This is a genomic window from Acinetobacter sp. ANC_7513 (assembly GCF_056779915.1).
This window is the reverse complement of record NZ_JBWYIW010000007.1, coordinates 1-57,671: the sequence shown is the minus strand read 5'-3', so window position 1 is coordinate 57,671 and position 57,671 is coordinate 1. Positions and strand designations below refer to the sequence as shown.

At 40.0% G+C, this 57,671-nt stretch carries 52 protein-coding genes (1 of these 52 running past the window's edge); 34 read left to right on the top strand and 18 right to left on the bottom strand.

Features of this window, described 5'->3' with window-relative positions; all coding sequences use genetic code 11:
* Positions 1 to 2,286: the 5' portion of a GacS-like sensor histidine kinase gene (locus AC1M9B_RS08985; protein ID WP_481608965.1), read on the bottom strand. The gene continues 519 nt to the left of window position 1, outside the view; 2,286 of the gene's 2,805 nt are visible here — the first part of the coding sequence; it begins with the start codon at positions 2,284 to 2,286; its stop codon lies off the left edge, out of view.
* Between the two features lie 150 nt (positions 2,287 to 2,436).
* On the opposite strand from AC1M9B_RS08985, the gene cysM reads away from it, so the two are divergent.
* From cysM to AC1M9B_RS08965, 4 genes are read left to right on the top strand one after another with little or no spacing between them, the layout of a single operon-like run.
* On the top strand, positions 2,437 to 3,357 hold the full coding sequence (cysM, locus tag AC1M9B_RS08980) for a cysteine synthase CysM (RefSeq protein ID WP_481591540.1): 921 nt from the start codon (positions 2,437 to 2,439) through the stop codon (positions 3,355 to 3,357).
* A 16-nt stretch (positions 3,358 to 3,373) separates the two neighbouring features.
* Complete coding sequence (locus AC1M9B_RS08975) at positions 3,374 to 4,195, top strand: 3'-5' exonuclease (protein ID WP_035265329.1); 822 nt, start codon at positions 3,374 to 3,376, stop codon at positions 4,193 to 4,195.
* Positions 4,196 to 4,204: 9 nt separating this feature from the next.
* Complete coding sequence (rlmD, locus tag AC1M9B_RS08970; RefSeq protein ID WP_481608964.1) at positions 4,205 to 5,572, top strand: 23S rRNA (uracil(1939)-C(5))-methyltransferase RlmD; 1,368 nt, start codon at positions 4,205 to 4,207, stop codon at positions 5,570 to 5,572.
* A 53-nt stretch (positions 5,573 to 5,625) separates the two neighbouring features.
* Positions 5,626 to 7,932: a RelA/SpoT family protein gene (locus tag AC1M9B_RS08965; RefSeq protein WP_035265331.1), complete on the top strand. Its 2,307-nt coding sequence runs from the start codon at positions 5,626 to 5,628 to the stop codon at positions 7,930 to 7,932.
* A 55-nt stretch (positions 7,933 to 7,987) separates the two neighbouring features.
* Here AC1M9B_RS08965 and AC1M9B_RS08960 read toward each other — a convergent pair whose 3' ends face one another.
* A complete protein-coding gene (locus AC1M9B_RS08960; protein WP_035265332.1) occupies positions 7,988 to 8,419 on the bottom strand; it encodes a hypothetical protein in 432 nt (143 codons plus the stop codon).
* Positions 8,420 to 8,498: 79 nt separating this feature from the next.
* Positions 8,499 to 9,275: an SDR family oxidoreductase gene (locus AC1M9B_RS08955; RefSeq protein ID WP_481608963.1), complete on the bottom strand. Its 777-nt coding sequence runs from the start codon at positions 9,273 to 9,275 to the stop codon at positions 8,499 to 8,501.
* A gap of 107 nt (positions 9,276 to 9,382) precedes the next feature.
* Between AC1M9B_RS08955 and mazG the strand changes: the two genes are divergently transcribed.
* The 9 genes from mazG to yjgA all read left to right on the top strand — a co-directional run bounded on the left by mazG (position 9,383) and on the right by yjgA (position 16,061).
* Entirely contained in the window at positions 9,383 to 10,177 is a 795-nt protein-coding gene (gene mazG, locus AC1M9B_RS08950; protein ID WP_481587553.1) for a nucleoside triphosphate pyrophosphohydrolase, read from the top strand.
* The gene (locus AC1M9B_RS08945; protein WP_092768325.1) at positions 10,170 to 10,580 is read left to right on the top strand and encodes a ComEA family DNA-binding protein; all 411 of its coding nucleotides are present in this window, start codon (positions 10,170 to 10,172) and stop codon (positions 10,578 to 10,580) included. The genes mazG and AC1M9B_RS08945 overlap by 8 nt, the downstream gene beginning before the upstream one ends.
* 153 nt (positions 10,581 to 10,733) lie before the next feature.
* Complete coding sequence (pcnB, locus tag AC1M9B_RS08940) at positions 10,734 to 12,191, top strand: polynucleotide adenylyltransferase PcnB (protein WP_481588712.1); 1,458 nt, start codon at positions 10,734 to 10,736, stop codon at positions 12,189 to 12,191.
* Positions 12,188 to 12,676 (top strand): 2-amino-4-hydroxy-6-hydroxymethyldihydropteridine diphosphokinase, encoded by a 489-nt coding sequence (gene folK, locus AC1M9B_RS08935; protein WP_481608962.1) that lies wholly within the window; start codon positions 12,188 to 12,190, stop codon positions 12,674 to 12,676. Before pcnB ends, folK begins: the two co-directional genes overlap by 4 nt.
* 40 nt (positions 12,677 to 12,716) lie before the next feature.
* Complete coding sequence (panB, locus tag AC1M9B_RS08930; protein WP_035265341.1) at positions 12,717 to 13,526, top strand: 3-methyl-2-oxobutanoate hydroxymethyltransferase; 810 nt, start codon at positions 12,717 to 12,719, stop codon at positions 13,524 to 13,526.
* 2 nt (positions 13,527 to 13,528) lie between these two features.
* Positions 13,529 to 14,368: a pantoate--beta-alanine ligase gene (gene panC / locus AC1M9B_RS08925; RefSeq protein WP_179998617.1), complete on the top strand. Its 840-nt coding sequence runs from the start codon at positions 13,529 to 13,531 to the stop codon at positions 14,366 to 14,368.
* A 39-nt stretch (positions 14,369 to 14,407) separates the two neighbouring features.
* Complete coding sequence (gene rapZ / locus AC1M9B_RS08920) at positions 14,408 to 15,259, top strand: RNase adapter RapZ (protein ID WP_035265345.1); 852 nt, start codon at positions 14,408 to 14,410, stop codon at positions 15,257 to 15,259.
* Positions 15,256 to 15,525, top strand: a complete 270-nt coding sequence (locus AC1M9B_RS08915; protein WP_035265349.1) for an HPr family phosphocarrier protein — start codon at positions 15,256 to 15,258, stop codon at positions 15,523 to 15,525. Before rapZ ends, AC1M9B_RS08915 begins: the two co-directional genes overlap by 4 nt.
* A 2-nt stretch (positions 15,526 to 15,527) precedes the next feature.
* Positions 15,528 to 16,061 (top strand): ribosome biogenesis factor YjgA, encoded by a 534-nt coding sequence (gene yjgA / locus AC1M9B_RS08910; RefSeq protein ID WP_035265351.1) that lies wholly within the window; start codon positions 15,528 to 15,530, stop codon positions 16,059 to 16,061.
* A 57-nt stretch (positions 16,062 to 16,118) separates the two neighbouring features.
* Here the strand turns inward: yjgA and AC1M9B_RS08905 are convergent, their stop codons facing one another.
* Positions 16,119 to 17,759: an acyl-CoA synthetase gene (locus AC1M9B_RS08905; RefSeq protein WP_481608961.1), complete on the bottom strand. Its 1,641-nt coding sequence runs from the start codon at positions 17,757 to 17,759 to the stop codon at positions 16,119 to 16,121.
* Between the two features lie 264 nt (positions 17,760 to 18,023).
* Between AC1M9B_RS08905 and AC1M9B_RS08900 the strand changes: the two genes are divergently transcribed.
* Genes AC1M9B_RS08900 through AC1M9B_RS08890 form a run of 3 tightly spaced genes read left to right on the top strand, consistent with a single transcriptional unit; the run spans position 18,024 to position 22,255 of the window.
* The gene (locus AC1M9B_RS08900; protein ID WP_481591531.1) at positions 18,024 to 19,766 is read left to right on the top strand and encodes a neutral/alkaline non-lysosomal ceramidase N-terminal domain-containing protein; all 1,743 of its coding nucleotides are present in this window, start codon (positions 18,024 to 18,026) and stop codon (positions 19,764 to 19,766) included.
* On the top strand, positions 19,763 to 21,052 hold the full coding sequence (locus AC1M9B_RS08895; protein ID WP_481591530.1) for a D-arabinono-1,4-lactone oxidase: 1,290 nt from the start codon (positions 19,763 to 19,765) through the stop codon (positions 21,050 to 21,052). Before AC1M9B_RS08900 ends, AC1M9B_RS08895 begins: the two co-directional genes overlap by 4 nt.
* Positions 21,053 to 21,055: 3 nt before the next feature.
* Complete coding sequence (locus AC1M9B_RS08890; RefSeq protein ID WP_481587549.1) at positions 21,056 to 22,255, top strand: alanine racemase; 1,200 nt, start codon at positions 21,056 to 21,058, stop codon at positions 22,253 to 22,255.
* 58 nt (positions 22,256 to 22,313) lie between these two features.
* Here AC1M9B_RS08890 and AC1M9B_RS08885 read toward each other — a convergent pair whose 3' ends face one another.
* Positions 22,314 to 23,933 carry a glutamate synthase-related protein gene (locus AC1M9B_RS08885; protein ID WP_481591528.1) on the bottom strand — a complete coding sequence of 540 codons (1,620 nt, stop codon included), beginning with the start codon at positions 23,931 to 23,933 and terminating at the stop codon, positions 22,314 to 22,316.
* A gap of 325 nt (positions 23,934 to 24,258) precedes the next feature.
* Here AC1M9B_RS08885 and thrS point away from each other — a divergent pair, with 325 nt between their 5' ends.
* A complete protein-coding gene (gene thrS / locus AC1M9B_RS08880; protein ID WP_092768341.1) occupies positions 24,259 to 26,181 on the top strand; it encodes a threonine--tRNA ligase in 1,923 nt (640 codons plus the stop codon).
* A 5-nt stretch (positions 26,182 to 26,186) separates the two neighbouring features.
* Positions 26,187 to 26,738 carry a translation initiation factor IF-3 gene (infC, locus tag AC1M9B_RS08875; RefSeq protein ID WP_081403231.1) on the top strand — a complete coding sequence of 184 codons (552 nt, stop codon included), beginning with the start codon at positions 26,187 to 26,189 and terminating at the stop codon, positions 26,736 to 26,738.
* 451 nt (positions 26,739 to 27,189) lie between these two features.
* Here the strand turns inward: infC and AC1M9B_RS08870 are convergent, their stop codons facing one another.
* Positions 27,190 to 27,660 carry an Hsp20 family protein gene (locus AC1M9B_RS08870; RefSeq protein WP_179998611.1) on the bottom strand — a complete coding sequence of 157 codons (471 nt, stop codon included), beginning with the start codon at positions 27,658 to 27,660 and terminating at the stop codon, positions 27,190 to 27,192.
* Positions 27,661 to 27,940: 280 nt separating this feature from the next.
* Here AC1M9B_RS08870 and AC1M9B_RS08865 point away from each other — a divergent pair, with 280 nt between their 5' ends.
* The 6 genes from AC1M9B_RS08865 to AC1M9B_RS08840 all read left to right on the top strand — a co-directional run bounded on the left by AC1M9B_RS08865 (position 27,941) and on the right by AC1M9B_RS08840 (position 30,699).
* Positions 27,941 to 28,558: a glutathione S-transferase family protein gene (locus AC1M9B_RS08865; protein WP_481587547.1), complete on the top strand. Its 618-nt coding sequence runs from the start codon at positions 27,941 to 27,943 to the stop codon at positions 28,556 to 28,558.
* 72 nt (positions 28,559 to 28,630) lie between these two features.
* The gene (locus AC1M9B_RS08860) at positions 28,631 to 28,930 is read left to right on the top strand and encodes a hypothetical protein (protein WP_035265366.1); all 300 of its coding nucleotides are present in this window, start codon (positions 28,631 to 28,633) and stop codon (positions 28,928 to 28,930) included.
* A complete protein-coding gene (locus AC1M9B_RS08855; protein WP_481608960.1) occupies positions 28,927 to 29,352 on the top strand; it encodes a YqaA family protein in 426 nt (141 codons plus the stop codon). Before AC1M9B_RS08860 ends, AC1M9B_RS08855 begins: the two co-directional genes overlap by 4 nt.
* A 158-nt stretch (positions 29,353 to 29,510) precedes the next feature.
* Entirely contained in the window at positions 29,511 to 29,705 is a 195-nt protein-coding gene (gene rpmI, locus AC1M9B_RS08850) for a 50S ribosomal protein L35 (protein ID WP_004278281.1), read from the top strand.
* 11 nt (positions 29,706 to 29,716) lie between these two features.
* Positions 29,717 to 30,076: a 50S ribosomal protein L20 gene (rplT, locus tag AC1M9B_RS08845; RefSeq protein WP_004867327.1), complete on the top strand. Its 360-nt coding sequence runs from the start codon at positions 29,717 to 29,719 to the stop codon at positions 30,074 to 30,076.
* 83 nt (positions 30,077 to 30,159) lie between these two features.
* Entirely contained in the window at positions 30,160 to 30,699 is a 540-nt protein-coding gene (locus AC1M9B_RS08840; RefSeq protein WP_092768349.1) for a P-loop NTPase family protein, read from the top strand.
* Here AC1M9B_RS08840 and AC1M9B_RS08835 read toward each other — a convergent pair.
* A complete protein-coding gene (locus tag AC1M9B_RS08835) occupies positions 30,684 to 31,709 on the bottom strand; it encodes a hypothetical protein (protein ID WP_035265371.1) in 1,026 nt (341 codons plus the stop codon). The genes AC1M9B_RS08840 and AC1M9B_RS08835 overlap by 16 nt on opposite strands.
* Before the next feature lie 169 nt (positions 31,710 to 31,878).
* On the opposite strand from AC1M9B_RS08835, the gene pheS reads away from it, so the two are divergent.
* From pheS to AC1M9B_RS08820, 3 genes are all read left to right on the top strand, one after another.
* Complete coding sequence (pheS, locus tag AC1M9B_RS08830; protein ID WP_035265373.1) at positions 31,879 to 32,859, top strand: phenylalanine--tRNA ligase subunit alpha; 981 nt, start codon at positions 31,879 to 31,881, stop codon at positions 32,857 to 32,859.
* 120 nt (positions 32,860 to 32,979) lie between these two features.
* Positions 32,980 to 35,361, top strand: coding sequence for a phenylalanine--tRNA ligase subunit beta (gene pheT, locus AC1M9B_RS08825; protein ID WP_481591521.1), 2,382 nt, complete (start codon positions 32,980 to 32,982; stop codon positions 35,359 to 35,361).
* Positions 35,358 to 35,654, top strand: a complete 297-nt coding sequence (locus tag AC1M9B_RS08820; RefSeq protein ID WP_035265376.1) for an integration host factor subunit alpha — start codon at positions 35,358 to 35,360, stop codon at positions 35,652 to 35,654. Before pheT ends, AC1M9B_RS08820 begins: the two co-directional genes overlap by 4 nt.
* 142 nt (positions 35,655 to 35,796) lie before the next feature.
* Here AC1M9B_RS08820 and AC1M9B_RS08815 read toward each other — a convergent pair whose 3' ends face one another.
* The 3 genes from AC1M9B_RS08815 to trxA form a co-directional block, all read right to left on the bottom strand.
* On the bottom strand, positions 35,797 to 36,081 hold the full coding sequence (locus AC1M9B_RS08815; RefSeq protein WP_481608959.1) for a hypothetical protein: 285 nt from the start codon (positions 36,079 to 36,081) through the stop codon (positions 35,797 to 35,799).
* Between the two features lie 401 nt (positions 36,082 to 36,482).
* Positions 36,483 to 37,751, bottom strand: a complete 1,269-nt coding sequence (rho, locus tag AC1M9B_RS08810) for a transcription termination factor Rho (RefSeq protein WP_035268567.1) — start codon at positions 37,749 to 37,751, stop codon at positions 36,483 to 36,485.
* Positions 37,752 to 38,070: 319 nt separating this feature from the next.
* On the bottom strand, positions 38,071 to 38,397 hold the full coding sequence (trxA, locus tag AC1M9B_RS08805) for a thioredoxin (RefSeq protein WP_035268564.1): 327 nt from the start codon (positions 38,395 to 38,397) through the stop codon (positions 38,071 to 38,073).
* Between the two features lie 269 nt (positions 38,398 to 38,666).
* Here trxA and ppx point away from each other — a divergent pair, with 269 nt between their 5' ends.
* The 5 genes from ppx to AC1M9B_RS08780 all read left to right on the top strand — a co-directional run bounded on the left by ppx (position 38,667) and on the right by AC1M9B_RS08780 (position 43,792).
* A complete protein-coding gene (gene ppx, locus AC1M9B_RS08800; RefSeq protein WP_035268561.1) occupies positions 38,667 to 40,187 on the top strand; it encodes an exopolyphosphatase in 1,521 nt (506 codons plus the stop codon).
* Positions 40,188 to 40,254: 67 nt separating this feature from the next.
* On the top strand, positions 40,255 to 41,079 hold the full coding sequence (locus AC1M9B_RS08795; RefSeq protein WP_035268558.1) for an acetyl-CoA carboxylase carboxyltransferase subunit alpha: 825 nt from the start codon (positions 40,255 to 40,257) through the stop codon (positions 41,077 to 41,079).
* Complete coding sequence (tilS, locus tag AC1M9B_RS08790) at positions 41,016 to 42,368, top strand: tRNA lysidine(34) synthetase TilS (RefSeq protein ID WP_481591520.1); 1,353 nt, start codon at positions 41,016 to 41,018, stop codon at positions 42,366 to 42,368. The genes AC1M9B_RS08795 and tilS overlap by 64 nt, the downstream gene beginning before the upstream one ends.
* 21 nt (positions 42,369 to 42,389) lie before the next feature.
* Positions 42,390 to 43,220 (top strand): pyrroline-5-carboxylate reductase, encoded by an 831-nt coding sequence (gene proC, locus AC1M9B_RS08785; RefSeq protein ID WP_035268555.1) that lies wholly within the window; start codon positions 42,390 to 42,392, stop codon positions 43,218 to 43,220.
* A 23-nt stretch (positions 43,221 to 43,243) separates the two neighbouring features.
* Positions 43,244 to 43,792, top strand: coding sequence for a YggT family protein (locus AC1M9B_RS08780; protein ID WP_481591519.1), 549 nt, complete (start codon positions 43,244 to 43,246; stop codon positions 43,790 to 43,792).
* A gap of 78 nt (positions 43,793 to 43,870) precedes the next feature.
* On the opposite strand, the gene polA is transcribed toward AC1M9B_RS08780, so the two are convergent.
* A complete protein-coding gene (gene polA / locus AC1M9B_RS08775; protein WP_481596272.1) occupies positions 43,871 to 46,630 on the bottom strand; it encodes a DNA polymerase I in 2,760 nt (919 codons plus the stop codon).
* Positions 46,631 to 46,790: 160 nt separating this feature from the next.
* Between polA and AC1M9B_RS08770 the strand changes: the two genes are divergently transcribed.
* Complete coding sequence (locus AC1M9B_RS08770; RefSeq protein ID WP_481591517.1) at positions 46,791 to 49,502, top strand: DUF2339 domain-containing protein; 2,712 nt, start codon at positions 46,791 to 46,793, stop codon at positions 49,500 to 49,502.
* A 29-nt stretch (positions 49,503 to 49,531) separates the two neighbouring features.
* On the opposite strand, the gene AC1M9B_RS08765 is transcribed toward AC1M9B_RS08770, so the two are convergent.
* Positions 49,532 to 50,449: a mechanosensitive ion channel family protein gene (locus tag AC1M9B_RS08765; RefSeq protein WP_035268545.1), complete on the bottom strand. Its 918-nt coding sequence runs from the start codon at positions 50,447 to 50,449 to the stop codon at positions 49,532 to 49,534.
* 9 nt (positions 50,450 to 50,458) lie between these two features.
* Positions 50,459 to 51,277 carry a hypothetical protein gene (locus tag AC1M9B_RS08760; RefSeq protein ID WP_092768367.1) on the bottom strand — a complete coding sequence of 273 codons (819 nt, stop codon included), beginning with the start codon at positions 51,275 to 51,277 and terminating at the stop codon, positions 50,459 to 50,461.
* Between the two features lie 99 nt (positions 51,278 to 51,376).
* Between AC1M9B_RS08760 and gspE the strand changes: the two genes are divergently transcribed.
* Positions 51,377 to 52,864: a type II secretion system ATPase GspE gene (gene gspE, locus AC1M9B_RS08755; protein ID WP_481608958.1), complete on the top strand. Its 1,488-nt coding sequence runs from the start codon at positions 51,377 to 51,379 to the stop codon at positions 52,862 to 52,864.
* 228 nt (positions 52,865 to 53,092) lie between these two features.
* On the opposite strand, the gene AC1M9B_RS08750 is transcribed toward gspE, so the two are convergent.
* The 5 genes from AC1M9B_RS08750 to AC1M9B_RS08730 all read right to left on the bottom strand — a co-directional run bounded on the left by AC1M9B_RS08750 (position 53,093) and on the right by AC1M9B_RS08730 (position 57,173).
* Entirely contained in the window at positions 53,093 to 53,518 is a 426-nt protein-coding gene (locus AC1M9B_RS08750) for an organic hydroperoxide resistance protein (RefSeq protein WP_481608957.1), read from the bottom strand.
* Between the two features lie 109 nt (positions 53,519 to 53,627).
* Entirely contained in the window at positions 53,628 to 54,455 is an 828-nt protein-coding gene (locus tag AC1M9B_RS08745; protein WP_481587539.1) for a carbon-nitrogen hydrolase family protein, read from the bottom strand.
* Positions 54,456 to 54,493: 38 nt separating this feature from the next.
* A complete protein-coding gene (gigB, locus tag AC1M9B_RS08740; protein WP_035268529.1) occupies positions 54,494 to 55,000 on the bottom strand; it encodes an anti-anti-sigma factor GigB in 507 nt (168 codons plus the stop codon).
* A 112-nt stretch (positions 55,001 to 55,112) separates the two neighbouring features.
* Positions 55,113 to 56,081 (bottom strand): RsbU family protein phosphatase GigA, encoded by a 969-nt coding sequence (gene gigA, locus AC1M9B_RS08735; RefSeq protein ID WP_035268527.1) that lies wholly within the window; start codon positions 56,079 to 56,081, stop codon positions 55,113 to 55,115.
* Positions 56,082 to 56,198: 117 nt separating this feature from the next.
* Positions 56,199 to 57,173, bottom strand: a complete 975-nt coding sequence (locus AC1M9B_RS08730) for an MlaA family lipoprotein (RefSeq protein ID WP_481591515.1) — start codon at positions 57,171 to 57,173, stop codon at positions 56,199 to 56,201.
* Positions 57,174 to 57,671: the final 498 nt, after the last annotated feature.

Here is a 57,671-nt window from a genome sequence, read left to right as displayed (position 1 = left end):
TTTCTCATCTGCTAAAGCATGTGCTGTGAGTGCAATGATTGGTGTGTGACGTCCCTCGATGGTGGATTCTAACGATCTGATCGCACGAGTCGTATCGATGCCAGACATCACTGGCATTTGAATGTCCATAAATATCAGATCAAACGGCTTTTCATCATTTTGAATCTGTTGTTGTAAAATTTGTAGTGCCTCTTGTCCACTTTGCGCTTTAGTTGTTTGAACATTAATTTCGCCGAGCAAAGCTTCTAAAACGATTAAGTTTGGTAGATGATCGTCTACTGCAAGTACATGTAAATTAAGGGCTTTAAAGTTATCATGAGGTTCAACTTCAAATATTGGCTGATTTTCCAAGAGCTGAATTAATGATGAGCGGCTCAGAGGTTGATACAGTGGCCTCGCTTTGTATTCATTCAACATGTTGAGGTCGAGTGCCATCTGATAGCCATATACGGCTAAGTGACCTTGATAACGTCCGCGAATCTCTTTTAATAAAGCCTCTGGATCACCACTGTGATCTACAATCAACCACGTATTTTCGGGTTGATGTGTCAAACCGTTTAGACGGCTGAATAAATCTAGAATGGATTGAGCTTCTGTGTGTTCAACACCATAATTTTCTAAATAATGACGTAAAACATTCGCAGTTGCAGGGTGGGCTAAATAGGAGATGACACGCATGTCATGGAATTGCGGATGAATAATTTCATATTCATCAACCGCAAATTTCGCAGTAAACCAGAATGTTGAACCCTTTTCAGTTGGGGCGCGTTCTTGGTTATCTTCAAAGCCAATTTGGCCATGCATCAGATTAACCAATTGTTTTGAGATTGCTAACCCTAAACCTGTGCCACCAAATTGACGAGTAACGGAAGCATCGCCTTGAGAAAATGATTCAAATAACCGTTTACGATCTGTACCACTTAATCCAATACCACTATCTTGAACACTGAAATGCAATAGGCAATGTTCTAGATCGTCATGCTCCATGCGAACACGTACAATAATTTCACCATCAGGAGTGAATTTGATGGCATTTGAAATCAGGTTAGTCAAAATCTGTTTACAACGTAAAGCATCGCCAATCACATACTTTGGAATGTTATCGGCATAGTAGAAGGCCATATCGATATTTTTTTGGGCGGCTAATGGCGACAACATGTCCATAACATCGAAGATCGCTTCTTCTAAATCAAATGATGCGGTTTCTAATTCAAGTTTACCGGCATCAATTTTTGAAAAGTCTAAGACATCATTGATCAGTGCTAAAAGATGTGCAGAGGATTTGCGAATCGTTTGCAAATACAGGCTTTGATCATTGCTGAGATTCTCTTGGCGCAATAACAAGTGAATAAAACCATCGATACTATTCAGCGGGGTACGCAATTCATGACTGATATTGGCAAGAAAAACAGATTTTGCCTGATTGGATGAAATGGCCTGATCGCGTGCTTGTTTATAAGTAATATTTTGCACTTCAAGTGTATCAAGCGTACGTCTTAAATCGTCTTCGGTCTGCTCGGTATGTTCCTTCAGCTCTAAAAAGCTGAAATGTAGACGCTTCACGACATTCGCAATATCACGTTGGAGTAACCTTAACTCGCCAGTACTATTGATGACCATGTGTTGGTCGAGTGTGTCTGCATTGAGTCGCTGTAATTGCATACGTATTTCGTACATAGGCGCAATCCAACGTCGTGAATAAAAGTTCAAGCACAGTAATAAGAGTAAAAGTGTCAACAAACCCGTCGTGATCAGTACAATGAAAACACGATATTGAGAAATGGCTAGAGGTTGATTATCTAGCTCGATAACAAGCCATTTTTTACTTTGATCAGGCGTATTTAATGCTAAGCCATAAATATGATTATGTTGATCTTTAATCGGACCAAATGTTTGTACATTGGTCGGGAAGCTAGGCCAAGGTTTTTCATTGCGATAGCCTAACCCAAAATATGGTTTTTGTTGTTGGTCTAGGACTGCGACACTGAGTAAATATTTTTCATTAAACATCTTTTGTAAGATGCTTTTAGCGCGGTCTTGTTGCGCTTGTGAGGGATTGTTTTCTAGCGCAATAAGTAGGTTTTCTGTCGTGTATTTATAACGACTTAAAATTGCATTTGCGGCAAAGCGTTGTTCTGATTTTGCAGAATTGGAGGTTTCTGTGAGCACCAGTGCAGAGCCGACGCTTGCCAGTACTGCAATGGGGACAAAAATAAGGGCAATCAATTGCCCATAAGCATGGTTTAGTTTTAAGCGATTGAAGATTTTTTTATTCAAATTCGACATGTGCAGAGTGACTCATTCCCCATGTTAGGCATATTAGCACGCTTTAAAAAATGATGGTGCTTTAATCACCCTCATTAAAAAGCCTTTGAAATTGATGCAGTGAGATACTTTTTTTCATACAATACCTGCACCTCAATATAGGTGCAAATAATGAGTAATACACAAGTAGATTTTCAATCAGACGATTTTTTATTAGACCACTATGTGGGTAAAACCCCATTGGTTAGGTTACAGCGTCTGGCAAGTCATACTCAAGCGACTGTATTGGCAAAACTGGAAGGTAATAATCCAGCGGGCTCTGTCAAAGATCGCCCAGCATATAACATGATCATGCAAGCTGAAAAACGTGGTGACATTAAGCCAGGTGATACGCTGATCGAAGCGACTAGCGGTAACACAGGTATTGCATTAGCCATGGTTGCGGCAATGCGTGGCTATAAAATGAAATTGATTATGCCTGCAAGCTCTAGTCAAGAGCGCAAAGATGCAATGCGTGCGTATGGTGCTGAGCTTATTGAATCCGAGAATATGGAAGAAGCTCGTGATATCGCATTGCAAATGGAAAAAGATGGTCTAGGTTTAGTACTCAATCAATTTGGTAATCCAGACAATGTCCAAGCACACTATTTGACAACTGGTCCAGAAATTTGGCAACAAACTGGCGGTAAAATTACGCATTTTGTAAGTTCGATGGGAACAACGGGAACCATCATGGGGATTTCAAAATACCTCAAAGAACAAAATCCAAATATTCAAATTATTGGTCTACAGCCATCTGAAGGGTCGAATATTGCAGGTATTCGCCGTTGGCCTCAAGAATATTTACCGACGATTTTTGATGCTTCTCGTGTTGATCAAATTATGGATATTCCACAAGTTGAAGCTGAAAAAATGGCTCGACAATTGGCACGTAAGGAAGGAATTAGTGCTGGTACTTCTTCTGGTGGTGCAGTTTGGGCATCAATAAAAATCGCTGAACAACATCCTAGTGCTGTGATTGCATGTATCGTGTGTGATCGTGGTGATCGTTATCTCTCTACAGGGTTATTCTCTGTAGAAGATGAACAATAAATTCGAGTAAATCTATATGCGCTTACCTGTTTTAGTGTTTGATATTGAAACATTGACCGATCTTAAATCAGGAGCGCATCTATATGGCTTAGATTTACCAGAAGATAGTATTGAACAAGCGCTGAGTAAGTTAAGACGTCAAGAAGCGGGCACTGACTTTCAGCGACTTGCTTTACATGAAATTGTCTGTATTTCAGGACTATGGATTGATGAAAAGGCGGGAATGAAATTATTTTCATTCAGTCGTGAACATTATTCAGAACCTGAAATTTTACAAAAATTTCTATCAATTTTTGATAAACGTAATCCGACTTTAGTCAGTTGGAATGGCTCCCAATTTGATCTGCCTGTTATTATGTATAGAGCAATGTATCATGGGTTGTCTGCGCCAAGTCTGTTTGATCAAGGCGAAATTGATACACAAAAGCGCTATAATAACTACCAGAATCGTTACCATCATCGTCATATTGATTTGATGGATTTTATGGCAATGTTTAATGCGCGTCACTTCCAAAAACTGGATGATGTCGCTTATATGCTCGGTTACCCGGGTAAGCGCGGAACACCAGGTTATTTTATCCCTGAATATGTTCGTAACAATAATTGGATAGAATTAACCAGTTATTGTGAAGGGGATGTTTTAAACACATGGTTAGTCTATCTGCGCTATGTATTGTTAAAAGGACAGATTTTGCCTGAAGATCATCGTCTGTGGATTCAAGCGACGATTCATTATCTTCAAGGTCAACCCCAGCAAACAGAATTTTTGCGTATTTGGCAAGAAACTGCTGAAAAAACTGACTTCACCGCTTCTGATTTTAAATCAACTCAACATTAGGTTATCTCTTTGAAACAACGTGCCGCACATCGCTCATCTCAACTTCCTCGTTATACATTTACAGTTGAGAGACTTTCACATGAAGGGCGAGGGATCGCACATTTTCAAGGACAGGAACATCCTCAAGAAAAATTGGGTAAAAAGGTTTTTATTCGTTTTGCACTGCCAGGAGAAACAGTAGAAGCTCAAATTACCCATCAGGCAAAAAAATTAGAAGAAGCTGATTGTGTGCAGTTGATTGGGGCGCCGAGTCCAATTCGTACACAGCCAGTTTGTCCACATTTTGGAAAATGTGGAGGCTGTAATATGCAGCACATAAAATTAGATGAACAAATTCGTTTAAAACAATCAGTTTTAGAGTCGCATCTCACCCACTTTGCAGGTGCTCTTCCAGAGTCGTGGCTAGAACCATTGCGTTCGACACGTGAAGATTATCGTCACAAGGCTCGTATTGGCGTTCGCTACATTGCTAAAAAAAATAAACTAGTCATGGGTTTTCGTGAGGTTCAATCTAATCAGCTTACAGAAATTAAAACCTGCAAAATTTTAGATGCAGAGCTAGATGCTGCGTTACCTCACCTCAAGGTACTCCTTGAAAATCTAAAAGCAAAAGCAGATATAGGTCATATCGAATTGGCGAAAGGAGATCAAGAGGTTGCACTTTTGATACGTCATACCAACAAATTACTGCAAAATGATGTCAACCAACTGCGTGAATTTGCGTTAGAAAGATCATGGCAGCTTTATTTGCAACCAGCTGGTGTAAGTAGTGTTCATCGTGCGGATGGTGACCTATCTGAGCGATTACATTACTCACTACCGGATTTTAACGTGACGTTTGGTTTTAAACCAACTGACTTTACTCAGGTTAACCCCACCATTAATCCACAAATGGTGAAGCTGGCATGTGAATTGCTTGACCTGAGCGGAAATGAGCGTGTTCTTGATTTATTCTGTGGTCTAGGGAATTTCTCATTGCCACTTGCACGTTCTGTAACACGGGGTGAGGTCGTCGCGGTGGAGGGAAGTGAGGAAATGGTGATGCGTGGGACAGAAAATGCACTGAAAAACGGCATCACAAACGTAAAATTTTATGCTCAGGATTTAACGCAAGATTTTTCGCAACATTCTTGGGCAAATCAAGGGTTCGATGCACTCTTAATAGACCCACCACGCGCTGGAGCTGAAGAAGTTATGCACTATGTGCCAAATTTTGGTGCAAAAAAAATCGTCTATGTTTCCTGTAATCCTGCTACATTAGCACGTGATACAGGGATTTTAGTACAACATGGTTATCAGTTGAAGAAAGCTGGTGTGATGGATATGTTCAGTCATACAGGCCATGTTGAATCTATTGCTTTATTTGAAAAAAGCTAGTGCTAAGTGTTGATTTAATAAAATGAAGATTAGATTTAAAAAAGGAGAAGGGTATGGTCACAGTACGTGAGCAGTTACCTGGACGACTGACTGAGTTGTCTGAGGAAACGACTGTAGAACATGCCGCTGAAGCGCAACTTGGTTTAGCAACTTGGCTAGACCGTGCGCGGATTATTTTAGACGGTGCAGAACTTAAAAAATTAGAAGAAGTCGCTCTTAGTGTTTTAAAAAAAGAACTGACTTCTGATCACCATCATAAAACCAATACCTTCGCGACTGGCTTAGGTATGGCAGATATTTTGGCTCACCTACATGTTGATGAAGATACTTTGTCAGCAGCGATGCTTTATCGTAGTGTGCGTGAGGGCATGACGTCGCTTGAGGAGATTCGTAAAAGCTTTGGTGAAAGTGTCTACAATTTGGTGAAAGGCACTTTGGCAATGGGTAAGTTGTCAGAGCTGATCGAAAAAAATAAACGTTTAGAAGATCACTTCAATAATAATCAGCGTGAACATTTAACTGGGATTTACAAGATGTTGATCTCAGTAACAGAGGATGTTCGCGTTGTATTAATCAAGTTGGCTGAGCGTACGCTGGCTTTGCGTGAGTTGGCAAACTCTCCAAAAGAGCGTCAAGAGCGTGTCGCACGAGAAATTTTGACCATTTACTCGCCCTTGGCGCATCGTCTTGGTATCGCGCAGTTAAAATGGGAACTTGAAGATCTTGCGTTCCGTTATTTAGCACCAGAGCGCTATAAAGAAATTGCATCTTTACTCAATGAAAAACGCTTAGAGCGCGAACAATATATTCAATTCGTGGTCGATAAGCTGAAAAGTGAGTTATTGAAGCATGGCATTGAGGCTGAAATCTCAGGTCGTGTGAAACACATTTATTCGATTTATCGAAAAATGAAAAGTAAGAACTTAAGTTTCGATCAGCTATATGACATTCGAGCTGTTCGTGTACTGGTTCAGAATGTATCTGAGTGTTATCACGCTTTGGGGATCGTACATCAAATCTGGCGTCATATTCCCCATCAGTTTGATGATTACATCACTAACCCAAAAGCCAATGGCTACCGTTCTTTACATACTGCAGTGATTGCTGAAAATAAATCTTTAGAGATACAAATCAGAACCACTGAAATGCATGAAGAAGCTGAGTTAGGCGTTTGTTCTCATTTCAATTATAAAGAAGGTGCGAAAACTACAGATTATTCATTTAATCATCGTTTGCACTCTTTACGTTCCGTGCTTGAACATTATCAAGAACGAAATGAAGCAGGTGCGCATCCGAATGAAGACGAAACTGAAAATTTCAATCAGCTTCAAGATTTTGAAGATTTTGAAAAAATTTATGTTTTTAGTCGTGATGGTGACATTAAAGAATTACCGCGTAATTCAACCGTTTTAGATTTTGCATATCATGTGCATACTGAGGTTGGTAATAAGTGTTATGCAGCACGTGTGAACCAACGTTATGTGCCACTGACTTATACATTAAAAACAGGTGAACAAGTCGAGATTCTGACCAAGAAAGATCGTGAGCCAAATCGTGATTGGTTGGTGAACTCTTTAGGTTATATCAAGACAGCACGTGCAAGAGACAAGTTGCGCCATTGGTTCAGACAGCAAGACCGTAGTAAGAACTTAGAAGTCGGTCGAGAGATTCTCACCAAGGAATTATCACGTCTTGCAATTCACCCAAAAAGTATTGATTTGAGTGATTATTGTGCTCACTTTAACGTTAAAACAGGTGAGGACATTCTTGTATCCTTGGTGAGTGGAGATATCAGTCTTCATGCATTGATTAATCAAGTCAATCGTCATATGCACTTGGATCAAGATGAGCCTGAGTTAGTGCTGAAGCCAGCATTAAATCCACGGGCGAGTCATACATTATCAGCGCATGGGATTCTGATTGACGGTTTGGATAATGTTGAACTACATATTGCACAATGTTGTCAGCCTGTTCATGGTGAGTCGATTGCTGGATATATCACACTCAATCGTGGCGTGAGTATTCATAAGGTGGCTTGTCCGGATTATGTGCGTATGATCAGCCAAGAACCTGAACGCGCTGTTGAAGCAGATTGGGAAATGCAACCGACAAGAGGACAGAGTGTCCAAATTGTGGTTGAGGCTTATGATCGTCGAGGACTGCTGAAGGATCTAACCCAAGTGATTTTTTCAGATCAGATTAATATTCGCCAAGTGAATACTATTTCGGAAGCGGATGGTATTGCCAATATGAAACTATTGATTGAGGTCAAAGGTTTGGCTCAATTGTCTCGCTTGTTGGCTCGATTGGAACAGCAACCAGGCATCATTAGCGCAAGACGTTTGGTTCAAGGAAATTAAAAAAAAGCCTGCTTTAGCAGGCTTTTTTATGACTGATCACTCAAATAGAGTTAAATCAGATTTTGCATTTTTTAGAACCTTGATAGATTCCAATATTATCGATGTTTGCTTGCGATGCAGCTTTGATCTGTTGCTGTAATGGAATATTTGCAGCATCAGAAGTATCGCTTTCACCCGCTACAGAGTTTGCAACTTGCCCCATTTTTGTTGCTTTTTCTGAGTTGCCACCGAAAGTAGATAATGCATTACCTGCCATACCCGCCCATTTGCTCAATGATTTAGCTGGCGTTTGGGTTGCAGCAGCTGCAATATTTTTATCAGCATTTTCTAAGTTACGCTTAGCATTGGCTTTTTCAACAGCTAGTGTTGCACAATCCATTGCCTTGAGTTCAGCAGTTGAGTGTTGTTTCGTTGGTAGTTCACCCGAAGCTTGAGCAAGAGTCGTTGTTAAAGCAGTAGCGATAGCTAAAGTTAAAATTTTTTTCATTATATATTCTCATTTGTAACGCATTGTTATAAATGCCCCTGTTGGGGCGAGAGAATATTACACAAATGTGACTAATTTGTCATTTCTTTTTACTTAATATTAAATTTGTCACTCTATTGATCAATTGAGGACTGAATCTTGACAGGTGATACATCAGTTCAGTTTTGATGCCAACAGTATGGTGAGTCACGGTTAAGTGATGGTTTTTTAAACGTGCGACACGGTAAATTTCCTGAGCAACGTCTTGGGCGCTGAGACTGACTCCTATATTTTGAATCGTACCCGCATCCATGCCTTTTACCATGGCAGTCTGAACAAATAATGGCATGATGTCTAATACGCGTATTCCATATTTTTGCCATTCAACATCAAGACCTTCTGTAATGCCGCGAACAGCAAATTTACTTGCTGAATAGGACACTAAATCAGCTTGACCATAGATAGCAGAAGCAGAGGACATATTGATGATACGTGCGTGGGAGGCCTGTTTTAAGAAAGGGAGCGCAGCATGACAGCCATTGAGAACGCCGTTAACATTGATATTAAATGTTCGATGATGCGATGAGATATCTGTATTTTCGAATGCCCCTGAATATAAGATGCCAGCATTATTTAATAATATATTTATTTCACCAGCCCATTCGTTGAACTCAGTTAAAGCACTTTGCCATTGGTCGTATTGGGAAACATCTAGCAAACCCGCTTTAGCATTTGGCCCTAAAGATCGAGCCAATTGTTCAGCTTGTTCGAGATTGATGTCATAAATACCGACTTTATAACCTTGCTGATAGAATAGTTTTGCGGTAGCTGCGCCAATCCCTTGAGCCGCGCCACTGATAAAAATGCTAGATGTCATCGAAAATCCTTGTTGTTTTACATCATTTTATGTTCCTAGTTGAGCATAAGATTGTTCATTGAATCAACAATATCTTTAAACTCATCATTCACTAGAGATCAACTTTCATGGAAAAACTTTTAAATATCATGCAAGAGCTTCGTGCGAAATGTCCATGGGATCAAAAACAAACGCCTGAAAGCTTGACTCGCTATGCGATTGAAGAGGCTTATGAGGTAGAAGAAGCAGTTCGATCACAAAATACAGCGCATGTAAAAGAGGAATTGGGAGATCTTCTGCTGCAAGTTGTATTTCAATCGCAAATGTATAGTGAGCAAGGAGCATTTAATTTTCATGATGTGGTGGAAACACTGTGCGACAAGTTGATTCGAAGACATCCTCATGTCTTTCAATCGGCTCAGTTTGAACAACTGAATGAACAGCAGGTGAGTGAACTTTGGCAAAAAATTAAGGCTGAAGAGAAAAAAGACAAAACTAAATCACGTTTAGATGAAATTAAAGCGGGTCCTGCCTTAGATCAAGCCGAGCAAATTCAAAAAAATGTAGCTCAGATTGGATTTGATTTCGAAAATGTTGAGCAAGCGTATGAAAAGTTAGATGAAGAGTTATCTGAATTGAGAGAGGCGCTCAACCATCAAAATTCCGACGAAATACAAGAGGAGTTTGGAGATTGTTTATTTTCTTTAATCAATGTTGGACGTAAAATCGGCATTTCAAGTGAGATGGCTCTACTTGGAACCATCCACAAATTTAAACAACGTTTTTCATACATTGAGTTGCAGGCAAAAAATAGAAATACGCCCATTGAGAATATGAGTCTCAAAGAAATGGACCAATTGTGGGATCAGGCAAAAGTGTATCTAAAGCAACATAACAATAAAATTCAGGTTCAACATGAATAGCATCATTTCTTTTCTTCTTCTGATATTTACTGCATGTGTGAGTTTAATCAGTTCGGCATATCCACAACAGTTTGATCAATCTTACTTAAAATGGAAAGCAGAGCAAGAAGCTCATGATCAACGACTTAACCGGCAAAGTGCGAACCATTATTTATCTCGACCAGCCGTAAATACATCATCAAAGCAAGCAGCTGGTGGTGTCGGGCAATCAACTAAAGTTCGTCTTAATACGGCTTCAATGGTTGAACTACAAATGATTAAAGGAGTGGGTGAGAAGAAAGCTGCTGCAATTATTGAGTATCGGCAAAAGCATGGCAGTTTTAAGTCAGTAGATGAACTTCAAAATGTCAAAGGAATAGGTCCAAAGTTTATCGAAAAGAATCGCAACCAGTTAGCCCTCTAACACATTTTTATAGAGATCAAATGGCACTAAGGGGTGTTGAAATTTAATCAATTTTGACGGTGAATCTTGGAGAATAAAATTGCCCTTTGATTGTGTTAGAGCTATGATTAGCACAATTATGATTTTACGTTCTGACGTAGGAGACAGCGTCTTTTGCAAACTTTGCACGCGTCAAAGTGCGGTTTATCCACTGCACAATTACCTTCTTCCATTTTAGATGTTATTGATTCTTTAACTAAAGCCGGCTATGAAGCCTATATCGTCGGTGGTGGTGTCCGTGATTTGATGCTTGGACTTGCCCCTAAAGATTTCGATGCTGTAACCAATGCGACACCTTCACAAATTAAAGAAGTATTTGGTCGTCGTTGCCGAATTATTGGTCGTCGTTTTGAGTTGGCTCATGTCTATTCTGGTCGTGAATTAATTGAAGTGGCCACTTTCCGAGCTCCTCCTAAAAAAGCAGTGACTTCTGCTGCAGGGATGATTCTAAGAGATAATAATTGGGGCTCAATTGAAGAAGATTTTGCTCGTCGAGATTTCTCAATCAATGCGATGTATTACCAACCGCGTAAGGGTATCGTTCTTGATTTCTGTAACGCTATTGATGATATAAAAACAAAAACATTGCGTTTATTGGGTGATCCAAAGTTACGTTTTGAAGAAGATCCAGTTCGTATGTTACGAACACTAAGATTTGCTGCGAAACTTAACTTTAAAATTGATCCTGCAATTTTAGACGTATTTACACCTGAAGCAACCTTGCTTTTACGTGATGTATCACCACATCGTTTATATGATGAATCTCAAAAGTTATTCACAATGGGGCATTTGAATCGTGTGCTCCCAATGTTGATTGAGTTTGGAATCTGGAAACAATTATTTGCAGATATCCCTCCTCATATTGATGCATTCATTGAACGTGCAGCGAAAAATACAGATCAGCGAATTCAAATTGGTAAAACGATCAACCCTGCATTTTTCTATGCGGTATTGTTGTGGAAACCATTCCTTGAGCGTTGTGATTTTTATATGCACAAAGGTGTTGTGGCAGCTGAAGCACGTGCTCAAGCTGGCTTAGATGTGCTGAAGCGCCAAGCGACACGCACGATTATCCCGCGTTTTGCAGAAACATTTATTCGTGAAGTTTGGGAAATGCAAACTCGTTTGTTGAACCCAAAACCTCAGCAAATTGAAGCACTCTCAGGTCATGCTCGTTTTAGAGCAGGTTTTGACTTTATGTTGCTGCGTGAAAAGTCTGGAGATCAGACGACCAATGGCATGGGTCAATGGTGGGATGCTTATCAGTTGATGTCTTTGGACGAAAAAGAGCGTGTGATTGCGCAGTACAATCGTCAACGGACTAAATCACGACGTAAAGTTGCCGTGACCGAAGATGTTGCGGAAACAAAGCCTCAGCAGATTGAACCGCTAGTTAAAGAAACGGAGTCACGTAGCCGCCGCAGTCGTAAGGCCGCTTCAGCGAATGAGCGAAGAACAGAGCAAAATGCGAGTATCGCTTTGGATAATGGTATTGCAGCTGATCATCCTATTTTGAAGCGTAAACGTGTCAAACGCGATTTAAATACAGTGGTGTTTGGTCCTATCCAATGACAGTACGAACATATATTGGACTGGGAAGTAATTTAGGTGATTCTCAGCAGTTGATGGCAGAAGCCTATACGAAACTGGCAAAGCTGGGTGTGGTGAAAGCATCAAGGCTTTATCATAGTCCACCTATGGGTCCTCAAGACCAACCACATTACCACAATGCGGTCGTTCGTTTAGATACGAGTCTAACGGCGCTTGAATTATTAGATGAATTACAAAAAATAGAAAATGAAGCAGGGCGGGTGCGTTTACGTCGTTGGGGTGAACGCACACTCGATTTAGATCTATTGTTATATGGTGATCAAACGATTCAAAATGATCGCTTAACTGTTCCGCATATCGGGATATTTGAGCGAGATTTTGTCATACTGCCGTTATTAGATCTGGATGTCGAATTAGAAATTCATGGACAGAAAATTCGAGAAACGAATATTGCAAAACACAGCCAATTGGATGTTTTAGCAGATTCATCTTGGATCAATATTTAAACTTTAAAATGTTCTAAGGAACTGTGTTAGAGGACATCTTATGATCAGTCTGAGCGATTTAAGACAATTCAAACAGCAAGGTCGAAAATTTTCATGTCTGACTTGTTATGACGCCAGTATGGCGAAGGCAATGGAAATTGCTGAAATAGATACCATTTTAATTGGTGATTCGCTTGGGATGACTATTCAAGGCCATGATTCAACGTTGCCTGTGAATGTGGAAGATATGGTCTATCACACCTCAGTTGTACGTCGTGGAAATAACCATGCTTTCATCTTAACTGATCTGCCTTTTATGAGTTATGCCACACTCAATGATGCACTAGTAAACTCGAAAAAAGTGATGCAAGCTGGCGCACAAATGGTCAAGCTTGAAGGTGGTGCTTGGCTTGCTGAAACGGTAGAAGTATTGACTCGCAATGGTATTCCAGTGTGTGTCCATCTTGGACTAACGCCACAATCCGTTCATGTATTTGGTGGCTATAAATTACAAGCCAAAACGCGTGAAGCTGCGGATCAGCTGATTGCTGATTGTAAAGCCGTTGTTGAGGCTGGGGCTGCAGTGTTATTGCTAGAGTGTGTACCTGCACAATTGGGTCAAGAAATTACAGAACTATTTCCGCATGTACCTGTGATTGGTATTGGTGCTGGAGCACAAACCGATGGTCAAGTTCTGGTTGTTCAAGATATGCTGGGATTAAACTTCGGTCGTGTTGCACGTTTTGTACGTAATTTTATGAAAGAACAGTCTGGTGAAACGGCCATTCTTGATGCAATCAAATCGTATCATGTTGCTGTACTAGATCAATCTTTCCCTGCTAAAGAACATACGTTCCAAGTTGAGCTTTAATCATGAAAACTGAAACAACAATCCATGGTTTAACCGCATCACTTCATGCTGCTCGTCAAGCACGAAAGACTATTGGTTTTGTCCCGACCATGGGGAATCTACATCAAGGTCACTTAAATTTAGTACGTGAAGCACGTAAATTATGTGATGTGGTTGTGGTCAGTATTTTTGTGAATCCGATTCAATTTGGCCCAAATGAAGATTATGACAGTTACCCACGCACACTTGATCAAGACAGTCAGTTGTTGGCTGAAGAGGGTTGTGACATTATTTTTGCACCTTCAGTTGAGCAAATGTATGGCAGTCAACCTCGCTTAACAAACATTAGTGTCGGTCAAATTACCAATGATTTATGTGGTGCTCAACGTCCGGGGCACTTTGATGGTGTTGCGGTAGTGGTAACGAAGTTATTTAATATCGTACAACCACATTTTGCATTTTTTGGTCAAAAAGACTACCAGCAGTTGGCTGTGATTAAGACAATGGTACGTGACTTGAACATGCCGATTGAAATTATTGGTGTGCCAATTGCACGTGCTGAAGATGGTTTGGCATTAAGTTCACGTAATGGTTATCTTTCAGCTGAACATCGTCAAATTGCACCAGTCATTTATCAATCTTTAAAAACTGCTGAAACAAATTTAAAACAAGGTCAAGCGCTTACAGAGGTTCTTGCTGAGATAAAATCAACTTTAAGTGATGCTGGCTTTGTCGTGGATTATGTTGAAGCACGTAATCCAATGTTGCAGGCAGTAGAGCAATTTGACCAAGATATTGTGTTATTTGTTGCTGCGAAAATTGGTTCGACACGCTTGATCGACAATTTACAAATCAGTCATTAAAACAGGATTAAACTCGATGATGATCGTCAGGTGTGGTGCATGAAGCGAATTCTTATTGTTACAGGACAATCCGGTTCAGGGAAGTCATCTGCATTGCAGGTTCTCGAAGATTTAGGTTATTACTGTATCGATAATTTGCCGCTAGCATTACTTCCTGAGATCGTTGGAAAGTTAGATCAAGAAAATAATTTAGAACAATTGGCTTTAGGGGTTGATGTTCGGAGTACACGCGCTGATTTGCAAGAATTTGAGCAAGTTTATCAGCAACTGGAAAAACATGGTGAGGTTGAGGTGATTTATCTCACCACTAAAGATCAAGAGTTAATTGCTCGTTTTAGTGCCTCGCGTCGACCTCATCCACTGGCGAATCGTTTTAAAAGTCTGAATGAGTGCATTCAGGAAGAGAAACAATTACTGTTGCCGATTCAATTAAGAGCAACTGTACAGATTGATACATCAGATAAAAGTGTCCATGATCTTAAAGATACATTATTATCCCGCTTAGGGCAGGTAGATAACTTAATTGTTATTTTACAGTCTTTTGGATATAAGCATGGTATTCCGTTGGATGCTGATTTTATTTTTGATGTGCGGCATTTACCCAATCCACATTGGGATTTAGAGCTTAGAAAATATTCGGGTTTAGATGAGCCCATTGAAAAATTCCTGACATCATTTGACCAAGTGAATATGATGTTTGAGGATTTAAAGCAATTTTTAGAGAAGTGGTTGCCTGCCTTTGCAGAAGGGCATCGCCATTACATTACGGTTTCGATTGGATGTACAGGTGGTCAGCACCGCTCTGTATTTATTGTGGATAGACTCAAAAAGGCGCTTGAGGCACAATGGTCTATTCAGGTCTTGCATAGAGAAATGAAGCACTGGTCATGATTGACACAACTGTTGACGTAATTAACAAATTAGGATTACATGCGCGTGCGTCAGGCAAGCTCATTGAGGTCACTACCAAATTTCGAAGTTCGATTAAAATTGGTAAGGGCGATAAATTAGTCGATGCCAAAAATATTATGTCTTTGCTCATGCTCGGTGCAGGCAAAGGAACTACATTAAGACTAGTGATTGAAGGGGCAGATGAAGAGAAAGCTTTGTCCGAAGTTCAAGCATTATTCGCAGCAAAATTTTACGAGGCTGAATAATCGTGGCACGTCGATCGCAACGTTTTACTGAAGATGATTTTGAGTCTTTAGAAGGACGTGCAAGTAAAACTGAACAAAAGAAAGCTGTACAACGTATGGCTGCTTTAGGGGCTCAACTTGCTGAGTTACCCAAAAAAAAGATTGAAAGCCTTCCTGTGGAAGAGCGCTTAATTGAAGCTTTATTGGATGTTCAATTGATAACATCAGGTGAGGCTCGTCGTCGTCAATTTTTGCGTATTGGTAAATTATTACGCAATGAAGACGAGAGCATGATCTTATCTTATTTGACACCTCAACAAGGGGCGAAAAAGACAGCACAATTGCACCGCTGGGTCGATCGTATGATTGCACAAGGTGAGCCTGTTATTAAAGAATTTATGAAGACTTACAATGCTGCAGAGCATCATGCAATACGTCAGCATTTACTTCGTATTGAACGTGATATTCAAAAAAACTTAGGTGAGGATGCTGTTGCACAATCTAAGTTAAATTTGCTGAATTACGTTCAGCAAGTTGCACTTATCTCTGATCGTTAATGGTCAAAAAAAAGGTCTGATGTTTCAGACCTTTTTTATTTCTTAGATGCTTAATATTTAGAATGCAGCACGATCTTTTGCCCAATCTCGCAACACAAACTTTTGCAGTTTACCTGTTGAAGTTTTAGGGATTTCAGTAATCACTACGTCTTTAGGTACCTTGAATCGAGCAAGATGTTGTTTGCAGTATTCAATGATTTCTTCAGGTGTAGCTTGTTGCCCTTGCTTCAATTCAATAAATGCGCATGGAACTTCTTGCCAACGTGGATCAGGTTTTGCAACAACTGCAGCTGTCAGCACGGCAGGGTGTTGATAAAGTACTTCTTCCACTTCAAGTGAAGAAATATTTTCACCACCAGAAATAATCACATCTTTCGAGCGATCTGTGATTTTGGCATAACCATCAGGCTGGCATACGGCAAGATCGCCAGTATGGAACCATCCACCAGCAAATGCTTCAGCGGTGGCTTCAGGATTCTTCAAGTACCCTTTCATGACAATGTTGCCACGGAACATAATTTCCCCCATGGTCTGACCATCATTCGGTACAGGCAGCATCGTTTCAGGATCTAGTACTTTCATCCCATCTTGAAGTGGATAAGGTACACCTTGACGTGAATGTAGTTGAGCTTGTTCTTGGATGCTTAAATCACTCCAGCCTGCTTGCGAAGCACATAGCGCTGATGGTCCATAGGTTTCCGTGAGACCATAGACGTGGGTAACATTGATTCCTAAATTTCGCATACCTTCAATAATGGCAGCTGGTGGCGCTGCACCAGCAACCATCACTTCAACTCGATGATTAATTTCGCGTTGTTGCTCTTTTGGTGTGTTGATCAACATGGACAATACAATTGGTGCACCGCAGAAGTAATCGACTTGATGATCCGCGATCAATTGATAGATCTGTGCTGGATCAACTTTTCGAAGACAAACATTTGTGCCACCGTTGGCGGCCATGGTCCAAGCGAAACACCATCCATTACAATGGAACAGAGGCAAAGTCCATAAATAGGTGGCACGGGGTGTCATACCACAAGCAATGATATTACTCGCTGCATTAATATAAGCCCCACGATGATGATAGACCACACCTTTTGGATTCCCAGTTGTGCCTGAGGTGTAGTTTAAGCTGATGGCATCCCATTCATCCTGTGGTAATTGCCACTCAAACTCAGGATTACCTTGTGAAAGCCAAGATTCATACTCAATTTTTCCAATACGGGGCGCTTGATCATTGAATTCATATTCAGCATCTGCAACATCGATAACATAAATGTCCTGAGGAACTTGTGCTAAAGCTTCCTGTGCTAATTCTGAGAATTCAGGGTCAACTAAAAGTACTTTTGATTCAGCATGTTCAAGCATAAATGCGAGTGTTTTTGCATCTAGGCGCGTATTTAATGTATTGAGTACAGCGCCTGCCATAGGCACTGCAAAATGCGCTTCGATCATGGCTGGAATATTTGGAAGTAATACCGACACAGTATCATTTTTTTGAATACCAAGCTTTTGCAGCTGATCGGCAAATTGACGGCAACGTTTGTACTTTTCTTTCCAGCTAATCCGGCGTGTACCATGAATAATTGCATCTTGCTGAGGGTAGATATAGGCCGCACGCTCTAAATATCTGAGTGGAGAAAGGGCAACAAAATTTGCTGGCGTTCTAGGTAGTTCGTCATACGGACTTAAATTCATTTTAGTATCCATCTTCATTTTTATAATCCTGAGTAAAAGATAAGCAAAAAATAAACGGAATACATTTATCCTTTAGTCGAGCAAACGTGACATTTTGTCAATTAGGCGAAATTTCATATTTTTTAACTTCATTTTATTTCGATTTATTCGTGAAGTTGGTGATATTTATTTGTGCTGAATAATGTAATTGATCGAGAAGTAGGGTAAATTTTAAACAGATTTTAAGTTTCAAAATCGAATAATAAAAGCAAAAGGATTTTGCATATGTATATTGTTGGTTGGGGGAAAGATGAAATTAACATCGAACCCAAAGGCTATGCCATGTTTGGCTATGGGATGTGGCATCACCGTGCCTATAAAAAAAGAACTGCGCTGTATGCGAGAACAGTGACCATTCAAAAAGATCAAGATGCCCCCTTGATATTATGTTGTCTAGATTTTGGCTGTATTACTTCAGCAATTCGAATCAATGTAATCCAACGCTTGAATGAAACGTTGAGGGATCGTTTCGATCCGCATCGTTTGGTTCTAATGGCAACGCATACCCATTCAGGTCCAGGCGGTTGTGGTTATGAAGCTCTTTATAATATGCCGACACCAGGATTTGTGCCTGAGCACCTTGATGCAGTTGTGGATGCTGTGCAATCCAGTATTCAACAGGCATTATCCAATCGCGATTTTACAGAGATTCGATTAGCGACAATTGACATTCCTGAGCAAGTCCCTGTGGCATGGAATCGCTCGATAAAAGCGTATAATCGAAATCTCGATACTGCATTCGTCGATGAATCTGAAACTTACAAAGCAATCAATCGACAAATGCAAGTCCTTGGCTTTTATCGTGGGGAAAAGCTTCATTCTCTGTTGTCACTGTTTGGTGTGCATGCGACATGTTTGGGCAATCAATTAGACGCTCACGATGGTGATAATAAAGGCTATGCCGCAACACTTTCGGAAGAGACCTTAAGTGCTGCTGGGGTGGATGGACCAGTTTGTATATTTGCACAAGCAACAGCAGGCGATGTGTCACCACACTTCCATGGAAAGAATCAGACTAAGATCAGAAAAAAGATAAAAGGAGAAGCAGAATACATCTATGCGAGAAACAATGGTCGTATACAGAGTGAGTATGCTTTAGCCGCTTTACTTGAGCAACAGAATCAAAACATCCAATATCAAGATTTGGATGCAGTACTCGAGTATGTGGATATGGCAAATACTGTGGCTGATCCAGAGTTTTCAGGTGGATATAGCAATGCGATAACAAGCCAAGCTTGTCATGGGACAGCATTTATTGCGGGCACACCAGTCGATGGTGTGGGTGCTGCAAAGCCATTGATCATGGCTATGAATTTACTTTCAAAACAATTCAAACGAAGTAAATTGAATTCAAAAGATCCAGTGGAAAGTGCTTATTATCAGAAGCTTTATCATGCTCAAGGACCCAAAAATATTATTTTTGAATCGGGTCAGCATCGGATATTAGGAAAAAAATTAGGTTCACTTCCTGGTGTTTTAGATCCACTCATTGCTGAAATGAATGCTCAAGTTCACGCCGGCGCAATTCAAGAAAGCGATTTAGTGCCACATATTGTGCCAATTCAGCTCATTCGAATCGGTCAACTTTTTTTGGTATGTGTTCCCGGAGAGTTTACAACAACTTCAGGTAAGCGCGTATTAAATACCATTCAGAAAAGTGTATTACCGACATTTCCTAACGCAAAAATTTGGTTTGCATCTTATTGTAATGACTATATGGGCTATGTCACGACATTCGAAGAATATCAAGAACAAGCCTATGAAGGTGGACACACTTTATTTGGTCAATGGACTTTGGCAGCTTTTCAAACCTATTTTAAACATTTGGCTAAACAGATTTGTTTGCCACCTGAACAACGTCAATTATCAAATTGCGTACCTAAAGCAGTACCTCAAAAAGAATTAGAGAAAAGAACCAATCGGGGAAATGTTCAAACCGCCGTTGCACAAAAGGAGTTGGCAACATGAGTAATCTGACACATCATTATTGGTCTAACTGGTCGGGATATTGCCACTCAAACCCGCAACATATCTTATATCCAGACCAATTACATGAATTACAGGATATTGTGATTCAACATCCTAAAGTTCGTGTGGTTGGTGCAGGGCACTCATTTACTCCGTTGGTAAAAACGGATGCGTCTATTATTTCTTTAGACCGATTTTCAAGTGTCTTAAATGCTGATCAGGCTAAATGCCAAGCGACGTTATGGGCAGGTACTCGACTATTCAATTTAGGCCAGCATCTTGCGCCTTATGAGCAGTCGCTTATGAATCAGGGTGATATTGATCAACAAAGTTTAGCTGGTGCTGTATCTACAGGAACACACGGGACAGGTGCAGCGCTATATTCTATTTCAGGCTATGTAGAAGATTTTGAGCTATTACAGGCAAATGGGGATTTAATCCAATGCTCAAAGACGGAGAACCCTGAAATTTTTCAGGCAGGTAGAGTATCGTTGGGATCGCTCGGGATATTAACGAAAATAACCATGCAAAACCGCCCTAGATATAAATTGAAAGAGAAAATTCATTTAGCCCCTGTAGAAGAAAGCCTTGATCAATTTCTCCAATTGATGCACCAACATCGGCATTTGGAGTATTTTATTTTCCCTTTTACAGATCAGTTAATTTTTAAAACACTTGATGTTATAGAGGGTGAGGTGAAGCCAAGAGAAACTTCTTGGCCATCTGAGGATCAACTTTTAACATGGTGTTGTGAAATTTCTAAAAAAGCCCCTTTTTTGACGAAATATCTTCAAAAATTAGTCGGTGTTTTTGTGAAGCCAACAGAATTCATTGATTGGTCGGGTGATATTTTTGCAACACCTCGGAATACCAAATTCAATGAAATGGAATATCAAATTCCAATTGAGAATGGTATTCAATGCATCAAAGAAGTGATTGCAACGTTTAGAAAATATCAAATAAATTCTTTTTTCCCTATCGAATTCCGCGTGGTCAAAGGGGACGATATTTGGCTAAGTCCTTTCTATCAGCAAGACAGTATTTCGATTTCAATCCATCAATATTATAAGCAGTCACCTCAAAAAGTATTTGATCTTATTGAGCCGATTTTTCAAAAATATCGAGGCCGTCCACACTGGGCTAAGATGCATCAACTGTCTCACCAAGAGATGCGAGCTCTTTATCCGAAATGGAATGAATTTATGCAAATCAGAGAAGCGCTCGATCCCCATCGAAAGTTTCTCAATCCCTATCTTGAAAAACTATTACTTGGGCAACAAGGATGAGAGATGAATAGTTTTTTTAATCAAATGAATGATGATTTGCGGGCACATGGTTTAGGTCAACCTATGCTCTTGATCGATGACGATGCATTAAACTTTAATATTGCTTATGTAAAACAGCAGCTAGCTTCGGCAAAGCACTTAAAACCGCGGTTAGTCGTTAAATCTTTGGCTTGTTTGCCTTTGTTAAAAAAGCTAAGTTTCGATTTAGACACCCAACACTTTATGGTATTTCATATTGATCACTTACAATTGATGTTCAATCATTTTGATCAAGCTGATTTACTCTTTGGCAAGCCGATGCCAATTCGTGCAGTAGAAAGGTTTTATCAAAACCATCACACGCCAATCAAATGCAAGATACATTGGTTAATTGATTCCTTTGCTCGTTTGCAACAATATCATGCCTTGGCTGATCAACTGGGATTTAGCTTCAATATCAATCTTGAAATTGATGTGGGATTACATCGTGGAGGCGTTCAAAATTCTGCTGAATTTATACAAATGCTCAATTATATTCAGCAGCATCAAAAAACGCTAAATTTGAGTGGTTTAATGGGCTACGATGCGCATGTTACTAAACTACCTAAGATGGTGAAGCGTCCAGAAACAGCTTATGCTGAGTCTCAACATATTTATCAAAATTATCAGCACATCTTAAAACACCAATTCCCAGATTTAAATCATGCTCAGCTGTGTTTTAACGGAGGAGGAAGTCCAACCTTTAGTTTTCACGTGAAACATAGTGTGTGTAATGATCTGTCATTTGGCTCAATGTTGCTAAAGCCCAGCGATTTTGATTCTGAACATCTTTCTTTGCTTAAACCCGCTTTATATATTGCGAGTCCCGTACTGAAAGTATTAGACGAAGTCTCATTGCCAGGGATACCTTCATTTAAAAAAATAAAATTCTTTCAGAAGCATCAAGCGGTTTTTATCTACGGTGGCTATTGGATGGGTCAATATGTTTATCCAGCAAAATCTCATCCTCATTTATTGTATGGACGAAGCACCAACCAGGAAATGATTTGTGTCGATCGTAAAATTGATATCCATCCTGATGACTATGTATTTATTCGACCGAGCCAGAGTGAGGTGGTCATCCCGCAGTTCAATCGCACGTACCTTTATCGAAAAGAAAATGAGTGGAATTCATCTGATTTGGAAACGAGTAGATTTGAACCTTGGGAAAATTTTAGAGAGTAGTGATTAAAAGAAAAAAAGGGATGAAGTTAATCATCCCTTTTTAGCATTGGTTTGAAATTTATTGGACGCCGCCGTAATGGATGCCCGTTAATTCACTGATTTCTTTTTTCCAAGTGGTTAAGTCATCCAAATTAAATTTACTTAAATGGTCATGCCCACAAGCACGCGCCATTACTTGCATCAACTCGACTGAAGCATTGAAGAAGTTGGCGAGTTGCTGTGCTGATTTTTCTATTTCGAGTCTTCGACGTAAATGATCTTTTTGTGTTGCAATACCGACAGAGCATTCATTTGTATTACACGCGCGCATTCCCAAACAACCAATTGCCTGCATGGCAGAGTTAGACACGGCAATGGCATCTGCACCCAGCGCTAAGGCTTTAATAAAATCAGCAGGGACACGTAAGCCACCTGTAATGACCAAACTAATGTCACGACGTCCTAAACGATCTAAATGACGACGTGCCCGTGCTAAAGCAGGAATGGTCGGCACTGAAATATTGTCACGGAATAATGTTGGTGCTGCACCTGTACCACCACCACGACCATCTAAAATAATGTAGTCCACACCTATCGCAATCGCAGCATCAATGTCTTTTTCGATATGCTGTGCAGACAGTTTAAAGCCAATCGGAATGCCACCTGTCTGCTCGCGTATATAGTTTGCAAACTCCTTGTACTGTGAAAGTTCAGTCCAATCCGGAAAGGTTGCGGGAGAAATCGCAGATTGTCCTTCTTCTAAACCACGTACTTCTGCAATTTTTCCGACCACTTTATGCCCGGGTAGATGTCCGCCTGTTCCTGTTTTTGCTGCCTGTCCACCTTTAAAGTGAAAAGCTTGGCACTTTTTTACTTTTTCAATGTCATAGCCAAAACGACCAGAGGCCAACTCGTAAAAATATCGTGAATTCGAGGCTTGTTCATCATCTAACATTCCACCTTCACCAGAACAGATGCCAGTACCTGCCATTTCCGCACCCATTGCCAGTGCAGTTTTTGCTTCTTGCGATAAAGCTCCAAAACTCATGTCGGAAACAAATAATGGAATATTGAGTCTCAATGGTTTTTTTGCATTTGGTCCAATAATCACTTCGCTTGCAACGGGGGCATCATCCAGTAGAGGAACTTTCCAAAGTTGAGCTGTGACTAGTTGAATATCTTCCCATTTTGGAAGTTTGTCAAAAGGCACACCCATGGCTGCGGTAGGACCATGATGACCGAAATTTTTTAGACCATTTCGAGCTAATTCTAAGATGAATCTATTGTGTGGCTCTTCAGGAGCAGGCTGAGAATCTGCGTAGAGTCCTTGATAACGATCACGGTTGAATTGCTGTGGATTTCTTTTTTCCCAAGCTTCGATTTCTTCTAAGTCAACATAGACATGATCATCATGAATCCAAGCTTTAAATTTTTGCAGATTTTTATTGAGATATCTCGGGTTAATGCCAGTTTTATAGATGTAATGAGAGCCGTGAAGGCCACATACAATTTTGTCGCCTTGAATATGGGCATCGGACATGAGTGCTCCGCGATGCTGACAACGACCATACATGACTACGACTTTTTCTTCATCATGATCTTCAAGACGAAGAACAACAAGATCCACATTGGCTGCTAAAGCATATGCGGGTTTAAGCGGCTGGAGTGTAGACCAAGCAATTAGTGGGTGAGATTTCATATGACCTGCCTAATGATTTCAGTGGGTTATATTTATTTGTTTAAAAGTATGTTGATCATCTAATAGAAAGTATAAAAGATTATTTTTCTATAATTGGGATAATATTGGTTTAAATATTAAATTGGGAATATATTTTAACTATTTTTGTCACAATTAAAACTGCTATCGCCTAATGCTCGATTAACGGTTTATTAAACAACGTGACACGTGTAAAATCTCTAGCGATTTTATTTATCCACCGTTTTTATCTTTTGAGGTTCGCCTCGATCATAATCTCGCGGTGACATGCTCCATTGTACGGGGCATCACTCCTTAAGGATTTTTTATGCCAATTATTACTTTGCCAAACGGCGATCAAAAACAATTTGATCAAGCTGTCTCTGTCATGGAAGTTGCTCAAAGCATCGGTCCAGGTCTTGCAAAAAATACGGTTGCAGGTCGTGTAAACGGCCATCTAGTTGATGCATGTGACTTAATCACTGATGATGCCACGTTGCAGATCATTACGCCTAAAGATGATGAAGGTGTTGAAATTATTCGTCACTCTTGTGCCCATTTAGTTGGTCACGCAGTGAAGCAGCTTTTCCCCGAAGCAAAGATGGTGATTGGACCTGTCATTGAAGATGGTTTCTATTACGATATCTACAGTGAAAAACCATTTACACCAGATGATATGGCTGCCATCGAAGAGCGTATGAAAAAGCTCATCGATCAAGATTATGATGTCATTAAAAAGATGACACCTCGTGATGAAGTGATCAAAGTATTCACTGAGCGTGGTGAAGATTATAAATTACGCCTCATCGAAGATATGCCAGATGAGACTCAAATGGGTCTTTATTATCATCAAGAATATGTGGATATGTGTCGTGGTCCACACGTACCAAACACTAAATTCTTAAAGTCATTTAAGTTGACGAAGATGTCAGGTGCTTACTGGCGTGGTGATGCGAAAAACGAACAACTTCAACGTATTTATGGTACGGCTTGGGCGGATAAGAAGCAGTTGGCTGCTTATATCAAACGTATTGAAGAAGCTGAAAAGCGTGACCACCGTAAAATTGGTAAAGCGCTTGATCTGTTCCACATGCAAGAAGAAGCACCAGGCATGGTGTTCTGGCATCCAAATGGCTGGACGATCTATCAAGTTTTAGAACAATACATGCGTAAAGTTCAGCAGGACAATGGTTATCAAGAGATTCGCACACCTCAGGTGGTCGATTTTAGTCTGTGGGAAAAATCAGGACATGCTGCAAACTATGCAGAAAACATGTTTACTACACATTCTGAAAACCGTAACTATGCCGTTAAACCAATGAACTGCCCATGTCATGTTCAAGTGTTTAACCAAGGTTTAAAATCTTACCGTGATTTACCAATTCGTCTTGCTGAATTTGGTTCATGTCACCGTAACGAACCATCGGGTTCATTACATGGGATTATGCGTGTTCGTGGTTTCACCCAAGATGACGCACACATTTTCTGTACAACTGAGCAAATTGGTCAAGAAGTTGCTGACTTTATCAAACTGACTTTAGATGTTTATAAAGATTTCGGTTTTGAAGAAGTGCAAATGAAACTCTCAACACGTCCAGAAAAGCGTGTAGGGGATGATAAGCTTTGGGATGTTGCTGAAAAATCTTTAGCTGACGCACTGGATGCAGCAGGTCTCGCTTGGGATTTACAACCTGGTGAGGGTGCGTTCTACGGTCCTAAAATTGAATTTTCTTTGAAAGATTGTTTAGGTCGTATCTGGCAGTGCGGTACAATCCAATGCGATTTTAACTTGCCATTACGTTTAGATGCATCTTATGTCACTGAAGACAACGATCGTGATCATCCTGTGATGCTTCATCGTGCAATTCTTGGCAGTTTTGAACGTTTTATTGGTATACTTATTGAACACTACGCTGGATTTATGCCACCATGGTTGGCACCAATTCAAGCATGTGTGATGAATATTACCGATTCTCAAGCAGATGCTTGTCAGTCAGTCGTCGCTAAATTGCAAGAAAATGGCATTCGAGCGATTTCAGACTTGAGAAATGAGAAAATCGGCTTTAAGATTCGTGAGCGTACTTTAGAGCGTATTCCATACCTATTGGTGCTTGGGGATCGAGAAGTAGAGGAAGGTACAGTGAATGTACGTACTCGCTCTGGAACAAATTTAGGTACTATGTCTATCGATGCATTCGTTGACTTAGTGAAAGTAGCCGTAGCCGAACGCGGCCGGTATATTGTGGAGTAAGAAAGATTAAACAGCCTGACCGTAACCAACAACAAGGTGCTAAAAGCAATCGTCCTGCATTAAATGATGAGATTCGTGCGAAAGAAGTGCGTCTCGTTGGCGCTGACGGAGAACAAAAAGGCATCGTTTCACTTGCTGAAGCGTTGCGTGCTGCAGAAGAAGTTGATCTTGACCTCGTTGAGATCGTTGCGAATGCAGAGCCGCCTGTTTGTAAAATCATGGATTACAACAAGCATTTATTTGATCTGAAGCAAAAGCAAAAAGATGCTAAGAAAAAGCAGCATCAAGTTCAGGTTAAAGAGATCAAGTTGCGTCCTGGTACAGACGTTGGTGATTACAATGTTAAGTTGCGTGCTATTCTGAAATTCCTTGAAGAAGGCAACAAAGTTAAAATTACTCTACGTTTTCGTGGTCGTGAGATGGCTCACCAACAATTGGGTCTTGCTCAATTACAAAAGATTGAAGCTGATGTGGCTGAAATCGGTGTAGTGGAACAAGCACCAAAAATGGAAGGCCGTCAAATGGGTATGTTACTTGGTCCTAAAAAGAAAAAGTAAAACCGATTTAGAGAAAAAGCCCTGCACATGCAGGGCTTTTTTATATGTTGATTGAAGGGATATAGGTACATCCTGAGTTAGTAAAGAGAGGAACGACTGTAGTTGGGGTATAAATCATCAGTTGAATATTTCCATCAGGCAGTACTTTAGTGAAGTCTAATAAACTTATATTTTAAACTTCTCGAATCATTTTGTGGCTTGAGTAAAAAATGTAATTATTTCGACAGGTAAACTCGTACTTATGCATAGAAAATTCTAGATGGATGGTAAAACTGAATAGGTTTAGAGTGTTTACTGTCTTGAAAGATGACCCAAAAAGGATTTTTTATATTGCACATCAGCACATCAGCACATCAGGAAATTCGTTGCTCAAAGTACCTGTAGATTTGATCTATAAAAAAAGCCGATACTTTTGCATCGGCTTTTTTTGTGACTCATTAAGTTCGATGCTTTATTCGACATGAACTGTTTTTTCAGTAGACTCTGTATTTTCTAACAGAAGTTTTTTGCCAATTGGAATTTGTCGAGGTAATTTCTCTTCTGGAATGATACGCTCTAAGTCGATCACTAATAAGCCATTTTCATAATCTGCTTGTTGAACTTCAATATGTTCATCTAAGCGAAGCGATAATTTAAATGAACGACGCGCAATTCCTTTATGAAGATATTCGGTTTGTTCAGATTGAATAGCTTCTGGTTTTCCTGTGATCGAGAGAAGCTGATTTTCAAGACTGATATTTAACTCATCTTGACTAAATCCTGCAGTAGCGACGACGATGCGATATTTATTCTCACCTTTTTTTTCAATGTTATAAGGTGGGTAGTTTGGAGCATCACTTTGCATTGCATAATCAATAAAATCGTTTAAACGATCAAAACCAATGCTACGACGAAACAATGGATGAAGATTTAAGTTACTCATGATTAAAACCTCCTGAGGTCAGCAAAGTCATAAAAATAAGAATGTTGTTCTGTCATGACTATCATCAACAGAACCAGATGATCATCATAAATCTGGCAATTTTTTATATAGGTTCAGACCGAAATTTTTCAATAATAAATTTAAAAATTTTTAAAAATATTTTATAAATAATTGATTTTTTATAACTTATAAATAAAAAATTTCTATCCTTGTTGTTTGGTTTGAAATGATTTATGGTGGATAAATCAATCAACAAAGGGCATATGGAGCCTGAACTGTAATGATCGATTTATATTATTGGGGAACACCCAACGGATTAAAAATAACAATTGCACTCGAAGAAATGGCTTTAGATTATCAAATCTATCCAATCAATATCTTAGAAAATGATCAGTTCCAAGCTGACTTTCTTACGATTTCTCCTAATAATAAAATTCCTGCGATAGTTGATCAAAATGGACCGAATAATCAAGCAATTTCGATTTTCGAATCTGGTGCAATACTGCAATATTTAGGACGTAAAACGGGACAATTCTATCCTCAGCACGAAATCGCGAGGATTCAGGTCGAACAGTGGTTGATGTGGCAAATGGGTGGTCTAGGACCGATGTTAGGTCAAAATCATCATTTCGCTAAATTTGCTAAAGAGAAAATCCCTTATGCGATCGAGCGCTACATTACAGAAACCAAAAGATTATATGGAGTGCTCAATAAGCAGTTAGTTGGGCAAGACTATGTGGCAGGTGAGTACTCTATCGCGGATATGGCAATTTTCCCTTGGTTGATGCGGCACGAGTGGCAAAGTATTCGTTTAGCAGAGTTTCCTGAAGTGGAAGCTTATATTCAACGTATCCAACAGAGACCAGCGGTACAAAAGGCGCTTGCACTACTAAAGTAGATCACGGATTTAAGTGTGATAAACTCTACATATCTAAACCACCATTCGGTGGTTTTTTTATGGAGAACTGCCATGAAGGATTTTTTTTTAAATTTTAGCAAAATTGTTGAATCTAATTCAAAAGTATACTGGGCAATTATTGCTGGTATTTTACTCTGTGTTGCTTCTTATATCGTCGAAATATTTCATGTGCAAAATATCATTGCAGCAATCGAACCAGATTCTAGGGATCAATTAAAACAGGTGATTCCAGCGACAACGAGTAAATATACGGTGCTACGTGCCATCATAGTAGTGTTAGCAATTGCTTGGTCGATAAAAGAATATCGTAAAACTCAGAAACTTCTAGCGGTGAATAAGTCCAGTAAATGAATCTGATTTTATTGTTCTTAAGTGCCTTTGGAGCCGCAACTTTATTGCCCTTACAGTCCGAAGTAATATTGTTGGGGTCATTTGCTCTAAAACAATTTTCGCCGTGGATGCTTATTTTTGTTGCAAGTGTAGCGAATGTGATGGGTTCATGCGTTAATTGGTGGTTGGGCTTAAAAATAGAGCAGTTTAAAACCAAAAAGTGGTTTCCATTTAAGTCAGATCAAATGATTCGTGCTCAACGGGCTTATCAGCAGTATGGTACATGGTCACTTCTTTTAAGTTGGGTGCCTATCATTGGTGATCCAATCACCTTAATTGCAGGAATCTTGAAAGAAAAATTCTGGAAATTTATCTTCGTGGTGGGTATAGCGAAAACAGGTCGATATCTATTTATTTACTGGGTGTATCTTGGTTTGTTCTAAATTTTCGTAGAGTAAAACTCATCAAGATTAATTTGTCTGAATCAAGATTAACGGTGCTTTTGTTTTGCGCAAAGATGCTATAGAATACTCGCTCCCTTACCTGCAGGTCGTATTGTAATGGTGCAAACGAGCCGAACAGGTGTTCAAAAGAGGTTGTTATGCCTAAGATGAAAACTCGCCGTGGTGCAGCAAAACGCTTCAAAGCGACTGCTAACGGTTTTAAGCGTAAACAAGCGTTCAAACGCCACATTTTGACCAAAAAATCTGCTAAGCGTATTCGTCAATTGCGCGGCTGTGTAATGGTTCACGTAAGTGACGTTGCTTCAGTTCGTCGTATGTGCCCGTACATCTAAGGAGATTATAAATGGCTCGTGTAAAACGTGGTGTACAGGCTCATCGCCGTCACAAAAAAATTCTTGCTCGCGCTAAAGGTTACTATGGTGCTCGTTCACGTGTTTACCGCGTAGCGTTCCAAGCGGTAATCAAAGCAGGTCAATATGCTTACCGTGACCGTCGTCAAAAGAAACGTCAATTCCGTGCTTTATGGATTGCGCGTATCAATGCTGGTGCACGTCAAAATGGTTTGTCGTACAGCCGTATGATCGATGGCTTGAAAAAAGCTCAAGTGATCATCGACCGTCGCGTACTTGCTGACATCGCTATGCATGACGCAGTTGCATTTGCTGCTTTAGCTGAAAAAGCTAAAGGCGCATTAGCTGCTTAATCATCGTAGATGAGAAAAAGACCGCTTTTTAGCGGTCTTTTTTATTTTCATTGTTTACGACCAAATAAAGCCAAGAGATTAGTATGAATAAAATTATGGTCGTCGGTACAGCAGCATCTGGGAAAACAACCTTTGCACGTAAGTTGGCTGTTCAACTGCAAGTCGATCATATTGAACTTGATAATCTCTTTTGGTTGGATAACTGGACTGAGTCATCTTCAATAGAATTTCAAGAAAAATTTATAAATCGTGTTAGGTCGATGAATAAGGGCTTCGTGATTGATGGTAATTATTCTCTGATTCAAAATTTAATCTTAAGTGAGATCGACACTGTGATGTGGTTGGATTTTTCACTACGCGTAAATCTTTATCGTGTGATTAAGAGGTCGCTATACCGTGTGATTAGCCAAAAGAAAATATGGAAAAATTCTAACAATAGAGAACATTGGGCGAAATTGTTAAGTAAAGACTCAATAATATTGTGGGTAGTCCAAACACATGGGAAAAATAGACTTAAATATTTGCAGATGATGAATGCCACTCAATATCATCATATAAAGTGGCTACATTTTCATAAAACTGAACAATTAGATGAATTTTTAAAACATCACAGTCCAAAATAGTAAGCGCAGAAACAGATTATTGCAGTGACTAAAATGAGGGCAAACACATTTGATTTACCTGTTTTAGGTGTGGGTTGGTGAGAACTGGAATCATTGTTGAAAAAGCGTTTTCCATGTTGAGTATGTGTTAAGGCTTCATCCAAAGGGGAGTGAATTTCGGGGCTTTTTAAATGAGCAGTTTTATAGTGATTTGCTACTTTAGTAATGAATTTTGCACTCAGGTCATCTAACTTTTGTTGAAATACCTTCAGTTGTTTTTCTTCCTCAAGAGATTCTTGATGATCTTGCTCCAAAAGCTTTCGTTTTTGAATCTTTAAATGTTGTTCTAGATGCATGAAACGCACTAAGGTTTCATTGGCATAAGGTGCTGCATAATCTTGTGGCAGTAATGGTAAGGCAGCTCCAGCGTTGGAGGGTGATTGATCGTCAGTACCATAAAAGATTGCGCCACGTTTAACGGATTCCACCCCTTGTGCTAATGCGCGATCGAACAGCTCATTCTCTGTGTAGTCGTGAATATCATTCCAATTAGGTGCTTGAAGATCTGCCTCAACACGTTTGATATGTTGGGTGGATAGATCAAAACGCCAAAATGTTTCAATTCGTGCAGGGAGTGTTTGGTTGTTTGGTATGTCGAAGTCTTGTTCAGAACTATACCATTCGGCAAGTTCTTTACCACAGATCCATGCTGTTTTTACATTGCGGTGATGACTGACAATGAAATGGGGATATGGTAAAAGCTCAACATTTGGATTGGGATTTTTTTCATCGATTAATAAACTTGAGTTATGTAGGCTTAAGCGTGTGACACCCTGACGTTTTAAGCTTTCTAACCAAACTTGGAAATGTTGTGCCAATAAGTGTTGCGTATTTAAATCTCGAAAAAGGAAATGGTGCTGATTAAAAATCGCATGATTTTTCCAGTGTTGAAAACTTAAATCCTGACTTAAAAACTCATTGCCGTAAGTCACGAGTGTGAGCTGTTGTTTCCAAATTTGATCTAATGCCATGACATATCTTCTCAATGATCATTGCGCATATCTTAAACTTTTTATAAATGTAATTTCCAATTTAATTCCACATCCAATTTTAACACTTGCTGATCTTCATACGGAGCTATAAAAGCTGTTAGAATGCGCAGTTATATTATTTTTTATATTTGTTGCTTTGAGAGTTACTATGTCACTGGAAGCCCTGACCACTGAAGCGCTCGCTGCCATTGCAGCAGCTCAAGACCTTGCAACACTCGATCAGGTTCGAGTGCAATTTACGGGTAAGAAAAGCCAGCTTGCTGAACAATCGAAAGCACTGGGTAAAATGGATCCGGAAGAGCGTAAGGTTTTTGGTGCGCAGATTCATTCAGTTCGAGAAGCGATTAATGGCGCATTAACTGAGCGTCAAACTGCATTACAAAAAGCTGCACTAGAACAAAAATTAGCAAGTGAACAGATCGACATCACGTTGCCTGGTCGTGGTCAACAGGTGGGCAGTATCCACCCAGTGACCCAAGTACAAGAGCGTATTTGTCAATTCTTCACGAAAGCAGGTTTTTCTGTTGCGACTGGTCCAGAGGTTGAAGATGACTATCACAACTTTGAGGCATTAAATATTCCTGGTCATCACCCTGCGCGTGCAATGCACGATACCTTTTACTTCGATGTAAACCATTTGCTTCGTACGCATACCTCTGGTGTACAGATTCGAACGATGGAAACACAGCAACCACCAATTCGTATTGTATGTCCAGGTCGTGTGTATCGCTGTGACTCAGACCAAACACATTCTCCGATGTTCCACCAGATTGAAGGTTTGTACGTTGCAGAAAATACGAGCTTTGCTGAGTTAAAAGGATTATTGGTTAATTTGCTGAATGAGTTCTTTGAAAAAGACTTGAAAGTACGTTTCCGCCCATCTTACTTCCCATTCACAGAACCAAGTGCTGAAGTCGACATCATGGATGAGCGAGGAAAATGGTTAGAAGTATTAGGTTGTGGCATGGTACATCCAAATGTTCTTCGTTCAGCGGGTATTGATCCAGACAAGTACAAAGGCTTTGCATTTGGTTTAGGTGTTGAACGTTTTGCAATGCTTCGTTATGGCATAAACGACTTGCGTATGTTCTACCAAAATGATGTGCGTTTCTTACGCCAGTTTGCTTAAAACTTTTTATTAAATCCTCTCCTAACTTGAGGAACTCCACAGAATCATTTGGGGTTCTCTCCCTTAGCAAAGGGGGTTAGAGGGAGGATTCTAGAGATTTGAATTACAGGTTTTATATCAATGAAAATTAGCGAAAATTGGCTACGCACATGGGTTAACCCAGCCATCGATAGCGATACTTTATCTGACCAACTGACCATGCTTGGCCTTGAGGTAGATGATTTATCTCCTGCTGCAAAACCATTTACAGGTGTGGTTGTAGGTGAAGTACTTACGGTAGAACAGCACCCAGATGCAGATCGTTTACGTGTAACGACTGTCAACATTGGTGTGGGTGAACCATTACAAATCGTCTGTGGTGCACCTAATGTACGTGCAGGAATGAAAGCACCCGTAGCAACCATCGGTGCAGTATTGCCAGGTGATTTTAAAATCAAAAAAGGTAAGCTTCGTGGTGTTGAATCACAGGGTATGCTGTGCGGTGCATCTGAAATTGATTTAGAAGATAAAATCGACGGTCTACTCGAGCTTCCCGCGGACGCGCCAGTCGGTGTAAACGTACGTGAATATCTAGACCTTGATGACAACGTGATTGATATTAGTATCACACCAAACCGTGGTGACTGTTTCAGTATTCGTGGGATTGCACGTGAAATTGGTGTGATTAACCAAGTTCCCGTGACTGCGCCTGAAATTAAAGAAGTGGCTGCAACGATTGCTGATGAAAAGAAGGTCGTTGTATCTACTGAAGGTTGCCCACGTTACTTAGGTCGTGTGATCAAAAACGTCAACACCAAAGCGCCAACTCCTGAATGGATGGAGCGTGCACTGGCTCGTTCTGGTATCCGTCAGCACAGTATCTTGGTTGATATTACCAACTATGTATTAATGGAGTTGGGTCAACCGCTTCACGCATTTGATGGTGGTAAAGTTCAAGGTGCGGTACACGTTCGTCAAGCAACTGCAGGTGAAAAACTTGTTCTCTTGAATGAGCAAGAAGTTGAAATGCAAGACAACGTGATGGTGATTGCAGATGACGAAAAAGCATTAGCAATTGCGGGCATCATGGGTGGCTTGTCTTCATCGGTGACAGACGCAACGACTGAAATCTTCCTTGAATCAGCATTCTTTGCACCACTTCATATTGCGGGTCGTGCGCGTAGCTTCGGTTTACATACAGATGCGTCTCAGCGCTATGAGCGTGGAGTAGATTTCGAACTTCCAATGATCGCAATGCACCGTGCATCTCAGTTGATTTCTGAGCTTGCAGGTGGTGAATTTGGTCCAATTACGGTAGCAGAAAATCCAGCAGTATTACCAACACGAGAAGCAATCGAGCTTGAGCAGGCGCAAGTTGATCAACTTCTTGGTTATAAAGTTGACTCTGACTTTATTACTGATGCGTTAACACGTCTAGGTTGTCAGGTAGCAATTAAAGCACAAGGTCAATGGTCTGTCGTACCGCCATCACATCGTTATGATATGGCAATCTACCAAGACTTAATTGAAGAGGTTGCGCGTATTCATGGTTATGACAACATTCAAATCAGCTTGCCTGTGATTGATGTGAAACTTGCAAAATACCAAGATCAATTTGAAGTTGCACAATTACGTCAAACTTTGGTTGCACTTGGTTATCAAGAGGCAATCAGCTTTAGTTTTGCTGATCTAAAACTTGAAAAACAGTTAAATCCAAGTGTAAATCCTTTGGCATTGGCAAATCCAATTTCAAGTGATTTGGCTGTAATGCGTTCGACTTTACTTTCAAGCTTAATTCCTTGTGTCCAATACAACGTTAATCGTCAACAAAGTCGCGTACGCTTCTTTGAGCTTGGCTTACGTTTTGATTATCAAGAAGCCACCAGTATTCATGATCTTAAGCAAATACCTACACTTGCGATTGTGGCAACAGGTGCGAAGAATCAGGAATCTTGGCATGCTAAACCTCAGCCAATGGATTTCTTCGATTTTAAAGGTGAAATTGAAGCTGTATTGGCGGCTGGGCGAGTTCAAGTAGAATATGTGCGTTCAGAGCGTTCATGGTTACATCCAGGTCAATCTGCTGAAATTTTAGTGGACGGACAATCAATTGGTTATATTGGTCGTTTACATCCATCGCTTGAAGATGAGCTTGATCTCGCAACGACATGGGTAGCAGAACTCGATCAATCGTCTGTTTTGCAAACTTATGTATCTAATTTTACAGAATTATCACGATTTCCTTCAGTGAGACGTGATATTGCAGTTTTAATTAGTGATAAGATTAATGTTAGTGAAATTCAGCAACTTATCGAAAAAACTGGAGGAGAGTTACTTGATTCTTCTTGGTTATTCGATGTGTATACGGGTCAAGGTGTAGAAGAGGGTAAACGTTCATTGGCGTTTGCACTTTTATGGCAGCATCCGAGTCGCACGCTTGAGGATGCTGAAATTAAATCTGGTATGGATAATATTTTACAAGTGTTAGAAAACACTTACCAAGCGACATTGAGGGCCTCATGACAGCATTAACAAAAGCAGAAATGGCTGATCATTTGAGTGAGCTGACGAGTTTAAATCGTCGTGAAGCTAAACAAATGGTTGAGTTGTTTTTTGATGAAATTAGCCAGGCATTAATTGCAGGTGAACATGTCAAATTATCGGGTTTTGGTAATTTCGAACTGCGTGACAAGCGTCAGCGTCCAGGGCGTAATCCAAAAACAGGTGAGGAGATTCCTATTTCTGCACGCCGTGTAGTGACCTTCCGTGCTGGTCAAAAGTTTAGACAGCGTGTAGGGACAGAGCAAGTCGATTAATCGCTTGATCAAATAACATTAAAAAAACCTGAGCTCAGCTCAGGTTTTTTTATGCTCTTAACTTTATGCGTATTCATAAAATTCAGCGCATAAAAAAAGAGAACCAAAGGTTCTCTTTTTTTCGAATAATCTAAACTTTAGATTATTGAGCAGCAGAAGCAGCAGCAGTAGCGTCAGCAGCAGCGTCAGTAGCTTCAGCAGCAGCATCAGTAGCTTCAGAAGCAGCAGCGTCAGCTTGAGCAGCAACTTCAGAAGAAGCTTCAACAGCAGCAGCGTCAGCAGCTACAACAGCTTCAGAAGCAGCTTCTACAGCTTCAGATGCAGCAGCGTTTGCATCAGCAGCAGCTTCTTCAGTTTTTTTAGCACAACCAACGAAAGCTAAAGTAGTAGCAACGGCAGCAGCAATAGCAATTTTTTTGAATAACATGGCATCACTCTCATTAAAATAAATTGAGACAAAAAACCCGGTTAGTCTGTTGTGTGCTTTTATTATTCCTAACGTTAGTAAGGTTAATAACGCATGGAGCAGCCTAACTGGTATGCCGACATGCTATCACTGAGTATTTTGAATTACTACTAGGCGAAATGAAAAAATGCTTAAAAAATGAGAAATTTGACCCTATTTTTAACAGAAAATTACAATCATTTTTGCATTTTGAATTGGATAAATACTAAGTAAATACTTAAAAAATAAAGGGAATTAAAATACAAGATGATAAAAATCACATACTTGCAAGAAAAGTTACATTCAAAAGTCGGTATTGTGTATTTATGTAAATGGTGTCAACCCAAATAAAAGGCCATCAGTAAATGATGGCCTTTTGCGTATTAGTTGGCAGCTTTGCGTTTCATTTGATCGAAGAAATCATCATTGGTCTTGGTTTCCTTCATGCGATCAAGTAAGAATTCCATCGCAGCAAGTTCATCCATAGGATGGAGAAGCTTACGTAAAATCCAAACCTTACGAAGTTTATCTTCATCCATGAGGCGTTCTTCACGACGTGTACCAGATTTCTTGATATTCATCGCAGGGAATACACGTTTCTCAGCAATACGGCGATCAAGCGTAATTTCTTGGTTACCTGTACCTTTGAATTCTTCGTAAATTACTTCATCCATTTTACTGCCAGTTTCAATCAAAGCAGTAGAAATGATCGTAAGTGAACCACCTTCTTCGATATTACGTGCAGCACCGAAAAAACGTTTTGGACGTTCTAAAGCGTGGGCATCAACACCACCAGTTAAAACTTTACCTGATGATGGAATAACCGTGTTATATGCACGTGCTAAACGTGTAATTGAGTCAAGCAAAATAACAACGTCTTTTTTGTGTTCTACCAAACGTTTCGCTTTTTCAATCACCATTTCAGCGACTTGAACGTGACGTGCAGGTGATTCATCAAATGTTGAAGCAACAACTTCACCACGAACGGTACGTTCCATTTCTGTTACTTCTTCTGGGCGCTCATCAATGAGAAGAACGATTAGGAAGCATTCAGGATTATTACGAACAATAGATTGAGCAATGTTTTGGATTAACATTGTCTTACCAGCTTTAGGTGGTGCAACAATTATTGAACGTTGACCTTTACCAATTGGAGCAACTAAATCGACAACACGCGCAGTTAAATCTTCAGTCGAACCATTTCCTAACTCCATCACTAATTGTTCAGTTGGGAATAAAGGCGTTAAGTTTTCGAAAAGAATCTTATTGCGAGAGTTTTCTGGCGTGTCGTAGTTAATTTGATTCACTTTTAAAAGTGCAAAATAACGTTCGCCTTCTTTTGGTGGACGAATCGTACCTGTAATCGTATCCCCAGTGCGCAAATTGAAGCGGCGAATTTGAGAAGGGCTGACATAAATGTCATCTGGACCCGCAAGGTAAGACCCTGCTGCAGAACGTAAAAAACCGAAACCATCAGACAGAATTTCAAGAACACCATCGCCGAAAATTTCTTCACCATTCATAGCATGGCGTTTCAAAATGGCAAAAATAATGTCTTGCTTACGGTTACGTGCCATTCCTTCAAGGCCCATGAACTCAGCAATTTTGATGAGTTCGCCTATCGGTTTTTTCTTGAGTTCAGTTAAGTTCATAAATGGTCGATTGAATAAAAAGGAAGTGTGGAACACAGATAGAATAGAAGCAAAAGACATCCGCAGTGCAAGAAAAGAGCAGCAATTGATTTGCACAATAACAAACTCAGAATCTAGTAAGTTCTTTCGAGGAGAAATGTGTAAACAATTTCTTTAGCCGAGCGGCGATCTTATGTTTTGTGTATTGTAAGAAACGAGGAGAAATTGTCCAAGTGTTTCTTGATCATGCAATATAAGTGAGATATGGCTCTTTGTCAATTTTACCGTCAAAAAAAGCGCCAAAAATTTGACGCTTTCAAGGCAATTAAAATTGAAAGAATTAGATATTTTCTTCAATAAAAGCTGCAAGTTTAGATTTAGGAGCTGCACCAACTTGTTGAGCAACAACTTCACCATTTTTGAACATCAATAAAGCTGGGATATTACGAATATTGTAATTTACAGCAGTTTGTTCGCATGAAGTTACGTCAACTTTTACGATTTTAACCTTACCTTCGTATTCAGTTGCTAAAACTTCAAGTACAGGAGCAATAGCTTTACATGGCGCACACCAGCCTGCCCAAAAATCAACAAGAACTGGCGTGTCAGAATTTAAAACGTCAGCTTCAAAATTAGCATCAGTTGTATTAACAATATTAGCAGACATGGAATTTGCTCCGAATAATTTTTTGAAAACGGTCTATCTATGTATATAAGTATTACATAGACCACTTTAACAAAGTAGGGGATAGGGTTTATTTTCGGACTAAATTCTGTAAATGTCTAATTGATGCTCACGATTTCCATGATCGGTGTAACACAATTGTCATATATGATGATTTTTTAAATAGTCGTTAAATTGACTAAATAAATGGCTTTTAAATTACAGTTATGTGAATTAATCTAGGCACAATTCTGGTTGAACTTAGCGCAACAATGTCTGATTTTTTGATTGATGAAGAACTCCTTGCAGCCATTGATATGGGCTCAAACAGCTTCCACTTGGCGATTGCTCGAGTTGATCATGGTGAGGTAAAAAAAGTCGCATCGATGTCTGAAAAGGTCCAATTGGCCGCAGGTTTAGATGAAAATAAAAATTTGACAGAAGCTGCTCAACAACGTGGTTTAGCATGCTTAGCTCGATTTGTAGGGCGCCTAAGTTCAGTCCAATCCAATCGCTTAAGAATTGTCGCCACCAATGCGTTGCGCCAAGCTAAAAATGGGCATGAATTCATTCAAAAAGCAGCTGAAATTCTGCCTAAACCTATTGAAATTATTGCTGGTCGTGAAGAAGCACGTTTAATTTATTTAGGTGTATCACATACTATGGCGAACAGCGGTCGCCGTTTGGTGATTGATATTGGTGGTGGCTCGACTGAGTTAATCATTGGTGAAGAGTTTGAGCCGATTCATACTGAATCCGTGCAAATGGGATGTGTTGCATTTACGAAGGCCTATTTTGCAGACGGCGATATTAATCCAAAAGCTTTCGATCGTGCGGTGACTGCTGCACGCAAAGAAATCTCGGGTATCGCGACAACTTATCGTGCGGCAGGATGGGATACTGTTGTTGGTTCAAGTGGAACCATTAAAGCCTGTCGTCAAATTGCGGTAAATATGGGCTGGAGCGATGATCAGGAAAACTTGACGCGTGAAGGCTTGGAAAAACTTAAAGATAAATTACTCAAATACAAACATATTTCAGACATGGAATTTGAAGGTCTTAAGGAAGATCGTCGTGCAGTCCTACCTGCGGGTATTGCGATTTTATACGCTGTATTTGAAGTTCTTCAAGTTGATAAACTGGTCTATTCAGATGGCGCCTTACGAGAAGGTGTAATGTATGATTTACTCGGGCGTTTCCAGCATGAAGATATTCGAGATCGTAGCGTACAAGCCTTGATGGGGCGTTATGGTGCTGATCAAAAACAAGCAGAACGTGTTGTTGAAACGGCTCAACAATTATTTGATAGCGTGGCAGGAACGCTTGGTCTAAATAATGACGATAGTGATTTGCTACGTCGAGCTGCTTATCTTCATGAAATAGGTTTAGCGATTAGTCATAGTGGTTATCATCGTCATGGCGCATATTTGCTTCAGCATTCTGACATTGCTGGTTTTTCACAAATTGATCAAAATCATTTGTCACATTTGGTCGCTCATCATCGCCGTAAATTGCGTGCTGAAGCAAAAAATGATGTGACGAAAGTCGGTGGAATTAAACTTGTCTATCTATGTTTGCTCCTTCGTCTCGCAATTTTGCTGAATCACAGCCGAAGCGATGAGATGCTTCCTGCCATTGAATTAAAGATATTAGATGAGCAACAATGGCAACTGAAAGTTTCTGGTGATGCAAAACAATGGCCTTTGTTGGTTGCAGAGCTGCATGATGAGCAGGTGCAATTTAAACATTGGGATATCGTTTTGAATATTCAGTCGGAACAATTTATTGGCTAACAAAAGCTGATAAACGAATTTTATTAGTTAACTACGTTATAGTTAATTTAGGGATATTCATCGACTTATGAAAAATAAAGCTGCTCAATCTAAAGCATGGAAAACGGTTCAAATTGCGCGTCATCCAGATCGCCCACAATTTTTAGATTATGTGAGCGAAATTTTTACAGAATTTGATGCACTTCATGGTGACCGTTTATATGGTGATGATGGTGCAATGGTTGGCGGTTTAGCGCGTTTTAATGGTCAGGCTGTGATGGTGGTTGGTCAACATCGTGGTCGTAGTACACGTGAAAAGTTACAGCATAATTTTGGGATGAGTAATCCAGAAGGCTATCGCAAGTCTCAGCGTTTACTTGATATGGCTGAACGCTTTAATCTTCCAGTTTTCACATTTATTGACACCATGGGTGCATACCCTGGTGTTGGTGCTGAAGAGCGTGGACAAGCAGAAGCAATTGCTACGAGCCTAGCTCAGCTCTCAAGTTTAAAAGTACCTGTCATCGCGACTGTTCTAGGCGAGGGTGGTTCTGGCGGCGCATTAGGCATTGGCGTTGCAGATCGTGTGATTATGCTCTCTCACAGTATTTACTCTGTGATTTCACCTGAAGGTTGTGCCTCAATTCTTTGGAAAACTGCTGAAAAAGCTGAGCAAGCGAGTGAAGCACTTGCACTCACTGCGGATAAACTGAAAGAACTTGGTATTGTTGAGTATGTTGTAGATGAAGGTGAGGGTGCTCATCTTCAGCCAGACGTAGTCATGGATAAATTAAAACATGTGTTACAAGCTGCACTTGATGAGCTTGTTCCAATGGATGCAAATGCAAGATGCGAAGCACGTTACCAACGTTTAATGAAGTTTGGCAGCGACAATTCAGGTCTAGCTTCTTAAAACAAATTGCCAAATTTGGTGATGAACACACGTTCTTAGTGGGATGCAGTGGCGGCATGGATTCCATGCTGTTGCTGTATATCATGTCTCAATTAATTCCCCAAAAAATCCGTGCGATTAATATTAACCACCAGTTGCAATCTGCAAATCAGGAATGGGCTGAATTCGTCCATCAATTTTGTATAGCAGCGCACATCCCTGTGGTTCTCGAGACAGTTCAAGTTGCTGAGGGGAATTTGGAACAGCAAGCTCGAGCAGCACGCTATCAAGCTTTTAAACATCATTTATCCGACACAGATATTTTAGTACTGGCACATCATCAGCAGGATCAAGCTGAGACCGTATTATTACGTTTGTTCTCTGGTGCTGGAATACAGGGGTTGTCCGCGATGAAATTATTAGATTCACGTGAAGACATCATTATTTGGCGACCATTATTGAATCTAAGTCGTGAGCAGATTTGCCAATGGGTAGAACAACTCAAATTGCCCTACGTGGATGACCCGACCAATTTTGATACGCATTATGATCGAGCTTGGTGCCGTCATGAGCTTTGGAATATTTTGCAAAGCCGATTCCCTAAAATGCAACAGGCGATTGTGAGAACTAGTGTGCTGATGCAAGATGCGGATGAAATTTTGCAAGAGGTTTTACAGCAAGATTTGGCGTTCTGTGGCGATGATGATCATCTAGATTTACGACAACTCAATCAATTAAGTTTAGCAAGAAGAAGACAACTTTTATCCAATTGGATGAAAGGTAAGGATCAATACCGTCCTGCATTTGAGATGGTAGAGCGGTTGACTGAAGAAGTTATTTTGGCGAAACCTGATGCACAAGCAGCATTGCATTGGAATGGACAATATTATGTTCGTTTCCAAAACATCTTATATCGAGTTGCTAAGGATGAATACTTAGCAGAATCGAATACAACTGATTCAGAAATAAAATTTGAAATCCAGCAAGTTGTAAATTTAGCTTCGGGTCAATTTAAGATCTGCCAACATCAGGAAGAGTATGGTCTGCGTACAGAACTTTTAAATCAGCCTTTGACATTGCATTATCGTCAAGGTGGGGAAAAAGTCCATTTGCATGGACGTGTGGGGAAATGGCCATTAAAAAAAGCAATTCAAGAGGCACAAATTTTTCCATGGAAGCGTCATACTATTCAAATTTTAAGCTTAGATAATGTTATGCTTGGTGTTTTCACGCCAAAAGGGTTTTGGCTGGCTGAATCAGAGTATTGTGAAGTCGGTGGTTGGCAGCCAAAGTTAGTTTCATCGCTATAAAATCAAGGTTGAGAGTCGTTCATGAGTGTTGCGTTAAACTGTAATATTTGTTTCATTGGTGGTGGTAATATGGCTCAAGCCCTAATTGGAGGGTTGATTAGTCGTGGTTTACCAACAACGCGTATTACAGTTTCCGATCCTGTAGAACGTGTGAGAGAGTTATTAAAAGAAAAAGAAATTCAAGTTACAGACAATAATGAAGACGCGATCCAAAATGCTGATGTTGTTGTTCTGGCGGTGAAACCACAAGTACTGGCACAAGTTCTTAAACCGTTAAAAGATAAATTTGAGAATAAGTTAATTGTTTCGATTGTAGCAGGAGCTGAAATTGCAACGATTGCTGCATTAACGGGGACGGAGTTTATTGTTCGTGTCATGCCTAATACACCTGCATTGGTTCAAACAGGTGCCCATGGTTTATATGCTCATGACGTTGTTGACCAAGCAAAGCGTGAATTGGCAAGTCAGATTTTAGCTGCAACAGGCTTAACACTTTGGGTAAACTCAGAAGAGCAAATTGATGCAGTAACTGCGGTATCGGGGTCAGGTCCAGCGTACTTTTTCTATATGATGGAAAGTATGATTCGTGCTGGGAAAAATTTAGGCTTGGATGAGAAAACTGCAACAGCATTAACGCTACAAACAGCTCTCGGTGCTGCACAAATGGCGATCACCAGTTCTAATACGCCATCTGAACTGCGTAGAAATGTGACATCACCAAATGGTACAACTCAAGCGGCCTTGGAAGTTTTTGATCGAGCGCAAATTTCACAGAATATTCAAGCTGCTCTTGCGGCTGCAAAAAAACGCAGTCAGGAGCTCGCTCAGGAATTAAGTGATAGTTCTAAATAATTAAATTTTAGGAAAATTGAAGTATGGGTGCGAACTCTGCGCTATTTTTTGACATTATCATTAATGTTGCGATTTTATTGGTATTTTTCCGTTTTTTAATGCAATTGGCGGCAGTCAGTCCATATAACCCTGTTGTGCTATCGACAGTGAAAGCAACTAAAATTGTAGATGTGTTTGGGCGAATCTTGCCAACTGTGGCACAGGGGCGTGTAAATCTAGCAGCTTTAGTGCTGATCGTGTTGTTGTATTTTCTTAAGGTATTTGGCTATAAATATTTAAATTCCTTACCAACAGGCGATGCATTGTACTTTATTGGTTCAACAGTACTTTCAATGTTGCAGGCATTAATTTCAATTCTTAAATATTTGCTGTTTGCTTACATTATATGTAGTTGGATTTTGATGTTTTCACAAACACGTTCACCATATATTGAAGTGATTCAAGAATTAGCTGAACCGATGTTGGCACCATTCCGTAAAGTAATGCCAAATTTAGGGATGATTGATCTTTCTCCTATCCTTGCATTTTTTACACTTTATATTGCTGAAATCATGTTGAAATCAATTGGTTAAATCTAAATTGCGGATTTAAACAATCTCATAAAAAAGGACTCATTTGAGTCCTTTTTTACAATCTAAGAATCTTAGAAATTAGTGCGCTTCGCCCCAGTTTTTCCCTTTGCCGACTTCAACAACAAGTGGCACAGAGAGTTGAACAACGCCTTGCATTGCATCTGCGATTTTAATAGCGATCTCGTCAGCGATCGCTTCATCTACCTCAAACACTAATTCATCGTGAACTTGCAATAATAATTTGGCCTGATCTTTAGGTAAAATTTTATCTACTTCGATCATTGCCATTTTTATAATCTCCGCAGCAGAACCTTGAAGAGGCGCATTAATTGCAGCGCGTTCAGCTGCCTTTCGAATCATCATATTGCGCGCATCGATATCTGGTGTGTATAAGCGTCGCCCTGTAATGGTTTCAACAAAGCCTTGTTCTAATGCGACTTGTCGTGTGCGTTGCATATATTCATAAATGCCAGGATAGCGATGGAAATATTGTTTAATGTAATTTTGAGACTCTTCGCGTGTGAATCCCAATTGACGTGTTAAACCAAACTCAGACATGCCATAAAGTAATCCAAAGTTGACGGCCTTGGCTTGGCGACGTTGATCATTGGTTACATCATCCAAAGCAATATTTAATACTTCTGCTGCAGTACGGCGATGAACATCTTGGCCGTGATTAAACGCGTCAACTAAAGCCTCATCTTGTGAAAAATGTGCCATAAGACGTAGTTCAATTTGTGAGTAATCGGCAGCAAGTAAAACCCGACCTTCAGGTGCAACAAAAGCTTTTCGGATTTGACGACCGATCTCTTCGCGAATTGGAATATTCTGAAGATTAGGATCAGTAGAAGATAATCGTCCAGTTGCGGTTAAAGCTTGATGGTAGCTGGTATGAACACGATGACTTTCGTTATTGGCTTGTTTGATTAAACCGTCAGTATAGGTACTTTTTAATTTAGACAAGCCACGATATTCTAAAATAAGTGCAGCGATCGGGTGATCAATTTTCTCAAGAATGCTTTCGCTAGTACTGTATTGACCTGTTGAAGTTTTCTTACCACCTTTTAAACCTAACTTATCAAAAAGAATATCACCCACCTGCTTAGGTGAGCTGACATTAAAAGGTTGACCAGCGATTTCGATAATCTGATTTTCTAACTCTAGAATTGTATTAGAAAATTCTTGACCCAATTGATCGAGGAAACTCAAATCGAGCTGAATTCCATTTTCTTCCATCGTCGTCAGAACTGCAGCTGTCGGCATTTCGATTTGATGAAGAATATTGAGAAGCTCTGGGATTTCTTTAAGCTTACGCTCCAATACCTCATACAAACGATAGGTTACATGGGCATCTTCAGCGGCATAATGAGCTGCTGTTTCGATTTCAATTTGATTAAAGGTTTTTTGTTTAGCACCTTTGCCCGCCACTTGTTCGTAAGTGGTGGTTAAGTGGCTAAGATAAACGCGCGCAACGTCATCCATACCATGGCGCGTCGCCACAGCATTGAGCACGTACGAGGCAAGCATGGTGTCAAAGTACCAGCCTTGTAAATGAATTCCATGATTTTCGAGAATATGAGCATCATATTTTAAATGATGACCAATCTTCTCAATCTCAGCATTTTCTAAAATTGGTTTGATTTGCGCAAGAATAGCGTCGCGATCCAATTGCTCTGGAGCACCTTCATAATCGTGAGCAAGCGGAACGTAATATGCATCTTGGGCATCAAATGCCACAGAGAAGCCTACCATCTCTGCAACACGATAATCTAAACTTGTGGTTTCAGTATCGAAAGCAAAGCGTTTCTCAGTAGTCAATCTTTGAAAGAGTTTTTCCCAATCCGCTGGTGTTAAAACGGTATGGTAAGTTGCCTCGCCAAGCTGATCATCTACACTAGTTTGAACCGCTTGGTCTTCGATTTTCGATGTTGCAGTACTCGGTTTTGCGATAACTTGACTTGATTGTTTATACGCAGCACTATTTGGATTGTTGGGATGATCTAGAGACTGAAGTTGATTTCTAAACTCAAGTTCGGTGTAAAGCTGACGTAACTCTGCAACATTTGGATCTCGGAGTTTAAGATCATCGTAGGTCAGATTCATGTCTAAGTCACAAACAATACTTGCTAGCTGATGATCTAGCGCAATACCATCTGCATTGTCTTTAATATTTTGGCCTACTTTGCCTTTAATTTTATCGACATTTTCAAGAATTCCGCCTATTGAACCATATTCATTCAGCAGTTTAGCCGCAGTCTTTGCCCCGATACCAGGAACGCCCATGATGCCGTCAGAGGCATCTCCCATGAGGGTTAAATAATCAATAATTTGGTTCGGCCAAACACCAAACTTTTCAAAAACGCCATTCACATCCATGGGCTTGTCTTTAAAACTGTCTTCAAGTGTCACTTTGTCCGTGACCAATTGAGCCATGTCTTTATCGCCTGTGGAAATCAAGACTTGATAGCCTTCTTTTTCTGCACGTTTTGCCAGCGTACCGATGATATCATCGGCTTCCGCACCAGGTATGGCATGGAGTGGGATACCTAAAGCACGAATTAAATTATGTAAATACGGAATTTGTTGAGCGAGTTCGTCAGGCATGCTCGGTCGATCCCCTTTATATATTGGGGAAAGTTGATGACGGAAAGTTGGTTCAGGTGTGTCAAAAATGACAGCCATGTGTGTAGGTTGAACACGACGCATTAATTTTTGGATAGCAGAAATAGCTCCGCGAATTGCGTTGGTTTGTAAACCTGTTGACGTCGTTAGCGGTGGTAGTGCGTGATAAGCACGAAATAAAAAATATGACCCATCGACCAAGACAAATGGTGGCATTGAAACGTTCCTAATCCAATTAACTTTTTTATTGTACGTGATTTTCAGCAGTTGCGCTGATACAAGATTTGCAATCAAGTGTACAGAATATGCGATGAAAAACGCAAAATGCCAATTCTTGCTGAGGTATCATCAATCTAGTTAAAAAGGAATGATGTGTATGCTGAAGCAACATAGTGAAATAAAAATGATTTGGTTGATGCTACTCATCATAGTAGCGATCAGTGCTTGGGTTCTAGCGTTGCCGATCATTACGTTTTTATGTGTTGCTGCATTGATCATAAGTGTTATGCAATATGCCCATCATGTTGAAAAACCGCTTACCAACATTGAGCAACAGACTCATTATTCGAAGCAGAATACATCACGATTGCCCTTATATATTTCGTCATTTCTTGCACTAATTGGCAGCTTGTTCGATTGGACATGGTTGGTTGGATTAGGTTTAACACTCTGGATTTATTTTTTTCTAAACTGGTTGCGCCAACTTGAGGGACGATTAATTCAAATCGGTGCTTTGCAGGAAAAGCTAATAAAACTAGATCGAGACGATCAGACCAGCACCACAAGTATTTTACAAGATTCAGAGGGAATCCAGACAAATCAGCAGCATGATTTGGGTTTTTGGATGCAAATCAGACGATGGATCTTTCATGGGAATCCTGTTCTCAAAGTTGCGATTACCGTCCTAGTGATTGGGGTCGTCTTATTATTGAGATATATGGTTGAACATTGGACCTTAAGTCTTTCAATCAAACTTTTGGCTGTTGCTGTCATCGCCGTCATATGTGTTGCCTTTGGTTATCATATACAGAAAAAAAACCGCGGCTTTGGTCTTGCTTTACAAGGACTGGGTTTTGCGGGATTGTTATTAAGTATTCTATTTGCTTATCAGTATAATCTGTTAAATCTCATTAATACGATTACGCTTTACAGCTTGAGCATGCTGTCGTTGGTCATGCTGATTTTAAAACAGCGGTCAGTGGAGCTTTCCCTGATGGGAGTTTTGGTTGCTTATATTGCACCGTTCACATTACCTCATGCAGATTTTTCCTCAGCTCAATTACTGTCTTATTATCTAGCGGTCAATTGTGTTGTAGGTGTAATTTGTACATTACATCCATGGAAAATACTCACTCAAATAGCGTTGCTGCTCATTATTGTTATCGGTGGTGGTTATGCCTTTTTGAATGGCGGTGTTGCAGAGAGATTCGTTTTATCCTGTCTAGTTATTGCACATGCGAGTGTATTTATTTGGTTGGGTTTCAGATTTAACCAGCTCGCTACACATCAAAATCAAGCTCATTTAGGTCAGCGTATTATTGACTCCGCATTGATGTATGTCAGTCCCTTGGTCGCATATGCATTTTTACATCTCATGTATTTAGATCAAACATCGGTTCAAATTGCCTTGTGTTTGGGTTTTGCATTGACTCACTTTGCGATTTTTAAAGTTGTGCAGCATGCGAAATTTGATACGGCGATTAAACAAAATTATTTAATGTTAGGTTTTATTTTTCTAAGTTTTGTCCCGCCGATCTTTATCCCACAAGTATGGAGTGTGATCGGGTGGATTTTTGAAGGACTGCTTATTTTAATGTGGGGTTTGCATCGTGAGTTTAGGGTAGGGCGAACATTAGGTTATGCGTTGTTAACAGTTGGATTATTTTCGTATGTATACTATTTGATCGAGTTAGCATCAATTCCAAATATCATCCCATGGTTACTAGGTCTAAGTTATATCCTTGCGATTGTGGTCTCCAATGTTGTCATGCGTTATCAAAAACAGCTGACACTGTCAGATAAAATTTTCCTGTCTATTTTTTCTTTTTTTGCGAGTCTTTTACTGCTTTATCAAGGTGTGGAAAGTTTTAGTGAACCGATGAGATTAATCTACACACTTGCATTCACAACTGCGATTTATTTTGCTGCTAATTTAGTCTTACAACCGCGCCAAGTAGTCTCATGGTCATGGTTATTACCAAAATGGTTGGGGCTGATTCCTATTGTAGTGTTCGCAGCTATTATGCTGATCGATCAATACACTCAAGGAGTCATCGTCTGGCAGTCATTTGGTGAGCAAGGCTTGTTTATCTTGGTTTGCTTGGGCCTGAGCTATCTGTGGTTAAAACCAATTTCAAATGCTCAGTACGAAAATGAATGGATCGCCTTTGGTGGACTCGCTTCTTTAGCTTGTGCCAGTGTGGGTGTAGTTTCAATGTCACCTATGATGGGAGCTGTTCTTTTACCTTTGATACTTTATGGCTATAGTGTTTCTAAAACAAAAGACTTGAATAAGCTTTGGTTAACTAAGACTAGCCTCATTTTATTGTTGTGCTGGATTGTCAGCTCACAAATTTGGGTGGTAGAACCCTTTTGGAAATATTTTATCCCAATCTTAAACCCTATTGATTTCGTCAGTCTGACTGGTTTGTGGGTGCTTATTCAGGTGCTTCGCAGTCAAATCAGAATGGGGCTAGAGCGAACACTTGGCGCATTCTTGATCTTACTCGCTGTGCTATGGGTAAGTAGTTATGTACTTCTTAGAGCCTTACATTTTTATTTTGCTACACCTTATAACCAGTGGATCATTTGGCAAGATTCTGCAGTGCAATTGGCGTTGACATTATTGTGGGTGGTCATGGCATTCATTGTGATGAAATATGCCGCTATCATCCATAATCGAGTGGTATGGATGTTTGGTGCAAGTATTTTGGCGATCGTGACTTTTAAGTTGGTGTTGTTAGATTTATCCCATATCGGCACTCTAAGTCGAGTTTTATCATTTTTAGGCGCGGGAGGATTAATGTTGATTATTGCGTACATCGCTCCAGCGCCAGAGCAAAAACGAGTAGAAGAGACTAATGCTTGATCCTGAGATCAAGCATTAACCTTAATTCATTATAATTTAGGCTCTCTTTTGATTTCCTTAGCATTGGCGTATTGGTCTATTTCCTCATCTGTTAACGAGGGTTGTGGAGGGCGATCAACAAAACCCATTTTAGGTACAGGAATTTCAATATGGTGATCAACAAAACCGTTTCGAATCCTCTCTTGCATTTCATCACGCACTTTTAAAAAGTTTTCCTGTTGGCACCAAATGGCGAATAACAATTCGATTGAAGATTCACGGAATGCGGTTACCGTTACAGCAGGTTTGGGATCTGCTAACACTAAAGGATAGCTGTTTGCCACTTTTAATAAAACTTCTCGTACTTTAATGATGTCTTCATGAAAGTTGATTGCAAGTGTAATGGGGATGCGCCGTATCGGGAATTTAGAAAGGTTGTGTACGGGAGCACGAATTAATTGCTCATTAGGTAAACGGACATAGACATTATCTTGAGTCAGTAATTTCACAGACAGTAAATCAATGGAGATCACTTCGCCTTCGATGGTATGTCCACGAATTAACGTAATTTGAATGGTGTCACCAATTTCAAAAGAACCTTCACCAATCAAGAATAAACCGCTAATCAAGTTCGTCGCAGAGGTTTGGGAGGCAAAACCCAGCGCTACGGTCAAGATACCAGCAGCACCTAGAAATACACTTAATTTAAAACCTGCTTCTTTTAAACTCGCCATCACAAAGATGAGGAAAATAAAATAAAAAATACCGCGCCGCCATACCAAACGCTGATGAGCATTAAATTTGGCGCCGATCGTTCTAACAAAAGTATTGGAAACGACTCGAGCAAAAAGGAATCCAATAAAGCAAAGCACAATCGCAATAATAATTTCAGTTAAGCGATCCGTATTGATATTGGTAAATATACTTTTGAGGCTATCAGCAATGGTGCCGGTAAGACTATCTGCCATATGCCCCCCTTAGAAGAATGAATCAAACATGTTAAATAAAGTACTACCTGGGGCACGTGCTGGATTGACATAAATTACATCACCTGCCAATGGTGGGGTGCGATTTTCAATACGAATACGTGCTGGTCGATCCATCCCTTCGTGAATGACTTTAATTTGTGACGTCCATAATCGCTCTGTACTTTCACTATAAAACAAAGGCAGGGCAGGAACAGGTACATTCATTCGATCGAAACGGAGTTGATGTCCACTGACATTGTGAAAGTCAATTGGAGTGACCGCACGAAATGCACGTGGACGAAGTTGTTTGAGTTCTGTGCGACCATCGACTGAAGTGGCGTAACACATTTCACCACTGCGTTGATCAGGACCGAACCATGTATCTTTAGGCATAATGACCGGTATATCGAATAATGGGGTCTTTTGACTTTCGACATAACCTGAAAGCCACAGAGGGGTACTAATATAAAGCGTGCCACGTTGACCAGCTGGAATGTAAATTGGGTCTACAGGACGGATCACCACAGATCGATCTGCAAGACGTGGTATCAATTGAATTTTAGGGTGAGTTTCCCTGAACATATAACGTTCAACATGTACTGGACGAGGAAATGAAAAATGGGGGTCATCCATTTCCTGCCACTTTTGTTCGTAGTCGTATTGAATTTGAGGACGGTAGTACTCCATGCGCCATTCTTGTAAGCCACGAGTGAGTCGAAAGAGCAATGAACCAAATTGCCAAGCACGCACTTGATTGAGTTCAAAATGCTGCTCACCCCACCACCTTAAAGTTGAAGGGTTTTGCTCAAGTTTCTGATCTAGAGACAATAGGGAATATCCTTAAATAAATTCATTAAAAAACTGTCTTCACGCTGTCAAATGCTTAGAGTACACTCGAGGTAATTTTAATCATGATTATCATCCCTTATGCAAGTACTTAAACAAATACAAATACCGTATAGTTTTGCAAAAAAGCATGGCGTTTTGTTGCGTTATGAAGGGGATCAAGTTTTTATTGTCCGTCGTCAAGATACAGCTTTGGTTGCTTTGCAAGAAGCACGCCGTTACGTGGGGCGTACAGCCCAATATCAATTGGCGACTGAACAAGATTTTAGTCAGTTACTCAGTTCAAGTTATGCTGGCGAGACAGGCGAGTCTCAGCAAGTGGCTGCTGGTTTAGAAGATCATCCTGACTTGTTAAGTTTAGCCGATCAAGTACCTGAAGCAGAAGATCTGATGGATCAGGAAGACGATGCTCCGATTGTTAAATTGATTAACGCATTATTGTCCGAAGCCATTCGAGTGAGTGCATCAGATATACATATTGAAGCTTTTGAAAAAAAGTTATCGGTTCGTTTACGTGTTGATGGGCAACTTCGAGAAATCGTGCAACCACGTCGTGAACTTGCCCCATTGTTAGTTTCACGTATTAAAGTAATGGCAAAACTTGATATTGCTGAAAAGCGAATTCCTCAGGATGGTCGTATCTCTTTACGACTGGCTGGTCGTGAGGTGGATGTCCGTGTTTCGACTTTACCCTCTTCACATGGTGAGCGCGTAGTAATGCGTCTTTTAGACAAGCAAGCAGGTCGTTTAAATATGACCCATTTGGGTCTCATGAAAGATGATTACGAGCGATTAACCCAATTAGTGCATCGTCCTCACGGTATCATTCTCGTGACCGGACCGACAGGTTCTGGTAAAACGACGACACTTTATGCTGCACTCTCGGATTTAAATGATGGATCTAAGAATATTTTGACCGCGGAAGATCCAATTGAATATCAACTTGAAGGTATTGGACAAACTCAGGTTAACACTAAAGTGGATATGACATTTGCGCGTGCATTGAAAGCGATGCTTCGTCAAGATCCCGATGTGGTGATGGTGGGGGAAATTCGAGATTTAGAAACTGCAGAAATTGCTGTGCAAGCATCTTTGACGGGTCACTTGGTATTGTCGACGTTGCATACCAATACTGCGATTGGTGCAGTGACGCGTTTAAAAGACATGGGAATTGAGCCATTTCTTCTGTCGAGTTCTTTAATTGGTGTGATTGCGCAACGATTGGTTCGTACTTTGTGTTCGCATTGTCATAGTTGGCGTGCCGCGGATGACTTTGAAAAAGAAATTTTTAAGAATGTCCATGATGGTATTGCGCTCAATCTGCCTCAACCAGAGGGGTGTGAACATTGTGCGCATACAGGTTTTAGTGGTCGTACCGCCATTTATGAAATCGTCCCTGTTGATGATGGAATGCGCCGTCTGATTCACGGGAATGCTGCAGAGTTTGAAGTTGAAAACTATGCTCGCCAGCAGTCAGGTTCGATACGTGATGATGGATTACGAAAGGTGCTTGAAGGTAAGAGTACATTAGAGGAAGTACTTCGAGTAACAAACGAAGCGGCGGAGTGATTCAGAGATTATTTAATAATTCTCGATAAAACGAAGAAGCGCTGATTTGAAATTAAGCCCGAAAGCTGAGGATTCAACAAAAGAGCCCAATCGGAGATGAAAGGGCTTCTTTTATATGGTTAAACAACTGATTTTAAATGGGTTCTAACATGAACTTAACCTACAACGCTAAAAAAGCTGAGATGCAATATGCATATCAGCGTGATTTTTAGGATTGAAACAACTGGATCAAAAAATCACATTCAAGGTCACATCAATATTGCCACGTGTTGCATTTGAATATGGACAAACGATATGAGCAGCATCTACTAGCTTTTGAGCTTGCTCTTTATCCAAGCCTTCCAGATGAATATTTAAAGTGGCTGCTATTCCAAAACCAGTTGGAATAGGACCAATACTCACTTCACCTTCAATATAAGCATCTGGTGTGATTTTCAATTTATCGCGGTTGGCAACAAATTTCATCGCACCTAAGAAACATGCAGAATAACCAGCAGCAAATAATTGCTCTGGATTTGTTCCACCACCGGGACCACCCATTTCTTTTGGTACAGCGAGCCGAACATCTAAAATTTGATCTGATGATGTAGCACGACCATCACGCCCACCAGTAGCTTTTGCATGTGCGGTATAAACAACTTTTTCTAATGACATGATTCCTTCCAGATAGAGTATAGGTGAATATCTATACTCTCTGATTTAAAAGGAATGATAAGCGGTAATTTTGTAAAGCTTGGTATTCAATTTTTTATGTGTGAGCAGGTTAAAGCTGAATAAGTTTACGATGCTGAATTAATGGCATCGATTCTCTAATTTTTTTCTGTTCATCGATGTCAAACGGAACTGTAATCATTTGAGCACCTTCTTCAGAGATGATATCTAACAATTGACCACGAGAATTCGCAGCACCAGAGTGACCCCAGGTTTGTCTTTTTTCACCGTGCCACCCTTGTTGAGCTGAGCCTAAAACTTGGCATTGACTATCCATGGCACGAGCTTGTAAAAGTAATTGCCAGTGCATTTGACCTGTCGTGTAAGTAAAAGCAGAAGGTGCTGTTAAAATATTTGCGCCTTGTGCGCGCAGCTTTAAAGCAAGTTCAGGAAAACGAAGGTCATAGCAGACCATTAAACCAATATTGCCAAATGGAGTTTTAGCAATGACGGTTTGATCACCTGGTTCAAAAAACTTAGATTCTTGATATCCACCTACCGCATCACCGACTTGAACATCGAATAAATGAATCTTGTCATAACGTGCTTCTGTCTTTTCAGGGCTAATACAAAGACTGGTTGTTCTGACACGACCATCTGGCACAATGGTGCCGTCTGGGCGAAAAGGACAGGGGAGTGTCCCAGCAACAATCCACATTTGATATTGATGAGCAAGTTGTTCTAAACGAGATTGTATTTCTTCAAATCGTTCAGCAGTCTCACGCTGTTTGCCTGCCGCAAAACAAACGAAATTCTCCGGGAAAACGATCAAGGAGGCCCCTTGATTCTTACTTTTTGCTAACAATGATTCAATGACTTGAAAGTTATTTTCAATATCATTTTGGGAGTTCATTTGGGTGACAGAAAGTAAGGTTGTCATGAGGTTCTCCTTAAGCGCTCAGTATGCTTAAGAGAATATCAGATGCTGTGATCGATGGTATCTTGTTGTTGTTCTAATTGTTTAACCAAAGGTTCGAACATATTTTGGTTATCAGCATTTAATTTCATTAATGTACGATGAGCATCTAATACAGTTGAAAGCATTGCATTATGTGTGATGTGTTCGTCCAATAAAGCGCGCGTGCACACATTCGGATCTCCGCAATAGTTTAAAATTACGAAAACCTGACCAAGACCCATACTGTTCGCAAGTGTAGTGATATCTGGGTTAGTAGATAACATAACAGCTTGAACTTGATGCACTTGTTTGAGCTTTAATCCAAGTTTTGCGAGGATTCCAAGCACAGTACTGTCTATGAATGTAGTTTGGGTTAAATCAACAATTGCGCCTACGACGTTTTGTTGTTGTTCAATCCGAGATAATAATTTATCAAGGCTTATACAAGATTGAGCGCGCACTTCTCCAATGAGTTTGAAAATGTGCGTACCATCCAAGCTTGCATATTCAACATGACCTGTTGACATATAAATGCCATTTGCAGAAAGGATGCTAAAATTATCACATAGCGCAAGTCGATACTCAAGTAGTCTTCAGTCGTAGATCGATTTATAAACAGCTACACTATTGATTATTAACTTAATTTAGACGTTGGAAGCTGAGTATTGCAATATCATCTGCAACATGTTCAGGAACTTCGAATGATTGATTTTGCAAGTGATAGACCAATTGTGTGAATTGTTCATTCAATCCACCATCAAAAGGTTCAAGTGCACCATCTGAGCAAATAATAAAACGAGCTCCACGATTCAACGTACATTCAAACTCTTCAATTTCGAGATCTTCAGTAAGACCTAAGGGAAAGCTGCTGGTGTTGAGGATGCGAGCATCCTGATTAGGTTCAAAGATAATTGCTGGAGGGTAATGCCCTGCGCTTGACCACTTAAGCTGGTGGGTCTCTAGATTCAATGTGCCTGCAATCATTGTAATATGCTTTTCGATGTTCTCTTGTAAAAGCATGCCATTAAGTTTTTTGAGGAGTTCTCGTGGGGTTTTCGATCTACCGTGAAATGCAGCCATCCAAGAGGTAAGAAGTGAGCTTGTTACACCATGTCCAGAAACATCAGCGAGATAAAATAAGATTTCACGATCACTGAGTTTCCAATAATCATACCAATCACCAGATAAGTAAGCTGACGGTTGAAATAAAGTCTCGACTTTATAATTAAGTAGGTCGATTGGGTTGGGTAATAGTTTTTTTTGTAATTCGGCTGCGGAGGGCAGGTCGCGGCTGTCCTGATTACGTTTGTATTTTGCTTCAATTTTAGCAATCGATTTTGCAAGGTCTTTTGGAAGACGATCCCAAATCCAGCCAGCGAGTGCACCAAGTTCCCATGCTTGCGAGAGTTGAAGTCCCTCATCTGCATGACCTATCACGATCGTAGGGAGGGTCCATTTATATTGCAGAAAATCATTAACATCACTAATGGCAATGATGGTTGAATCGTAAAGATGAAGATCATCTATATGAATCATTTGTAAACTCGGCAGAGCCTCTAGAACGCTATCTAGAAGATGGATGTCACGAGTGGGTTGAATGAAATACATAGATGAAAGAATCAATCCTAAATGCTTTATTTATAAAACTATCTTAGACGAACTTATATCGAACGCCAAGTTAAAGTCTAAAAACAGAAGATTTAGACTTTAACTTGCATATGGTTTCTATTCGGATTCCATAGACTCATCCATGAAGGATTCATCATCTGAAAAATCATCTTCAATAAATAGTCCAGAACCCGTTTCTAAACCGCGTTTTTCAGCAATAACATAGTTTTTTCGTTGTAAGTAGGCATCACGCATTGCTGCATACTTGTCACCTTGCAAGACTTGTTCAATCTCTAAAAGTTGAGCACGTGTATCTAATGCGCTAAGTGCCCAGTCACTATAATAGATGCGATCATGACCATCGAGTAAATATTTTTGAGGGCGTGCCTGACTATCCACTACGCGACCAACAGTATCACGGAGGGTGCTTGGTCCCATAAAAGGAAGAACGAGGTAAGGACCAGAAGGGACACCGTAATAGCCTAGAGTAGTTCCAAAATCCTCATCTTCCATTGGGAGAGATAAGCGACGTGCAGGATCAGCGAAACCAAGCGTTGTAATTGTATTTAATGTAAAACGACCAAACGTTTGTGCGGCACGTTTAAAGCGACCTTGAGCAACCTGATTTACAGCATTCCATGGCTCACCCAAATTGTCTCGGAAGCCACGTACTGAATCTCTAACTTGTTCTGGAACTTTATCAGCGTACTGCACGGCTATGGGGCGCAAGACATTTTGATCGACAACATCATTAAATGCGTAGATTTGTCTGTTTAAAGGTTGAAGTGGATCTTTTTCATTTTCAGGTAATGCTGCTGTTGCATTGACTTTGAAATTATCAATTTTTAAATTTTTTAAATCTTTGATAGATCCATTGGTGTTAACTGAATTTTCTAAAGCTGGTTGTGAAGCCTTAGCAATATCGTTGTTTAAAGGCTGGTTATTATCATTTGAGGTAGACAACTTATCAGATGTTGATAATGCAGTATCGTCAGCAATTTTATTGCCTGCAATCTCAGGTTGTTTGGCGTAAGCGGGTGCTGCTAAACCAATACTTAACATACTGACCCAAATAAGTTGAGAGTACTGCATAAAAACATCCTAGAATAAAAGCTGAATATTAGTCTTATTAAATAAATAGTAAGTACGAACAGAATAACGCCATTATAGCGAGAGTTGAAAGCAGTTTACTAAAGTATATTTGCACAAAAAATGTGAATTAACCGTGAAAAAAGAGTGATTTTGTAGAAAATATAATCACTTGTTAAGAAAATATAATTAAATTTTAAAAAAGAGGTTGCATTGGGGGAGGAATACTGTAGAATGCACATCCATCGGCGGTGATGTTGATTAAAACTTGTTGAAAAACAAGGGTTTAGCTGAATAGGTTGGATCTAAGTTTTGAGAATAAGTTAGAAAATAAATTAACATTGCTAGTTGACTTTCTGAAAAGAAAGGGTAATATAGCCGACCTAGCTTGATGCTGACGAAGCATTAAGAAGATCATTAAGAGATTATGAAGAACAACTTGTGTGGATTTTTACTGGTTGATTGATCGATATATATTATCATTGATAATTGGTAGAAATT

Coding starts and splice junctions, on each gene's coding strand:
- proC (WP_035268555.1), top strand. CDS start 42,390: ATGAGTGTTGCGTTAAACTGTAATATTTGTTTCATTGGTGGTGGTAAT.
- AC1M9B_RS08730 (WP_481591515.1), bottom strand. CDS start 57,173: ATGCAGTACTCTCAACTTATTTGGGTCAGTATGTTAAGTATTGGTTTA.
- gigB (WP_035268529.1), bottom strand. CDS start 55,000: ATGTCAACAGGTCATGTTGAATATGCAAGCTTGGATGGTACGCACATT.
- AC1M9B_RS08900 (WP_481591531.1), top strand. CDS start 18,024: ATGTATATTGTTGGTTGGGGGAAAGATGAAATTAACATCGAACCCAAA.
- tilS (WP_481591520.1), top strand. CDS start 41,016: ATGCGAAGCACGTTACCAACGTTTAATGAAGTTTGGCAGCGACAATTC.
- panB (WP_035265341.1), top strand. CDS start 12,717: ATGATCAGTCTGAGCGATTTAAGACAATTCAAACAGCAAGGTCGAAAA.
- rpmI (WP_004278281.1), top strand. CDS start 29,511: ATGCCTAAGATGAAAACTCGCCGTGGTGCAGCAAAACGCTTCAAAGCG.
- thrS (WP_092768341.1), top strand. CDS start 24,259: ATGCCAATTATTACTTTGCCAAACGGCGATCAAAAACAATTTGATCAA.
- AC1M9B_RS08945 (WP_092768325.1), top strand. CDS start 10,170: ATGAATAGCATCATTTCTTTTCTTCTTCTGATATTTACTGCATGTGTG.
- AC1M9B_RS08975 (WP_035265329.1), top strand. CDS start 3,374: ATGCGCTTACCTGTTTTAGTGTTTGATATTGAAACATTGACCGATCTT.
- AC1M9B_RS08815 (WP_481608959.1), bottom strand. CDS start 36,081: ATGTTATTCAAAAAAATTGCTATTGCTGCTGCCGTTGCTACTACTTTA.
- pheT (WP_481591521.1), top strand. CDS start 32,980: ATGAAAATTAGCGAAAATTGGCTACGCACATGGGTTAACCCAGCCATC.
- rplT (WP_004867327.1), top strand. CDS start 29,717: ATGGCTCGTGTAAAACGTGGTGTACAGGCTCATCGCCGTCACAAAAAA.
- AC1M9B_RS08765 (WP_035268545.1), bottom strand. CDS start 50,449: ATGGCAGATAGTCTTACCGGCACCATTGCTGATAGCCTCAAAAGTATA.
- AC1M9B_RS08840 (WP_092768349.1), top strand. CDS start 30,160: ATGAATAAAATTATGGTCGTCGGTACAGCAGCATCTGGGAAAACAACC.
- trxA (WP_035268564.1), bottom strand. CDS start 38,397: ATGTCTGCTAATATTGTTAATACAACTGATGCTAATTTTGAAGCTGAC.
- AC1M9B_RS08780 (WP_481591519.1), top strand. CDS start 43,244: ATGGGTGCGAACTCTGCGCTATTTTTTGACATTATCATTAATGTTGCG.
- rapZ (WP_035265345.1), top strand. CDS start 14,408: ATGAAGCGAATTCTTATTGTTACAGGACAATCCGGTTCAGGGAAGTCA.
- AC1M9B_RS08770 (WP_481591517.1), top strand. CDS start 46,791: ATGCTGAAGCAACATAGTGAAATAAAAATGATTTGGTTGATGCTACTC.
- panC (WP_179998617.1), top strand. CDS start 13,529: ATGAAAACTGAAACAACAATCCATGGTTTAACCGCATCACTTCATGCT.
- gspE (WP_481608958.1), top strand. CDS start 51,377: ATGCAAGTACTTAAACAAATACAAATACCGTATAGTTTTGCAAAAAAG.
- pheS (WP_035265373.1), top strand. CDS start 31,879: ATGTCACTGGAAGCCCTGACCACTGAAGCGCTCGCTGCCATTGCAGCA.
- AC1M9B_RS08795 (WP_035268558.1), top strand. CDS start 40,255: ATGAAAAATAAAGCTGCTCAATCTAAAGCATGGAAAACGGTTCAAATT.
- AC1M9B_RS08905 (WP_481608961.1), bottom strand. CDS start 17,759: ATGAATTTAAGTCCGTATGACGAACTACCTAGAACGCCAGCAAATTTT.
- polA (WP_481596272.1), bottom strand. CDS start 46,630: ATGCCACCATTTGTCTTGGTCGATGGGTCATATTTTTTATTTCGTGCT.
- AC1M9B_RS08745 (WP_481587539.1), bottom strand. CDS start 54,455: ATGACAACCTTACTTTCTGTCACCCAAATGAACTCCCAAAATGATATT.
- AC1M9B_RS08895 (WP_481591530.1), top strand. CDS start 19,763: ATGAGTAATCTGACACATCATTATTGGTCTAACTGGTCGGGATATTGC.
- AC1M9B_RS08750 (WP_481608957.1), bottom strand. CDS start 53,518: ATGTCATTAGAAAAAGTTGTTTATACCGCACATGCAAAAGCTACTGGT.
- AC1M9B_RS08865 (WP_481587547.1), top strand. CDS start 27,941: ATGATCGATTTATATTATTGGGGAACACCCAACGGATTAAAAATAACA.
- rho (WP_035268567.1), bottom strand. CDS start 37,751: ATGAACTTAACTGAACTCAAGAAAAAACCGATAGGCGAACTCATCAAA.
- AC1M9B_RS08860 (WP_035265366.1), top strand. CDS start 28,631: ATGAAGGATTTTTTTTTAAATTTTAGCAAAATTGTTGAATCTAATTCA.
- AC1M9B_RS08915 (WP_035265349.1), top strand. CDS start 15,256: ATGATTGACACAACTGTTGACGTAATTAACAAATTAGGATTACATGCG.
- folK (WP_481608962.1), top strand. CDS start 12,188: ATGACAGTACGAACATATATTGGACTGGGAAGTAATTTAGGTGATTCT.
- AC1M9B_RS08965 (WP_035265331.1), top strand. CDS start 5,626: ATGGTCACAGTACGTGAGCAGTTACCTGGACGACTGACTGAGTTGTCT.
- AC1M9B_RS08960 (WP_035265332.1), bottom strand. CDS start 8,419: ATGAAAAAAATTTTAACTTTAGCTATCGCTACTGCTTTAACAACGACT.
- AC1M9B_RS08835 (WP_035265371.1), bottom strand. CDS start 31,709: ATGGCATTAGATCAAATTTGGAAACAACAGCTCACACTCGTGACTTAC.
- ppx (WP_035268561.1), top strand. CDS start 38,667: ATGTCTGATTTTTTGATTGATGAAGAACTCCTTGCAGCCATTGATATG.
- AC1M9B_RS08890 (WP_481587549.1), top strand. CDS start 21,056: ATGAATAGTTTTTTTAATCAAATGAATGATGATTTGCGGGCACATGGT.
- mazG (WP_481587553.1), top strand. CDS start 9,383: ATGGAAAAACTTTTAAATATCATGCAAGAGCTTCGTGCGAAATGTCCA.
- AC1M9B_RS08955 (WP_481608963.1), bottom strand. CDS start 9,275: ATGACATCTAGCATTTTTATCAGTGGCGCGGCTCAAGGGATTGGCGCA.
- AC1M9B_RS08870 (WP_179998611.1), bottom strand. CDS start 27,660: ATGAGTAACTTAAATCTTCATCCATTGTTTCGTCGTAGCATTGGTTTT.
- cysM (WP_481591540.1), top strand. CDS start 2,437: ATGAGTAATACACAAGTAGATTTTCAATCAGACGATTTTTTATTAGAC.
- AC1M9B_RS08855 (WP_481608960.1), top strand. CDS start 28,927: ATGAATCTGATTTTATTGTTCTTAAGTGCCTTTGGAGCCGCAACTTTA.
- AC1M9B_RS08820 (WP_035265376.1), top strand. CDS start 35,358: ATGACAGCATTAACAAAAGCAGAAATGGCTGATCATTTGAGTGAGCTG.
- gigA (WP_035268527.1), bottom strand. CDS start 56,081: ATGTATTTCATTCAACCCACTCGTGACATCCATCTTCTAGATAGCGTT.
- AC1M9B_RS08885 (WP_481591528.1), bottom strand. CDS start 23,933: ATGAAATCTCACCCACTAATTGCTTGGTCTACACTCCAGCCGCTTAAA.